Annotated in this window: 60 protein-coding genes and 1 tRNA gene (2 of these 61 only partly in view); 37 read left to right on the top strand and 24 right to left on the bottom strand. The window is 69.2% G+C overall.

What is annotated here, in order from left to right:
• Positions 1-911, top strand: the 3' portion of a protein-coding gene (locus tag V7Z82_RS11175) for an FAD-dependent oxidoreductase (protein ID WP_334151484.1). The gene continues 364 nt to the left of window position 1, outside the view; only the last 911 of its 1,275 coding nucleotides appear in the window; its start codon lies off the left edge, out of view; the stop codon is at positions 909-911.
• 95 nt (positions 912-1,006) lie between these two features.
• A complete protein-coding gene (locus tag V7Z82_RS11170) occupies positions 1,007-1,891 on the top strand; it encodes an aldo/keto reductase (protein WP_334151483.1) in 885 nt (294 codons plus the stop codon).
• A gap of 176 nt (positions 1,892-2,067) precedes the next feature.
• On the opposite strand, the gene V7Z82_RS11165 is transcribed toward V7Z82_RS11170, so the two are convergent.
• Both V7Z82_RS11165 and V7Z82_RS11160 read right to left on the bottom strand, forming a co-directional pair.
• Complete coding sequence (locus tag V7Z82_RS11165) at positions 2,068-2,760, bottom strand: ABC transporter ATP-binding protein (RefSeq protein ID WP_334151482.1); 693 nt, start codon at positions 2,758-2,760, stop codon at positions 2,068-2,070.
• A complete protein-coding gene (locus V7Z82_RS11160; protein WP_334151480.1) occupies positions 2,757-3,827 on the bottom strand; it encodes an ABC transporter permease in 1,071 nt (356 codons plus the stop codon). Before V7Z82_RS11160 ends, V7Z82_RS11165 begins: the two co-directional genes overlap by 4 nt.
• Positions 3,828-3,992: 165 nt before the next feature.
• Here V7Z82_RS11160 and V7Z82_RS11155 point away from each other — a divergent pair, with 165 nt between their 5' ends.
• From V7Z82_RS11155 to V7Z82_RS11135, 5 genes are all read left to right on the top strand, one after another.
• Positions 3,993-5,177: a sensor histidine kinase gene (locus tag V7Z82_RS11155; protein WP_334151478.1), complete on the top strand. Its 1,185-nt coding sequence runs from the start codon at positions 3,993-3,995 to the stop codon at positions 5,175-5,177.
• A complete protein-coding gene (locus tag V7Z82_RS11150) occupies positions 5,174-5,800 on the top strand; it encodes a response regulator transcription factor (protein ID WP_334151475.1) in 627 nt (208 codons plus the stop codon). The genes V7Z82_RS11155 and V7Z82_RS11150 overlap by 4 nt, the downstream gene beginning before the upstream one ends.
• Before the next feature lie 155 nt (positions 5,801-5,955).
• On the top strand, positions 5,956-8,499 hold the full coding sequence (gene uvrA, locus V7Z82_RS11145; RefSeq protein ID WP_334151471.1) for an excinuclease ABC subunit UvrA: 2,544 nt from the start codon (positions 5,956-5,958) through the stop codon (positions 8,497-8,499).
• Between the two features lie 65 nt (positions 8,500-8,564).
• Positions 8,565-9,341 (top strand): hypothetical protein, encoded by a 777-nt coding sequence (locus V7Z82_RS11140; protein ID WP_334151468.1) that lies wholly within the window; start codon positions 8,565-8,567, stop codon positions 9,339-9,341.
• 205 nt (positions 9,342-9,546) lie between these two features.
• Entirely contained in the window at positions 9,547-10,059 is a 513-nt protein-coding gene (locus V7Z82_RS11135; protein WP_334151466.1) for a GNAT family N-acetyltransferase, read from the top strand.
• 11 nt (positions 10,060-10,070) lie between these two features.
• Here the strand turns inward: V7Z82_RS11135 and V7Z82_RS11130 are convergent, their stop codons facing one another.
• On the bottom strand, positions 10,071-11,069 hold the full coding sequence (locus V7Z82_RS11130; RefSeq protein WP_334151463.1) for a hypothetical protein: 999 nt from the start codon (positions 11,067-11,069) through the stop codon (positions 10,071-10,073).
• 140 nt (positions 11,070-11,209) lie between these two features.
• On the opposite strand from V7Z82_RS11130, the gene V7Z82_RS11125 reads away from it, so the two are divergent.
• Positions 11,210-11,809: a hypothetical protein gene (locus tag V7Z82_RS11125; RefSeq protein ID WP_334151460.1), complete on the top strand. Its 600-nt coding sequence runs from the start codon at positions 11,210-11,212 to the stop codon at positions 11,807-11,809.
• A 133-nt stretch (positions 11,810-11,942) separates the two neighbouring features.
• Here the strand turns inward: V7Z82_RS11125 and V7Z82_RS11120 are convergent, their stop codons facing one another.
• The 4 genes from V7Z82_RS11120 to V7Z82_RS11105 are packed head-to-tail and all read right to left on the bottom strand — an operon-like array spanning position 11,943 to position 17,082.
• Complete coding sequence (locus V7Z82_RS11120) at positions 11,943-12,932, bottom strand: nuclear transport factor 2 family protein (protein ID WP_334151457.1); 990 nt, start codon at positions 12,930-12,932, stop codon at positions 11,943-11,945.
• Between the two features lie 33 nt (positions 12,933-12,965).
• Positions 12,966-14,381, bottom strand: a complete 1,416-nt coding sequence (locus V7Z82_RS11115; protein WP_334151455.1) for an FGGY family carbohydrate kinase — start codon at positions 14,379-14,381, stop codon at positions 12,966-12,968.
• A gap of 55 nt (positions 14,382-14,436) precedes the next feature.
• The gene (locus V7Z82_RS11110) at positions 14,437-15,588 is read right to left on the bottom strand and encodes an NAD(P)/FAD-dependent oxidoreductase (RefSeq protein WP_334151452.1); all 1,152 of its coding nucleotides are present in this window, start codon (positions 15,586-15,588) and stop codon (positions 14,437-14,439) included.
• Between the two features lie 54 nt (positions 15,589-15,642).
• A complete protein-coding gene (locus V7Z82_RS11105) occupies positions 15,643-17,082 on the bottom strand; it encodes an APC family permease (protein ID WP_334151450.1) in 1,440 nt (479 codons plus the stop codon).
• A gap of 120 nt (positions 17,083-17,202) precedes the next feature.
• Here V7Z82_RS11105 and V7Z82_RS11100 point away from each other — a divergent pair, with 120 nt between their 5' ends.
• Positions 17,203-17,970 carry a GntR family transcriptional regulator gene (locus V7Z82_RS11100; RefSeq protein WP_334151447.1) on the top strand — a complete coding sequence of 256 codons (768 nt, stop codon included), beginning with the start codon at positions 17,203-17,205 and terminating at the stop codon, positions 17,968-17,970.
• Positions 17,967-18,611, top strand: coding sequence for a haloacid dehalogenase-like hydrolase (locus V7Z82_RS11095; protein ID WP_334151444.1), 645 nt, complete (start codon positions 17,967-17,969; stop codon positions 18,609-18,611). The genes V7Z82_RS11100 and V7Z82_RS11095 overlap by 4 nt, the downstream gene beginning before the upstream one ends.
• A 13-nt stretch (positions 18,612-18,624) precedes the next feature.
• On the opposite strand, the gene V7Z82_RS11090 is transcribed toward V7Z82_RS11095, so the two are convergent.
• The gene (locus V7Z82_RS11090) at positions 18,625-19,410 is read right to left on the bottom strand and encodes an SDR family NAD(P)-dependent oxidoreductase (RefSeq protein WP_334151442.1); all 786 of its coding nucleotides are present in this window, start codon (positions 19,408-19,410) and stop codon (positions 18,625-18,627) included.
• A 90-nt stretch (positions 19,411-19,500) separates the two neighbouring features.
• Between V7Z82_RS11090 and V7Z82_RS11085 the strand changes: the two genes are divergently transcribed.
• From V7Z82_RS11085 to V7Z82_RS11065, 5 genes are all read left to right on the top strand, one after another.
• Complete coding sequence (locus V7Z82_RS11085) at positions 19,501-19,989, top strand: MarR family winged helix-turn-helix transcriptional regulator (protein ID WP_334151440.1); 489 nt, start codon at positions 19,501-19,503, stop codon at positions 19,987-19,989.
• Positions 19,986-20,837: a helix-turn-helix transcriptional regulator gene (locus V7Z82_RS11080; protein WP_334151437.1), complete on the top strand. Its 852-nt coding sequence runs from the start codon at positions 19,986-19,988 to the stop codon at positions 20,835-20,837. Before V7Z82_RS11085 ends, V7Z82_RS11080 begins: the two co-directional genes overlap by 4 nt.
• A 170-nt stretch (positions 20,838-21,007) precedes the next feature.
• Entirely contained in the window at positions 21,008-21,928 is a 921-nt protein-coding gene (locus V7Z82_RS11075; protein WP_334151435.1) for an ABC transporter ATP-binding protein, read from the top strand.
• Between the two features lie 14 nt (positions 21,929-21,942).
• A complete protein-coding gene (locus V7Z82_RS11070) occupies positions 21,943-22,998 on the top strand; it encodes an iron-siderophore ABC transporter substrate-binding protein (protein ID WP_334151432.1) in 1,056 nt (351 codons plus the stop codon).
• On the top strand, positions 22,995-25,127 hold the full coding sequence (locus V7Z82_RS11065) for an iron ABC transporter permease (RefSeq protein WP_334151430.1): 2,133 nt from the start codon (positions 22,995-22,997) through the stop codon (positions 25,125-25,127). Before V7Z82_RS11070 ends, V7Z82_RS11065 begins: the two co-directional genes overlap by 4 nt.
• 12 nt (positions 25,128-25,139) lie before the next feature.
• On the opposite strand, the gene V7Z82_RS11060 is transcribed toward V7Z82_RS11065, so the two are convergent.
• The 4 genes from V7Z82_RS11060 to V7Z82_RS11045 all read right to left on the bottom strand — a co-directional run bounded on the left by V7Z82_RS11060 (position 25,140) and on the right by V7Z82_RS11045 (position 28,449).
• Entirely contained in the window at positions 25,140-26,120 is a 981-nt protein-coding gene (locus V7Z82_RS11060) for an aldo/keto reductase (protein ID WP_334151427.1), read from the bottom strand.
• Between the two features lie 11 nt (positions 26,121-26,131).
• Positions 26,132-26,932, bottom strand: coding sequence for a siderophore-interacting protein (locus V7Z82_RS11055; RefSeq protein ID WP_334151424.1), 801 nt, complete (start codon positions 26,930-26,932; stop codon positions 26,132-26,134).
• Between the two features lie 96 nt (positions 26,933-27,028).
• Positions 27,029-27,403: a GntR family transcriptional regulator gene (locus V7Z82_RS11050; RefSeq protein ID WP_334151422.1), complete on the bottom strand. Its 375-nt coding sequence runs from the start codon at positions 27,401-27,403 to the stop codon at positions 27,029-27,031.
• Positions 27,400-28,449, bottom strand: coding sequence for a hypothetical protein (locus V7Z82_RS11045; protein ID WP_334151419.1), 1,050 nt, complete (start codon positions 28,447-28,449; stop codon positions 27,400-27,402). Before V7Z82_RS11045 ends, V7Z82_RS11050 begins: the two co-directional genes overlap by 4 nt.
• A gap of 119 nt (positions 28,450-28,568) precedes the next feature.
• On the opposite strand from V7Z82_RS11045, the gene V7Z82_RS11040 reads away from it, so the two are divergent.
• The 3 genes from V7Z82_RS11040 to V7Z82_RS11030 all read left to right on the top strand — a co-directional run bounded on the left by V7Z82_RS11040 (position 28,569) and on the right by V7Z82_RS11030 (position 30,142).
• Entirely contained in the window at positions 28,569-28,943 is a 375-nt protein-coding gene (locus tag V7Z82_RS11040) for a helix-turn-helix domain-containing protein (RefSeq protein WP_334151416.1), read from the top strand.
• Between the two features lie 102 nt (positions 28,944-29,045).
• Positions 29,046-29,642: an RNA polymerase sigma factor gene (locus tag V7Z82_RS11035; protein WP_334151413.1), complete on the top strand. Its 597-nt coding sequence runs from the start codon at positions 29,046-29,048 to the stop codon at positions 29,640-29,642.
• Complete coding sequence (locus V7Z82_RS11030; RefSeq protein ID WP_334151409.1) at positions 29,639-30,142, top strand: hypothetical protein; 504 nt, start codon at positions 29,639-29,641, stop codon at positions 30,140-30,142. The genes V7Z82_RS11035 and V7Z82_RS11030 overlap by 4 nt, the downstream gene beginning before the upstream one ends.
• On the opposite strand, the gene V7Z82_RS11025 is transcribed toward V7Z82_RS11030, so the two are convergent.
• On the bottom strand, positions 30,124-30,702 hold the full coding sequence (locus V7Z82_RS11025) for a hypothetical protein (protein WP_334151407.1): 579 nt from the start codon (positions 30,700-30,702) through the stop codon (positions 30,124-30,126). The two genes, V7Z82_RS11030 and V7Z82_RS11025, sit on opposite strands and share 19 nt — an antisense overlap.
• Before the next feature lie 383 nt (positions 30,703-31,085).
• Here V7Z82_RS11025 and V7Z82_RS11020 point away from each other — a divergent pair, with 383 nt between their 5' ends.
• Both V7Z82_RS11020 and nhaA read left to right on the top strand, forming a co-directional pair.
• Positions 31,086-31,256, top strand: coding sequence for a hypothetical protein (locus tag V7Z82_RS11020; RefSeq protein WP_197072073.1), 171 nt, complete (start codon positions 31,086-31,088; stop codon positions 31,254-31,256).
• Between the two features lie 81 nt (positions 31,257-31,337).
• Positions 31,338-32,564: a Na+/H+ antiporter NhaA gene (gene nhaA, locus V7Z82_RS11015; RefSeq protein ID WP_334151403.1), complete on the top strand. Its 1,227-nt coding sequence runs from the start codon at positions 31,338-31,340 to the stop codon at positions 32,562-32,564.
• On the opposite strand, the gene V7Z82_RS11010 is transcribed toward nhaA, so the two are convergent.
• Positions 32,561-33,025: a heme-degrading domain-containing protein gene (locus tag V7Z82_RS11010; RefSeq protein ID WP_334151400.1), complete on the bottom strand. Its 465-nt coding sequence runs from the start codon at positions 33,023-33,025 to the stop codon at positions 32,561-32,563. The two genes, nhaA and V7Z82_RS11010, sit on opposite strands and share 4 nt — an antisense overlap.
• Positions 33,026-33,108: 83 nt before the next feature.
• Entirely contained in the window at positions 33,109-33,840 is a 732-nt protein-coding gene (locus V7Z82_RS11005) for an alpha/beta fold hydrolase (protein ID WP_334151398.1), read from the bottom strand.
• Positions 33,841-33,887: 47 nt separating this feature from the next.
• Here V7Z82_RS11005 and V7Z82_RS11000 point away from each other — a divergent pair, with 47 nt between their 5' ends.
• The 3 genes from V7Z82_RS11000 to V7Z82_RS10990 are packed head-to-tail and all read left to right on the top strand — an operon-like array spanning position 33,888 to position 35,196.
• The gene (locus V7Z82_RS11000; protein ID WP_334151396.1) at positions 33,888-34,481 is read left to right on the top strand and encodes an isochorismatase family protein; all 594 of its coding nucleotides are present in this window, start codon (positions 33,888-33,890) and stop codon (positions 34,479-34,481) included.
• A gap of 40 nt (positions 34,482-34,521) precedes the next feature.
• Entirely contained in the window at positions 34,522-34,944 is a 423-nt protein-coding gene (locus V7Z82_RS10995) for a hypothetical protein (protein WP_334151393.1), read from the top strand.
• Positions 34,945-34,983: 39 nt separating this feature from the next.
• Positions 34,984-35,196 (top strand): hypothetical protein, encoded by a 213-nt coding sequence (locus tag V7Z82_RS10990; RefSeq protein ID WP_334151391.1) that lies wholly within the window; start codon positions 34,984-34,986, stop codon positions 35,194-35,196.
• Positions 35,197-35,218: 22 nt separating this feature from the next.
• Here the strand turns inward: V7Z82_RS10990 and V7Z82_RS10985 are convergent, their stop codons facing one another.
• Positions 35,219-36,196 carry an aldo/keto reductase gene (locus tag V7Z82_RS10985; protein ID WP_334151388.1) on the bottom strand — a complete coding sequence of 326 codons (978 nt, stop codon included), beginning with the start codon at positions 36,194-36,196 and terminating at the stop codon, positions 35,219-35,221.
• Positions 36,197-36,345: 149 nt separating this feature from the next.
• Here V7Z82_RS10985 and V7Z82_RS10980 point away from each other — a divergent pair, with 149 nt between their 5' ends.
• Positions 36,346-37,239 carry a helix-turn-helix transcriptional regulator gene (locus V7Z82_RS10980; protein WP_334151384.1) on the top strand — a complete coding sequence of 298 codons (894 nt, stop codon included), beginning with the start codon at positions 36,346-36,348 and terminating at the stop codon, positions 37,237-37,239.
• Positions 37,240-37,289: 50 nt separating this feature from the next.
• Here the strand turns inward: V7Z82_RS10980 and V7Z82_RS10975 are convergent, their stop codons facing one another.
• Together V7Z82_RS10975 and V7Z82_RS10970 are read right to left on the bottom strand one after the other, a co-directional pair.
• The gene (locus tag V7Z82_RS10975; RefSeq protein WP_334151381.1) at positions 37,290-37,772 is read right to left on the bottom strand and encodes a hypothetical protein; all 483 of its coding nucleotides are present in this window, start codon (positions 37,770-37,772) and stop codon (positions 37,290-37,292) included.
• 149 nt (positions 37,773-37,921) lie between these two features.
• A tRNA-Leu gene (locus V7Z82_RS10970) sits at positions 37,922-38,004 on the bottom strand.
• A gap of 144 nt (positions 38,005-38,148) precedes the next feature.
• Between V7Z82_RS10970 and V7Z82_RS10965 the strand changes: the two genes are divergently transcribed.
• The 7 genes from V7Z82_RS10965 (at position 38,149) to pknB (ending at position 47,103) form a co-directional block, all read left to right on the top strand.
• Positions 38,149-38,865, top strand: coding sequence for a DUF3662 and FHA domain-containing protein (locus tag V7Z82_RS10965; RefSeq protein ID WP_334151379.1), 717 nt, complete (start codon positions 38,149-38,151; stop codon positions 38,863-38,865).
• 61 nt (positions 38,866-38,926) lie between these two features.
• Positions 38,927-39,445 (top strand): FHA domain-containing protein FhaB/FipA, encoded by a 519-nt coding sequence (locus V7Z82_RS10960; RefSeq protein WP_334151376.1) that lies wholly within the window; start codon positions 38,927-38,929, stop codon positions 39,443-39,445.
• Between the two features lie 7 nt (positions 39,446-39,452).
• Positions 39,453-40,766 (top strand): PP2C family protein-serine/threonine phosphatase, encoded by a 1,314-nt coding sequence (locus V7Z82_RS10955; RefSeq protein ID WP_334151374.1) that lies wholly within the window; start codon positions 39,453-39,455, stop codon positions 40,764-40,766.
• Entirely contained in the window at positions 40,763-42,148 is a 1,386-nt protein-coding gene (locus V7Z82_RS10950; RefSeq protein WP_334151372.1) for an FtsW/RodA/SpoVE family cell cycle protein, read from the top strand. The genes V7Z82_RS10955 and V7Z82_RS10950 overlap by 4 nt, the downstream gene beginning before the upstream one ends.
• On the top strand, positions 42,145-43,599 hold the full coding sequence (locus V7Z82_RS10945; RefSeq protein WP_334151370.1) for a peptidoglycan D,D-transpeptidase FtsI family protein: 1,455 nt from the start codon (positions 42,145-42,147) through the stop codon (positions 43,597-43,599). The genes V7Z82_RS10950 and V7Z82_RS10945 overlap by 4 nt, the downstream gene beginning before the upstream one ends.
• Positions 43,596-45,356, top strand: coding sequence for a protein kinase domain-containing protein (locus V7Z82_RS10940; RefSeq protein ID WP_334151368.1), 1,761 nt, complete (start codon positions 43,596-43,598; stop codon positions 45,354-45,356). The genes V7Z82_RS10945 and V7Z82_RS10940 overlap by 4 nt, the downstream gene beginning before the upstream one ends.
• A 55-nt stretch (positions 45,357-45,411) precedes the next feature.
• Positions 45,412-47,103: a Stk1 family PASTA domain-containing Ser/Thr kinase gene (gene pknB / locus V7Z82_RS10935; protein WP_334151367.1), complete on the top strand. Its 1,692-nt coding sequence runs from the start codon at positions 45,412-45,414 to the stop codon at positions 47,101-47,103.
• A gap of 37 nt (positions 47,104-47,140) precedes the next feature.
• Here the strand turns inward: pknB and V7Z82_RS10930 are convergent, their stop codons facing one another.
• From V7Z82_RS10930 to V7Z82_RS10920, 3 genes are read right to left on the bottom strand one after another with little or no spacing between them, the layout of a single operon-like run.
• Positions 47,141-47,773, bottom strand: a complete 633-nt coding sequence (locus V7Z82_RS10930; protein ID WP_334151366.1) for an anthranilate synthase component II — start codon at positions 47,771-47,773, stop codon at positions 47,141-47,143.
• On the bottom strand, positions 47,770-47,925 hold the full coding sequence (locus V7Z82_RS10925) for a hypothetical protein (RefSeq protein ID WP_334151363.1): 156 nt from the start codon (positions 47,923-47,925) through the stop codon (positions 47,770-47,772). Before V7Z82_RS10925 ends, V7Z82_RS10930 begins: the two co-directional genes overlap by 4 nt.
• 47 nt (positions 47,926-47,972) lie before the next feature.
• Positions 47,973-48,767 carry a class E sortase gene (locus tag V7Z82_RS10920; RefSeq protein WP_334151362.1) on the bottom strand — a complete coding sequence of 265 codons (795 nt, stop codon included), beginning with the start codon at positions 48,765-48,767 and terminating at the stop codon, positions 47,973-47,975.
• A gap of 92 nt (positions 48,768-48,859) precedes the next feature.
• Between V7Z82_RS10920 and V7Z82_RS10915 the strand changes: the two genes are divergently transcribed.
• Positions 48,860-49,099 carry a cell division protein CrgA gene (locus V7Z82_RS10915; RefSeq protein WP_334151360.1) on the top strand — a complete coding sequence of 80 codons (240 nt, stop codon included), beginning with the start codon at positions 48,860-48,862 and terminating at the stop codon, positions 49,097-49,099.
• A 145-nt stretch (positions 49,100-49,244) separates the two neighbouring features.
• On the opposite strand, the gene V7Z82_RS10910 is transcribed toward V7Z82_RS10915, so the two are convergent.
• A complete protein-coding gene (locus V7Z82_RS10910) occupies positions 49,245-50,132 on the bottom strand; it encodes a rhomboid family intramembrane serine protease (protein ID WP_334151358.1) in 888 nt (295 codons plus the stop codon).
• A gap of 21 nt (positions 50,133-50,153) precedes the next feature.
• Positions 50,154-50,711: a peptidylprolyl isomerase gene (locus tag V7Z82_RS10905; protein WP_045278569.1), complete on the bottom strand. Its 558-nt coding sequence runs from the start codon at positions 50,709-50,711 to the stop codon at positions 50,154-50,156.
• A 146-nt stretch (positions 50,712-50,857) separates the two neighbouring features.
• On the opposite strand from V7Z82_RS10905, the gene V7Z82_RS10900 reads away from it, so the two are divergent.
• Together V7Z82_RS10900 and V7Z82_RS10895 are read left to right on the top strand one after the other, a co-directional pair.
• Positions 50,858-51,361, top strand: a complete 504-nt coding sequence (locus tag V7Z82_RS10900) for a DNA helicase (RefSeq protein WP_334151353.1) — start codon at positions 50,858-50,860, stop codon at positions 51,359-51,361.
• A gap of 56 nt (positions 51,362-51,417) precedes the next feature.
• Positions 51,418-51,897: an aminoacyl-tRNA deacylase gene (locus V7Z82_RS10895; protein ID WP_334151351.1), complete on the top strand. Its 480-nt coding sequence runs from the start codon at positions 51,418-51,420 to the stop codon at positions 51,895-51,897.
• Between the two features lie 45 nt (positions 51,898-51,942).
• Here the strand turns inward: V7Z82_RS10895 and V7Z82_RS10890 are convergent, their stop codons facing one another.
• Positions 51,943-52,365: an NUDIX hydrolase gene (locus V7Z82_RS10890; protein WP_334151349.1), complete on the bottom strand. Its 423-nt coding sequence runs from the start codon at positions 52,363-52,365 to the stop codon at positions 51,943-51,945.
• Between the two features lie 119 nt (positions 52,366-52,484).
• Between V7Z82_RS10890 and V7Z82_RS10885 the strand changes: the two genes are divergently transcribed.
• From V7Z82_RS10885 to V7Z82_RS10875, 3 genes are all read left to right on the top strand, one after another.
• Positions 52,485-52,979, top strand: coding sequence for a GyrI-like domain-containing protein (locus V7Z82_RS10885; protein ID WP_334151346.1), 495 nt, complete (start codon positions 52,485-52,487; stop codon positions 52,977-52,979).
• Between the two features lie 87 nt (positions 52,980-53,066).
• Positions 53,067-53,516, top strand: coding sequence for a hypothetical protein (locus V7Z82_RS10880; RefSeq protein ID WP_334151343.1), 450 nt, complete (start codon positions 53,067-53,069; stop codon positions 53,514-53,516).
• Positions 53,517-53,578: 62 nt separating this feature from the next.
• On the top strand, positions 53,579-53,871 hold the 5' end (the start) of the coding sequence (locus V7Z82_RS10875; RefSeq protein WP_334151341.1) for a M24 family metallopeptidase. 823 nt of this gene lie beyond the right edge of the window; 293 of the gene's 1,116 nt are visible here — the first part of the coding sequence; the start codon lies at positions 53,579-53,581; its stop codon lies off the right edge, out of view.

Genomic DNA, 53,871 nt, shown 5'->3' with positions numbered 1-53,871 from the left:
GCTGGGCCGCGCCGGCACTGGTCCATCCGATCTCGCGCCTCGCCCAGAACGATGTCACCCTCAGCGAGGGCTGGGATGCCGCAGGGCTCCGCGGACCGCTCCGCACCGCCGTGCTCGAGCCGTTCCTCGCCGGGGTCCTGGCGGAGCGCCGCGGCGAGACGTCGAACGCGTTCGCCCGACGGCTCATCCGGTACTTCGCGCTCGGCCGTCCTGGCCTGCCCGCACAAGGGATCGCCGCGGTTCCTGAGCAGCTCGCCGCGCACGCACGCGCGGCCGGTGCGGACATCCGCCTCGGCGCCCGCGTCGAACGCACATCGGCGCTGGGCTCGGGCATGCAGGTCGAACTGGCCGACGGCGACCCCGTCAGCGCAGCTCGGGTGGTCGTCGCTGTCGGCCCCGATGCCGTCGCCGATCTCACCGGGCTCCCCGCGCCGGCGACGAACGGCCTGCAGACCTGGTGGTTCGCCGCCGCCGAACCACCGACCAGGTCCGCGCTGCTCGCCGTCGACGGCCGTGGCCGCGGGCCGATCGTGAACACCGTCGTGATGACGAACACCGTGCCCTCGTACGCCCCGGCCGGACGCCACCTCATCGCCGCGACCTGCCTGCTGCCGCGCGGCGGCGCTCCCGCCGACGAGAACGACGTCCGCCGCCACCTGAGCGAGATCTGGAATGCCGACGTCACTGCGTGGGAGCTGGTGCGGCGCGACGACATCGTCGACGCGCTCCCCGCCCAACCCGCACCCCTCGGGGCACCGCGATCCCCGCGCTCCGCCGATCGTCTGTACGTCGCCGGCGACCATCGAGACACCGCGTCGATTCAGGGTGCACTCGCATCCGGCGAACGAGCCGCGCGCGCGATCCTGACTGACGCGGGGGCACCGGGAAGCGCCGGATCGCTGCGCCGCTGACGACACGACGACGGTCGGGGCTCCGCATCCTCGCGCGCACCCAGCACGGTGTCCACCCCCTCTCGCTCGCGTGCCTCCGCACCTAGGATCGGCCCATGCACACACGCACACTCGGCAACGACACCGTCGGCCGCGTCGAGGTCGGCGCGATCGGGCTCGGCCTGATGACCTTCGACCAGACCGGCCACCAGCCCCGCGAGCAGTTGCTCGACACGGTCCGCGCCGCGCTCGACGCCGGCGTCACCCTGTTCGACACCGCAGACGCGTACGGGCCGGGCACGGAGCTCGGCGCGGATGCACAGGGCGAGAACGAGAAGCTCATCGCCTCGATCCTCGACGAGCTGGGCGTGCGCGACCGCGTGTTCCTCGCCACCAAGGGCGGCGCGTTCCGCATCGACGGCGGCGGCTGGGACATCGACGGACGCCCCGAGCACCTGCACCGGGCGGTCGACGCCAGCCTGTCCCGGCTCGGAGTCGCCCAGATCGCGCTGTGGCAGCACCACCGCCCGGACCCGAAGGTCGACTTCGCGGAGACCATCGGCGCGCTGGTCGAGATCGCCGGCAGTGGGAAAGTCCGGATGATCGGGCTGTCCAACGTGGACCCGGGCCAGATCCGAGCCGCGCACGAGGCGCTGGGTGACACGCTCGTCAGCGTGCAGAACCAGTTCAGCCCGAAGTTCCGCAGCAGCCGGCCGGAGATCGACGTCTGCGCCGAGCTGGGGCTGGCCTTCCTGCCCTGGAGCCCGCTCGGCGGGCTGTCGGACGCCAAGGAGCTCGCCACCCGGCATCCGGCCTTCCAACAGGTGGCCGAGGCCCGCGGCGTGAGCGCCCAGCAGGTGGCGCTGGCCTGGGAGCTGGCCCAGTCCCCCGTGGTCATCCCGATTCCAGGGGCAAAGCGCCCGCAGTCGGTCCGCGACTCCGCAGCGGCCGCCGACCTCGACCTGACCCCGGACGAGCTGGCCGCGCTCGATCAGGACTGAACGCGCGACCTCACACCTCGACTGGTCGGATCGTGTGACTTGCACGAGCATCCGACACCTGCAGGTTCGATTCGGGCCCATTCTCCTGCATCCGTCGAGATCTCGTGCAGGTGCCGGATGATGACGGATGCCGGGACGGATGCCGGGAGCCCGTGCGGCCGCCGAGGGCCGCGACCTCACACCGCGACGGGAGCCTCCACGAGGCGACCGTCGATGAGCTGGACGACACCGTGCATGCGCGGCAGGTGCACCAGGTCGTGGGTCACGAGCAGAGTCGACGTGTTCAGCTCATCGGTGAGGCGCAGGATGAGGTCGATGATGCTCGCTCCGCGTTCCTGATCCAAGGCGCTGGTCGGCTCGTCGACCAGGAGCACGCTCGGGTCGTTCATCAACGCCCGGGCGATGTTGATGCGCTGACGCTGACCGCCCGAGAGCTGATGCGGTCGCTTGGCACCGTGGTCGGCGAGCCCGACGGCGTCGAGCAGCGCGTCGGCTCGGTCCGAGCTCACTGCACGACGACGACGGCTGCCCCGAGCGCCGAGCTCGTTCATGACCGTGAGCTGCTCGCGGGCGGTGAGTGCGGGGATCAGATTGGACTGCTGGAACACGATCCCGACCTTCTCCCGACGCAGTTCCGTCGCTTCGCGGGCGTGCAGCCCGGTGGCGTCCACGTCATCGATGAACACCTGACCGGTATCAGGGTGGATCAGTGTGGCGGCGACCGCGAGCAGGCTCGACTTGCCCGACCCGCTGGGCCCCGTGATGCCGGTGACGGTGCCGGGGTGGGCGGTGAGCGAGACGTCGTCGACGGCGGTGACGCGGCTGTCGCCGTCGGGGAAGGTCAGGGTGATGTTGTTCAGGCGGATCATCGGTTGCTCCCGAGTGCGGTGAGTGGGTCTGCGGAGGTGACGGAACGGAGCGCGAATGCGGCTCCGCCGAGACCGAGGATGATCATGATCGCGCCGGGGAGCACGGTCGTGATCGGACTGAGCAGGAACGGCAGCGCGGTGCCGGCGAGCGTGCCGAGCACGCCGACGATGCCCAACCCGATCCCGATCCCGGCCACGAGCACGATCAACGCCTGGCCGAGTGCGTCGCGCACCAGCGACGGGGTGCTGGCCCCCAGCGCCTTGAGCACGGCGATGTCGCCCTTCCGCTGCATCGTCCAGACGGTGAAGAACGCACCGATCACGAGTCCGGAGATGCCGAACAGCATCCCGACCATCAGCAGCAGCGAGCCGATCTCGGACCGGAATGCGCTCAGCGCCATGAGCGAGCCCAGCGTCGACTCCGAGACCGTGTCGTTCGCCGCGTCCGCAGCATCCCACTCCGGGCTCCCGGTCACCGCGAGCACGGTCGCGTACGCGTCGGGGTTGCCCGTGGCGGCGGAGTAGGTCTGCCAGTCGTGGAGCGTCATCTGCACGACCGGGGTGTGGCTGTACCAGCCGTCGCCGCCGATCGTCTCGACCGTGTAGCCGGTGCCCCCGATCGTCACGTCGTCTCCGGTCCGCACGCCGAGGGCGTCTGCGGCAGGATCGGACACGCCGAGCCGTCCGTCGGCAGAGGGTGCGGTGGTGTCGAACCCCGGCTCCACACCGAACACGGCGATCGCGGCACGGGTGTCTCCGGCTTCGCCGCGGGTCTGGCTGATCCCGACCGGCCGGGCGGTCGCGACCCCGTCGGTCGCGGCCCAGTCCGTCGCCTGCTCCTCGGTGATGGCGGAGTCGGCGAAGCTGGCTGAGGTCTCTCCCGCGGTCGGGGCGGAGAACACGATCCGATCGGCCGGCAGACCGACCACGGCCGAGATGTTCTGGGTCGCCAGGCCACCGGTCAGGCCGCTGAGGAAGCCGACGAGCACGGTGATGAGCGCGACGACGGCGCCGATGAGGATGAATCGACCTCTGGCGAAGCGGAGCTCGCGGAGTGCGACGAACATGGTGTGTGCCTTTCCTGTCGCCGGACGCGACGACCGTTCCACTCTCGTCCGCCGTCTCGGCTCGGTCATCGGCCACCGGAATGCTGTTCCGCGCCCGCAGTGCGCACCCGCGGATCCTCCTTTCAGACGATGACCGTCCCCGCACGGCGGCGTAAAGTTCAGCCCATGGCCCACACCGCACTGACCCCGGTCTTCGTGGGTCTGCGCACAGGGCTGCACGTGCTGTTCCTCGCGCTCGCGGGTGTCGTGATCGTCCGGGCCCTGCTCGCCCCGACCGATGCGAGCGTCACCGTGATCATCCTCACGGTCGTCCTCGTGGTGACGTATGCGTTCGGGGCGGTGCTGACGCGGACCAGCCGTGCTCGGGGCATCGCGCCGCTGGCGTGGTTGGCGGTCCTGACGGTCGAATGGGCTGTGCTGCTGTGGTTGATCCCGGATGCCGCCTACCTCGTGTTCCCGCTGTTCTTCCTCTTTCTCCATCTGCTCGGGCGCTGGTGGGGGTCGGCAGCGATCCTGGCCTCCACGATCGTCGCGATCTGCGCCCTCGGCGTGCACAGCGGATGGACGGTCGGCGGGGTCGTCGGTCCCCTCGTCGGCGCCGGCGTCGCGCTCCTGATCGGCCTCGGCTACCAGGCACTCGCCCGCGAGGCCGAGCAACGCGAAGCGCTCGTCCGAGAACTCATCGCCACGCAGGGCCAGCTCGCCGCGACGGAGCACGAATCGGGGGTGCTCGCCGAACGCGCCCGGCTCGCCCGCGAGATCCACGACACCCTCGCGCAGGGGCTCTCCAGCATCCAGATGCTGCTGCACGCGGCTGAGCGCGCCGACCCAGGGCGCCCCGGCATCGAGCACATCCGCCTCGCCCGCGAGACGGCGGCGGCGAACCTGGCCGAGGCACGCCGCTTCATCCGCGAGCTGACCCCGCCGCAGCTCGACGATCAGACCCTGGGCGGAGCGCTCCGCCGCCTCGCCGCCACCCAGTGGGCCAGCCAAGGACTCGACGTGCAGGTGCGCGTCTCCGACACGATCACCCTGCCGATGCATCTGCAGACCGCACTGCTCCGCATCGCGCAGGGGGCGATCGCGAACGTGATCCAGCACGCGCAGGCCACCGCAGCGACCATCACGATCACGGTCGACGCAGACTGGCTGCACTTCACGGTCACCGACGACGGGACCGGATTCGACCCGGCACTGCCCTCGAAGGATGCCGCGGAGAAGTCGGACTCGTTCGGGCTGCAGGCGACGGCCGAGCGGGTGCAGCAGCTCGGCGGCACGCTCACGGTGGATTCCCCGACGGGCCGAGGCACGACCCTGGCCGTCGAGCTCCGAGTGGCGGAACTCGCATGATCCGGCTCGTGATCGCGGATGACCACCCGATCGTCCGTGCCGGGCTGACCGCTCTGTTCAGCCTGGAGCCCGACGTCGAGATCGTCGCCGAGGCGAGCGCGCCGGATGAGGCCGTTGAACTCGCCGAACGCCTGAGCCCGGACGTCGTGCTCATGGACCTGCAGTTCGGCTCGAACGAGACCGCCACCGGCGCAGACGCGACGCGGCGCATCCGCGCGCTCGACGCAGCCCCGTACGTGCTCGTGCTCACGAACTACGATTCGGATGCCGACATCCTCAGCGCGGTCGAAGCCGGGGCCAGCGGCTACCTCCTGAAGGACGCACCGCCGCATGAGCTCATCGCCGCCGTCCGAGCGGCCGCTGCGGGCGAGAGCGCCCTCGCACCCGTGATCACCTCCCGGCTGCTCGACCGGATGCGCGCTCCGCAGATCAGTCTGAGCAGCCGCGAGATCGAGGTTCTCGAGCTCGTGGCCGCCGGCAAGTCCAACACCGACGTCGCGAACGAGCTGTTCATCAGCGAGACGACCGTGAAGTCGCACCTCGCGCACATCTTCTCCAAGCTCGACGTCAGCTCCCGCACGGCCGCCGTCTCCGCAGCGCGCCGACGCGGCATCCTCCGGTAGCCCTGGCACGCGTCACCTGCACGAGGGTCCGACACCTGCACGACGCATCCGTCCGGATCCTCGTGCAGGTGTCGAGATCTCGTGCAGACGGCAGCTGCCGACCGGTGGCTCGTCCGGTCGGCGAACGGTCAGCACCTCCTGGATACACTCGACCGATGCCTGAGACCTCGAACGATCCGACCGATCCGTTCGTCCGCGTTCGCGGCGCCAACGAGAACAACCTCCGCAACGTCGACGTCGATGTGCCGCGCGACCGGATCGTCGCGTTCACCGGCGTCTCCGGATCGGGCAAATCCTCGCTCGCGTTCGGCACGATCTTCACGGAAGCCCAGCGCCGGTACCTTGAGTCGGTCGCCCCCTACGCGAGGCGGCTCATCCAGCAGGGACATGATCCGCACGTCGAGTCGATCTCGGGCCTGCCGCCGGCCGTCGCGCTGCAGCAGCGCCGTGGCGCACCCAGTTCGCGATCCAGCGTCGGCACCGTCACCACGCTCTCGAATTCGCTCCGGATGCTGTTCTCCCGCGCCGGCACGTTCCCTGCGGGCTTCACGACGAGGCTCGACTCCGACGCGTTCTCACCGAACACCGTGGCCGGCGCGTGCCCGGAGTGCCACGGCATCGGCATCTCGCACACCGTCACCGAGGATTCGCTCGTCCCCGACCCCTCGCTGAGCATCCGTGACGGCGCGATCGCCGCCTGGCCCGGCGCGTGGCAGGCGAAGAACCTGCGCGACATCACCGTCGCGCTCGGCTACGACGTCGACCGTCCATGGCGCGACCTCGATCAGGCCGATCGCGACTGGATCCTGTTCACCGACGAACAGCCGGTCGTGCAGATCACCCCGCAGCGCGATCGCGTCGCGAAGCCGTACAACGGCATGTTCTGGAGCGCGAAGAAGTACGTGTTCCACACGCTCGCCGACTCGAAGAGCCAGATGATGCGCACGAAGGTGCTGCAGTTCGTCCGCTCCGGCCCGTGCCCGCTCTGCCACGGCACCGGTCTTCGTCGCGAAGCCCTGGCGGTCACCTTCGCCGGACGATCGATCGCCGAGCTCAACGCCCTCCCGATGACCGAGCTCGCCGAGATCATCCGTCCGACGACGCAGCTGACGGATGCCGAGCCGGCATTGCCGACCACCCTCTCCGGCGAGCGCACCGATGTCGCCGTCGCCCTGACGACCGACCTGCTGGCGCGCATCACGGTGCTCACGGACCTCGGCCTCGGCTACCTCGGACTCGGCCGCGTGACGACCACCCTCTCCCCCGGCGAGATGCAGCGGCTTCGCCTCGCGACCCAGCTGCGGTCGGGACTCTTCGGCGTCATCTACGTGCTCGACGAGCCGTCGGCCGGCCTGCACCCCGCCGACGCCGAACCGCTGCTCGAGGTCCTGGAGCAGCTCAAGCGCTCCGGCAACTCGGTGTTCGTGGTCGAGCACAACATGGACGTCGTGCGGCACGCCGACTGGATCGTCGACGTCGGTCCCGGCGCGGGCGAGGGCGGCGGCGAGGTGCTCTACAGCGGCTCGGTCGACGGACTCTCGTCGGTCGATGCATCCGTCACCCGGCCGTTCCTCTTCCCCGAGCAGCACACGCCGGCCGACGAGCGTCGCGAACCCCGCGAACCGTCCGACTGGCTCACGGTCGAGGGCATCACGCTGCACAACCTCGTCGATGTCGATGTGGCCATCCCGCTCGGGACGTTCGTCGCGGTCACCGGCGTCTCGGGGTCGGGCAAGTCGACGCTCGTGAGCCGGGTGCTCCGCGATGTGGTGCGCGGGCATCTGCGCTCCGACGACGACGGCACCACCGACGACCTCGACGATGAGACGACCGCCGACCTCGCTGAGGCGACGGTGCCCGACGCGGATGCCGACGCCCTCGCCGTCCGCCGAGCGCAGGGTCTGGAGCACATCGACCGCCTCGTGCGGGTCGACCAGAAGCCGATCGGACGCACGCCGCGCTCGAACCTCGCGACCTACACGGGCCTGTTCGATGCCGTGCGCGCGGCGTTCGCGAAGACCGACCTCGCCAGGGAGCGCGGCTACTCCGCTGGACGCTTCTCGTTCAACGTCGCCGGGGGTCGCTGCGAGACCTGCCTCGGCGAGGGGTTCGTGTCGGTCGAGCTCCTCTTCCTCCCCGGCAGCTATGGCCGGTGCCCCACCTGCCACGGCGCTCGCTACAACGCCGAGACGCTCGAGGTCACCTACGAGGGCAAGACGATCGCCGATGTCCTCGCCCTGACGGTCGAGCAGGCATCCGAATTCCTGGCGTCAGTGCCCGCAGCCGCTCGCAGCCTGCAGACCCTGCTCGATGTCGGACTCGGCTACCTGCGCCTCGGCCAGCCCGCGACCGAACTGTCCGGTGGTGAAGCGCAGCGCATCAAACTGGCGACCGAGCTGCAGCGCGTGCGCCGTGGCCACACCCTCTACCTCCTCGACGAGCCGACGACCGGGCTGCACCCGGCCGACGTGCGACTGCTGCTCGCGCAGCTGCACACGCTCGTCGACTCGGGAGACACGGTCGTGGTCGTCGAGCACGAGATGGATGTCGTCGCGGCAGCGGACTGGGTCATCGACCTCGGGCCATCCGGCGGAGACGCCGGTGGACGCATCATCGCGGCCGGCACGCCGGATGCCGTCGCGAAGGACCCGGCGAGCCGCACGGCACCGTATCTCGCCGCGCGTCTCGCGCGCCGCTGATTCAGCGGGTTCACGACTCCGATTCCATGCTGCAGTCGGCATGAAGCGAGCCCTATGCTCTGACCATGTCGATCAGGGGGTCAGGCGTGCGCAGAGCATCGCTCCTCGCGCTGTGCGGCGCCGCGGTCGTCGTGATGTCCGGCTGCGCAGCCCCCGAGCTCTCACCCTCGGGAGCGGGTGAGCCCCGGGTCGTCGCAGCACGCGAAGGACTCGCTCAGAGACAGGACTCGATCCTGACGAGCGTCGCGATGGGCACGCCGCTGTCGGTCAGCGTGAATGACGCCTGCGACCGAGGCTCGTACAGCGCGCCGTGGGGTCCGTTCGATGACTACGACTGGCAGTGCAGCCGTTGGACGTCGTGGGTGATCGGAAGCGACATCGTCGATCCTGGTGCACTCATCGCCGCCTATCGCGCGCATCTGAGCGAGACGGGGTGCGAACCCGACGTATCGACGTTCGACCAGGTCACGGGGTACTGGGCCTCGTACGGGGTCGCCGGGCACCTCGACACCGGCGAGCCCTATACCGTCGACAGCCTCCCAGGTGCGTCTGCGCAGTGTCCGGAGGGCGTTCAGATCGGAATCACCTTCGGTTCCTCAGCCGCGTTCGATGCCTCGGAGTACGCGACCTTCGCGGTCGATGAAGGCGAGGTCGTCGAAGCCCGACCTCACGACCAGGCCGCCGTGCGCGCGAGCGGGAGCGAGCTCATCGTCGTGGTCAACACGAACGCCGTCTATCACGTCGTCCCTCGCGGTGGCCCCGAGCCGTCATCCGACACGACGCCCACGCCGCTCCCCTGCGCGTGTTACAGCGGCAGCGAGTGCGACTGCCCCGGCGGCTGAAAGCGCCGGCGCGTCGCCACGTGCAGGAAGCACCGCCGCGTGCAGGACGAATGCAGCCGGGATCGTCCTGCATCCGGCGATTTCTCCTGCATGTGGCGCGGCCTGGTCGATCGGCTTCTCCTGCATGTGGCGCGGCCCGGTCGATCGCGCTCACGCGAGTGGCCGCGAGGAGAACTCGTGCCAACGCGTTGTCTACGCTTGATCCATGACCGAACCCACCGGGGCGCCGACGCCCGGATCCTCGACGCTCACCTTCGAGGTCGTGCACCCGGACAGTCAGATCGGGCGCGACGGTGTGCGGAGGTTCTTCGCAGACATCGTCGGCCGGTACTGGGGTCGCGAAGCCACGACCGACGAGGTCGAACGTGCGATGGTGGACGAGCCGAGCAGCGACCTCGCCGGCGAGACCGGGTTCTTCGTCGTCGTGCGCGGTTCGGGCGAGATCATCGGATGCGGCGGCGTCCGCGTCGTCTCGTCGGAAGTGGGCGAACTGACCCGCATCTTCGTGGATCCGGTCGCGCGGGGGCGAGGGGCGGCACGTGCACTCCTGGGCGAGCTGGAGAGGCTGAGCGCCCTGGCCGATCTGCGCACGCTGCGGCTGACGGTTCGCGAGGACCTCGCCGAAGCTCGCCGGCTGTACGAGGGCGCCGGGTATCGACCAGTCGCGGCGTTCAGTGACTCCCCGTACGCGGACCACTTCCTCGCGAAGGAGCTGTGAGGCCGGGAGCGCTACGGCGTCGCCAGCTCGGCCAGCCGCTGTTCGAGCTGGACGACCTGATCCCGCAGCCGCTGAACGGCCTGCTTCGAGAAGTGCGACAGTGGCGTGTTGAAGATGCTCGATGCGGCATTGTCGTCCGGAAGCAGCCGCCTGAGCGCGGCCGTGATCTCGTCGTCGGTCTCAGCAGCCGCCACGAGACGCGCGATCTCCTCGACGTGCCGGGAGCCATCGATGACCGACTGCAGATGCTGCAGCTGCTGGCGAAGGGATTCGGCCGCGCCGATCGACATCCGCTCCCGGTGCTGTGACCTGTGTCGGTCGATCTGCTCCTGCGTGACGTCGACGGTCAACGGCGTCTCCGTGCGGACGGGCAGCATCACCAGCATCGCGTGCAGCTCGTACGGCCCCGGTTCGAGGTCGCGCCACTGGCTCTCGGTGATGCTGATCCGCACGCGGGCGTAGTCACCCGGATCGAGCGGCACCGGCGCGAGCGCCTGACTGCCGAAGAACCCGAAGCCGAAACCCGTGATGTCGGACCCTGGTCGCGCGAAGACCCCGACCACGTGAAAGGGGTCGCCGTCCGGCTGCCACTGGGTCTCACCGGCGTTCACGACGTCGATGACGAAGACGTCGTTCGCTGCCTGGCTTCGACTCAACGTCGGCCACCGGAGCGCCAATCCCTCCGCGCGTTCCGCACGGCTGCGCCGCACGGGGAACACCTCGGGGTGCACGCTCATCGTCGTCGCCCGTGCGCCGTTCGGGTCTGCCTCGATGTGCGCGATGCGCCAGGTCTTCGCCGACGGCTCAGCCGGTGCGCCGATCGTGACGGCACCCGATTCGGTCCTCCGCAGGACGCGCCACCCATCAGCGGGTGCGTCCTGCGCCGAAGCGGCATCGAGTTCCACGTCGAGTTCGGCGAGGAGCGAGTCGAGCGAGTCGCCTGCCCCGCCCAGCGACGCCGCATCGACATCGAGCGGACCGATCTGCGGATCTTCACCAGCGGAGCTCATCCTCCGATCGTGGCACAGGACCGCAGACAGCAATGAACACCGGCCGCGGATGCCTCGACATCCCGCCGCTATGCTGAGCTCGCACCGAATCGCCCGGTGCGGATCCCTTCTGGTGGTCCCCCCATCGTGAAGGATGCTCCATGACCGACGATTCTGCCGCCCGCACCCCGCTGTCCCGCCGCACCCTGCTCGGTGCTGCCGCCTGGTCCGTCCCGGTGATCGCCGCCACCGTTGCGGCACCGCTGGCCGCAGCCAGCGTCGCCGCGATCGACGCAACCGGCGTCGTGCTGACCTTCACCGATGAGCTCGGCAGCGGAAGCTCCGAGTTCCGGCTCAGCGGACAGGTCGCGCTGCCCTCCCCGCCGCCGTCGGCTGTCACCATGTCAGCGACGATCACGTGGCAGGGCACCGGAGCGAACGCCGGCGCCACGGGCCTGTACCTCTACTCGAACACCACCCCGAGCACCGCGGGGAGCATCCTCGGCTGGACGCTCGTGCAGGGCGCGGCCGATGACGCCCTCCACCAGACCTATGTCTTCCAGACCGTGCTGGCGGCGGGCGTGGCACAGACGACCACCGTGTCGAGCTACGACGGCAACACGCAGAACGGCTTCATGTTCGGCGCCGAGACCATCGTCGGCGGGTTCCCCGAGTACGACGGCATCATCACGATCCGCTTCTCCGCCCCCGGATACAGCGACGGCGTGCTCACGGTCCCGTACACGCGGCCCGCCGTCTGACCCTCCCCGCCAGGCCGCCCCTCCCCGCCGAGCCACCCCTTTTCGCGCGACCCGGCCCCTTGAGCACCGCCCAAAAGGGGCCGCTCGCACAGAAGGGGGCCGCTCGGCACAGGGCGAGGAGGCGCAAGGAACCTCAGTAGATGTTCGAGGGTCCCACCGGCTCGTCACCGCGCATGCTCGCGATCTGGGTGCGCAGCGCGATGTCGTCCCACAGGCGCACCTCCTTCACGATGCGACCCTGGTGCAGCGTGAACTGCGAGATCCCGAGCAGGTCGATCGGCTTGCCGGTGAGCGGGCCGTAGTTCGGCTTCCCGGTGTAGTCGCCGACGAACTTCCAGGTCACGGCGACGCGCAGCCCGGCGTAGCGGACGTCGTCGTGCGCCTGCACGTCGCGTACCTCGAACTGCCCGGCCGGGAAGGACTCCAGCAGCGACAGTAGCGCGCGGCGGTACCCCTCCGGCCGGATGATGTGGCGGTTGCCGACCGTGAGCAGGGTGAGGTCGCGGTGGAAGTACTGCTCCACCGCGCTCAGGTCGCGCTCGTTCCACACCGTGCGGATCAGATCGAGCACGGTCTGCACCTCGGCCCGGTGCTCGTCGGGGCGAGCGCCGGAGTCGCCCGCAGCAATCGGGTCGGTCGGCGCAGCATCCGCCCAACTCGCGACGTATCCGCGGAACAGATGCTCGCGCGCCAGCTCGTCGGGGTCGAACCCGTCCTGCAGCGCCTCTGCGAGCGTGTCGCGCACGACCCACTCCTCGACCATGCGGCCGCGCCGGTACAGGCAATTCGCGATCGTGCGACTCCAGCGTGGAGACAGCAGGTCGCCGACGACCACGAGGTGCGAGCTGAGGAAGGCATCGTCACCCCGCTGCTCCCAGATGATGTCCTCGGTCTGGCTGACGCGATCCGGCGCCTCGGCGATGCGCATGAGCGTGCCCTCGAGCACCTCATCGCGCGTCGTCGCGGTGCCGAAGCCGCCGTGCACGATCGAGTCGGGCTCGTAGTTCTCGCGGATGAAGCTGATCGAGCGGTCCACCCAGATGAGGTCCGTGACCTCGCGGATGAAGTCGTCCGGGTCGGTGTACGGCTGGTAGGCGACGGGGTCGAGGGTCACGGTGTTCACTCCTGCTTCGTTGCGGTGATCGGGGGGTACGGGTCAGGCGAGAGAATCGGCGACGGAGCGCCACCGGTCGGAGAACTCCGCGGCACGGTCGTCCGACCACTGCGGCTCGAACGTGTGCGACGGCGACCAGGCGATGATCGCGTCCTCCAGCGCGAGCTCGGGGTTCATGGCGCAGCGGGCGAGTGCGGCAGCGCCGAGCGGGGTCGCGTGCTGTGACGGATACACGTCGACCGGGATGCGCATCAGGTCGGCCACGGCCTGCATCAGCACCCGGCTCTGGGTGAGTCCGCCGTCGACGCGCAGGCGCTGCAGGGGCTGACCGAGGTCGGCGGCCATCGCCCTGGCGAGCTCGGCGACCTGCGCGGCGATGCCCTCGAGCACGGCCCGCACGAGGTGCTCGCTGCCGGTCGACAGCGTCATCCCGGTGAAGGTGGCCGTGGCATCCGGCCGCCACCACGGAGCCGCGAGCCCGGCGAGCGCCGGCACGCACAGCACCCCGTGCGAGTCGGTGGCTGCGACCCGGTCGAGGTCGGCCGCGGTGTCGATGAAGGTGAGCTTCTCGAGCCATTGCACGGCGGATGCCGCGGTGTACACCTGTCCGTCGAGGCAGTAGGTGTTCCTTCCACCCTGCTGCCAGGCGACCGACGACGAGAGGTTCGCCGACGACCGCACCGCCGTGCGACCGGTGTTCGCGAGCAGGAACGCGCCGGTGCCGAAGGTGCACTTCGCCTCGCCCGGCTGCAGACAGTGCTGCGCGACGAGTGCGGCCTGCTGGTCGACGATCAGGCCGCCGACGGATGCCGTGCCGCCGAACGCCGTGGTCGAACCGGCGATGTCGTCGCTGGCGACGATCGTCGGCATCCGCTCGTCTGCGAGGCCGAAGAGGTCGAGCAGTCCGGCATCCCAGGTCGCGGTGTCGAGGTCGAGCACGAGCGAACGGCTCGCGGTCGAGGCATCCGTCACGAACTCGCCGGTGAGCTGATGCAGCAGCCAGCTGTCCGAGGTCGTGACCACGCCGTCGCGCGTGACGTTCCTGCGCAGCCAGGCCTGCTTCGGCGCACTGAAGTACGGGTCGAGCACCAGCCCCGTGCGCGCGGCGATGTCATCCGCGTGATCCCGCAGCTCGGCGCACACCGTCTCGGACCGCCGGTCCTGCCACACGATCATGTTCGACAGCGGGGCACCGGACTCCGGATCCCACGCCAGCACGGTCTCGCCCTGGTTCGCGAGCGTGACGATGTCGATGTCGGCCCGTGCCCGGTTGACCGCCACGCGTCCGGCGCGCAGCACCGAGTCGAGCACGGCCTGCGGGTCATGCTCGACGCCGCCGCCAGGCAGGTAGGTCGGTCGCACCGACACCTCGCTGAGCGACAGCACCTCGCCCGACTCGTCGACGACGACGGCCTTGGTGCCCGACGTGCCCTGATCGATCGCCAGCACAGTGGTCATGATGTGTCCTTCGATGGTGCGTGGGGCGGAGGATCGGGTCGTCCGCCCCACGGCTTCAGCGCGTGATGTGACGGTGGCGCGCGGTGCGCAGCCACCACGGTCCGTCGGATGCCGGTGCCTCGGCGACCGTCGGGGGACGAAGGTCCCCGACCGCGACACCGAGCTCCGGCAGCATCCCGGCGACGTGGTCCGCGATGCCGAGGGATGCCGTGAGCCCTGTCGAGCGGATCGCGGCGACGTTGATCAGCCGGTCGTTCTTCTCGGACCTCCCGATCACGTAGTTGCTGCCACGGCCGGCGGGGCGCAGCCCCGCATAGCTGGCGATGGGCTCGAGCCCCTCCAGCGCCGGGTACTGCTGCACGGCCTTCGCGAGGATCTCGTCGCGCGCCTCCGGTCGCACCGACCAGTCGTCCTTGTCGTCGAGGTCGACGGCGGTCGGGCCGGCGACGACCTTGCCGTCGAGGGTCGGGAACACGAGCACGCCCTTGGTGCGCTTGGTCGGCACCGGCAGGATGATGCGGTCGAGTGTCGCACCGCCCGGCAGCTCGAACACGAAGAACTCGCCCTTGCGCGGGTAGATCTCGAACGAGTCGTCACCGACCAGCCGCGCGACCTCATCCGCGTGCAGGCCCGCTGCGTTGATCGCCGCGGCGACCTCGAATCGACGTCCGTCCGCCGTCTCGAGCAGCAGTCCGTCGTCGATCGCCGTGATCGCGGTGACCTTCGCGTCGAGCTCGATCCGCGCGCCGGCGGCCAGGGCAGACGCGGCGAGCGCGAGCGCGAACGCGACCGGATCACTGACGGCCTCCCCGGGCACGAGCAGCGCGCCGTCGGACTCGCGCACCTCGACCTGCACCCCGTTCGCCGCTGCGTTCTCGGCGAGGCCGCGCACCGTCTCGTTGTCTTCCTCCGAGTGCGGCACGAGCTCGGCGCCGGTGTGGATCACCGGAACGCCCAGCGCCTCGAGGATCGCCGGACGGATCCCGGCCGCCCGCAGGATCAGTTCGGTCTCGAGCTGACCCGGCGTCGAGTCGAAGCCGGTGTGCAGCACACCGGAGTTGGTGCCGCTCGCGGCGAGCGCGAGCGCGGGCTCCGCTTCCAGGAGCACCGCATCGACCCCCCGGTGCGCGAGCGTGTACAGCAGGGCCGACCCCACGATGCCTCCACCGATGATGGCGACAGGGCGGGACGGAGAGTGCGACGACATGATGGTTCTTCCTTCAGTGGGTGGTACGAGCAGTCTGGCGCGGGACGGACGGTGTCAGGGAGCCTCGGTGACGGCGTCTTCGTCGAAGATGCGGTCGACGTCGACCATGTCGGGCATGGTCATGCCCTTCCGACCGCGGGTGGCGAGGAGGAAGACGAGGTATGCGACGCCGATCACGAACATGATGCCGACGTACAGCCGCGGCTGCTCGAAGGATGCGTCGCGGAAGATCAGCAGCTCGTAGACGAGCCAGATGCTCGCGAGGATCAGCACCGGGATCTCCCAGCGCCCGAGGCTGAAGCCCTTGCTCGCCGGCAGGGATCTGCGCTTCACGATGTAGAGCAGCACGGTGCCGGCGTAGATGATCGCGGGCAGCAGGGTGGCCGCGGAGAACAGGATGAAGAGCGCGTCGCTCGTGCCGCTGAACACGGCGAGGATGCCCTGCGTGATCACGAGATAGGCGACGGTCGCGGCAACCGGGGTATGCCGGCTGCGGTGCACGCGGCGCAGCACCTGCCAGCCGGGGAAGCGCTCGTCGCGCGACATGGCCCAGATCAGGCGGGTGCCGCTGAGCGTGATGACCAGGCCGCAGGAGAAGATCGAGATCACGACGAGCACGAGCAGTCCTTTGCCGACCACAGGGCCGAGCACCGAGGTGATGACGGTGGCGACGGGAGTGGCGGACTTCGCGAGTTCGGCGGTGTCTCCGGCGAGCGCGGTCACGGCGATCAGGAACAGCATCCCCAGCACGCCGAGGGCGATCACGGCCTGCACCATCGCCCGGGGGATGACGCGCTCGGGGTTCTTCGTCTCCTCGGCGAGGTTGGCTGCCGACTCGAAGCCGACGATCGTGAAGGCGCCGAGCAGGAAGGCGAGCGGGAAGGGTCCGGCGTCCGTGAGTCCGCCGAAGTCCCAGTAGGCGGCTTCGGCGACCGGGGCGGTGGCGAAGAGCTGGCTGAAGTCGAGGCGGCCGAGGGCGGCGCCCACCGCGAAGAGCAGCACGGTGATGCCGATCATGCCGATGATCTGCACGGTCACGGCGACCTCGTTCACCCGGTTCGTGGCCTTGGTGCTCAGCGCGACGAGGATCGCCTGCAGCAGCATCACCACTGCCGTGATCACCCAGCAGTTCGCGGGTGTAGGACTGTAGCTCAGGAGTTCGGGGAGGATCGTGGCGGCGATCGTGTAGTCGACGGCCACGACGACGATCACGAGGAAGGCGAACGACACCCAGCCGGTGAGCCAACCGAGGATCGGATTCGCAAGGCGCGAGACCCACTGGTAGGCGTACCCGCTGATCGGGATGCGGGCCGCGAGCGCACCGAAGATCAGGGCGACCATGGTCTGCCCGACCACGGCGATGGGCCAGCCCCAGATCCCCCGGGGCCCGCTGCTGTTGAGCACCGCGCCGTACGCGGTGAAGATGCCGGTGGCGATCGACACGAAGCCGAATGCCACGGCGAAGGAGGCGTAGAGACCCAGCTCGCGCTTCATGCGAGTGCCTGTCTGACCGACGGATGGGGTGGTTACCGCTTCAGGAGATTCCATGGCACGACCTTCGTTGGGCGGAGTTGGTATAGACCAACTTGGTGTATACCAAGGTACGCTAAAGGCATGGCGGGTAGCGTGTCAATGGTGACCACGGATGCGGCGGCAGAATTTACAGCGGCGAAACCTGGCGAGCCCGCATACCTCCGCATCGCGAGCGAGCTGCGCACCCGCATCGAGTCCGGCGAGTTCCCCCTCGGCTCGCCCCTGCCGGCGGAGCGCGAGCTGTGCGTCGAGCTCGGCGTGAGCCGCATGACCGTGCGCCGAGCCCTCGGCGTGCTCGAGCAGGACGGCCGCGTGCACCGCGACGGCACCCGCGGCACCTTCGTGTCGGAGCCCCGCGTGCGACTGCGCCTCGGCTCGTTCTCGCAGGAGGTCGCCCGCGCCGGACGCCAGCCTGGCGCCGAGCTGTTCTGGGCGGAAGAACGACCAGCGGATGCCGCCGTCGCCGCCGGCCTCGGAGTCGAGCTCGGGCATCCGGTCTACGCGCTGCGACGCCTCCGTCGCTCGAACGACGAGCCCCTCGCCGTGGAGACGACGTACTACCGCGCAGACCTCGTGCCCGGCCTGCTCGACGGCGATCTCAGCGGATCACTGTGGGAAGAGGTGCGCCGTCGCTTCGACATCACGCTCTCCCGCACCTCGGCCGAGCTCGAGGTCGTGGTGCTCGATTCCGAGACGAGCGCGCACCTCGGCTCCCGGCACGCCTCTGGGGGACTGCAGCTCACGCGTCGCACCTTCACCGATTCGGGCGCCTGCCTGGAGTTCGCGGTCGACGTGTACCGCGCAGATCGCGTGTCGCTCATCATCGAGCGTTCGGTCGACGACGAGTGATCACGGTCTTCGATCTCGACGGCGTGCTCACGCGCTCCGACACCATGGCGACGCTCGTGTTCGCCCGGCTGCGGGTGCGCCCGTGGCTGGTGATCCCGGTGGCGGTGCTCGGGATGATCGCCGCCGTGGCGCGCGCCGACGGACCACTGCGGCCGAGGTGCAACCGCGCGATCGTGTCGGTCGCGCTGCGCGGCGTCAGCGAGCGCGGCTACCGGCGGCTCGTGCAGCGCGTGTCCGTGCGGCTGGCTCGGCGCAGGGGCAACAGCTCGGCCGCCGTGATGCGCGAGCTCCGCACCGCTCGCCGTGAGGGTGAATGCATGGTGTCGACCGCGACCGAGCACTCACTCGCATTGCGGTACCTCGAAGAGCTCGGCGTGACGGGTGTGCCGGTGCTCGCCTCACGGTTCGAGTTCCCACAGGGCGGCCCGCGATTCCGGTGGCACAACGTCGGCGAGAACAAGGTCGCCTCGTTCCGGAGCGCGCAGCCCGGCGAGCGGATCGGCACGTTCTACACAGACTCGGCGAGCGACCTGCCCCTGGCCCGGCTCAGCGAGCGGACGGTGCTCGTCGGAGCATCCCGCCGCTCCCGTCGCAAGTTCGCCAGCGCCGGCGTGCCGGTCGAACGGCTCGCCGGGCACTGAGCCCCGGCCCGGCCTACAGGACGGTCGGCAGCACACCACCGTCCGACCGCAGCGCAGCACCGTTCGTCGCCGACGACAACGGACTCGCGAGATATGCGACGAGGTGCGCGATTTCCTCCGGCTCGATGAACCGCTGCAGCAGCGAGGTGTCGCGGATCAGCGAGCCCTTCAGCTCGTCGACCGTCATCGCGTTCGCGGCGGCGATGCGCTCGACCTGATCCGCCACGCCGTCGGAGTAGGTCGGGCCGCCGAGGATGGTGTTGATCGTGACCCCGGTGCCGCGCGTCAGCTTCGCGAGGCCGTTGGCGAGAGCGAGCGCCGCAGCCTTCGTCGCCCCGTAGTGGACCATCCCGGCCGGCACGTCGACCGCCGACTCGGTGCCGATGAAGACGATTCGGCCCCAGTCCTTCGCGAGCATGGCCGGCAGCAGAGCCCGCGACAGGCGGACGGCACTCATCACGTTGGTCTCGAAGTACCGCGTCCACTCGGCATCGTCGATCTCCTCGAACGCGACCACGTCGAAGACGCCCGTGTTGTTCACGAGCACGTCGACGTCACCGAGCGCCTCGAGCAGGGCGCTGACCTCGGCAGGATCGGACACGTCTGCGGCGATGCCTGAGACCTCGGCATCCGGCACCTCGGTGCGCAGCCGCGCCACCGCATCAGCGACCCCGCGCTCCGAGCGTCCGTTCAGCACCACCGCAGCGCCTTCCGCGGCGCAGGCGGCTGCCACCGCGAAGCCGATGCCCTGCGTCGAGCCGCTGATGAAGACCTTCTTGTCCGCGAGTTCGAGATCCACTGCGTGTCCGTCCTTGCTGTCGATTTACTTTCCTGGGAAAGTCAACGGTAGCATCAGTTTCCTGAGCAAGTCACGGTCTAGGCTGGGAGCATGACAGGACCGGAGTCGGAGGCGGCGCTCGATCACGAGGAGCTCGAGACCTGGTCCGCGCTCGCGACGCTCCTCGAGTGGTTGCCGGCAGCGCTCGACGGTCAGCTGCAGCGGGATTCCGGCATCAGCCACTTCGACTACGGCATCCTCTTCGCCCTCTCACAGGCAGACAGCCGCACGCTGCAGATGACGCAGCTGGCGAGCTATGCGAACAGCACGCTGTCACGCCTCTCGCGCGCCGTCGCTCGACTCGAAGCGCGCGGCTGGGCACGGCGTGCGCCCGATCCGCGCGACGGTCGCATCACCCTGGCGACGCTCACCGAAGACGGGGCGGATGCCGCGCGCGCCGCGGCTCCCGGACACGTCGCCCTCGTGCGGAGGCTCGTCTTCGAGGCGCTCACCCCGGCCCAGGCGCGACAGCTGCGCACCGCGAGCCGCCGCATCACCGGTGCGATCCGCGACGAAGGCGCATGGGTGCCGTCGGCATGACCGACGCATCCGCGGAGAGCCGTGGTGCCTGGCGCCGCGAGGACAACACCGTCGTGCTCCACGAGGTGCAGGTGCCGCACGAGGTGCCGTCGCCCTTCGCGATCCTCTCGGAGAGCGTCTTCGTCGAGGTGCCGCTCGAATTCGATCCGCACACGCATCCGCTCCACGAACTCGTGTGGGTACGCGGCGGCACCATGACCGTTCGACTCGCGGATTCGATCGTGACCGTGCCAGACGGGCACGGGCTGTGGATCCCCGCCGGCACCGTCCACGCCGGGCGGACGACCGCGCGCATGGTGCTCTTCGACGCCCTGTTCGACCCGGATCGCTCGCCGGTCGAGTTCGACCGCGCGACGCCGATCCAGGTGACGCCGGTGCTGGCATCGCTGCTGACGCACCTCGAGCGGAGGGATATCGCCGACGACGCCCGCACCCGCGCTGAGGCCGTCGTGTTCGACGTGCTCGCTCCGTCGTCGCAGCAGCTCACGCTGCAGGTCCCGCGGGCAGAGCGGGTCGGCCCCATCGTCTCGGCACTCATCGACGACCCGACCGACGAGCGGATGCTGAGCGAGTGGGCCGAACTCGTCGGCACGAGCGAGCGCACGGTCGCCCGCCTGTTCCGCGCCCACACCGGGCTGTCGTTCCTGCAGTGGCGGCAGGCGCTCCGCGTGCACCACGCCCTCGCACTGCTGTCGGAGGGGCTCGCGGTGCAGGAGGTGTCGGAACTGATGGGCTACGCCCAGTCGAGTACGTTCATCGCCTCCTTCAAGCGGGTGATGGGCACGACGCCAGGCGCGTACCTGGCCAGCACAGCCTCGACGGCGACCGCCGCGACACCGGAAGCGTGAGTCGCCGGCTGTCCGAAACGCCGCATCGGGTGTCGCAGAGCATCGATTGCGGACGCGCACGCACCGACCTAGCCTGATAAGGCAAGGTAACCCTAAATACAGTTCGGCCGTCTGCCCGCTGTTCGGCCCGGTGCCTGCATCCCTCCCGCTTCCCGACGCAGGGTTCCCTCATGACTGCTGCCCACCGACCGTCCGCTCCGACGGGTTCGTCCGGCTCCCCGGATGGCGCGCGCGTCGCCTCGCGTCTCGCCGGAGACCGGCTGGCCCTCGGGTTCGGCAGGCAGCTGGTCGTCGACGGCGTCTCGGTCGAGCTCCTGCCCGGCCGGGTCACAGCGCTCGTCGGTCCGAACGGCTCCGGCAAGTCGACCCTGCTGCGCGGGCTCGCCAGGCTCCACCCCGTCTCGGACGGTCTGGTCGTGCTCGGCGGCGGCACTGCGACGGATGCTCCGGAACGCCCCGTCGCCGCACTGAGTGCCAGGGAGTTCGCCACGGAGGTGACGCTCTTCGCGCAGTCCCGCCTCGCGCCGCAGGGGCTCAGCGTGCGCGAGGTCGTCGCCTTCGGTCGGCATCCGTACCGTCGCCGGTTCGCCGGGATGAGCGACCACGACCGAGCCGCCGTCGACCACGCGCTCGATGCGACCGGCGTGCGAGGAATGGCCGAGCGGGCGGCAGGTGAGCTCTCCGGTGGCGAGCTGCAGCGCGTCTGGCTCGCCGCGTGCCTCGCCCAGGAGACCGGGGTCGTGCTGCTCGACGAGCCGACCAACCACCTCGATCTGCGGTACCAGATCGAGACGCTCGACCTGATCCGCGACCTCGCCGAAGAGCACGGTGTCGCCGTCGGCGTGGTGCTGCACGACCTGGATCACGCCGCCCGCGTCGCCGACGACCTGCTGCTGATGAAGTCGGGGCGGATCCTCGCCGCCGGCTCGCCGATCGACGTGCTCACAGCCGAGAACATCGGCGCCGCCTACGAGCTGCGTGTCGAGGTCGCACTCGATGCGCACACGCGTCGGCTGCGCATCGACCCGGTCGGGCGCCACGCGCCGCGGCTGCACGAATCCTCTGCTTCCCCCTCCACCGACCGTTCCTGAGAGGACACACCCCCATGCCCCGCACCCGCCTCCTCGCGGCCATCGCCGTGGCCGGCATCGCCGCGCTCACGCTGACCGCCTGCGGCACGACCGACGTCTCCGCCGGCAACGACACCGCCGACGCCGTGAGCTCGCAGAGCTGCACCGACGACACCACGACCACGTCGACCGACCCGGTCTCGCTGACCGACAGTCTCGGCCGCACGGTCGAGCTCGACAAGCCGGCGGAGCGGGTCGTCGTGCTCGAGTGGCAGCAGACCGAGGACCTCCTGTCGCTCTGCGTCACGCCGGTCGGCGCATCCTCGATCGACGGCTACGAGACCTACGTCAGCGCAGAGACCCTGCCTGCGGGCGTCACCGACGTCGGCGAGCGCGGCGAGCCCGACCTTGACGCACTGTACGGCGCCGACCCCGACCTCATCATCATCGAGGCGTACAGCGCAGACGACGAGCTGCTGAAGAAGCTCGAGGAGCGCGACGTGCCGGTGCTCGCCACGATCGGCGCCGACGGCAGCGGACAGATCGCGAACATGAAGCAGGTGTTCTCGATGATCGGCGAGGCCACCGGCCGCACCGAACGAGCCGACGAGGTGCTCGCAGAGTTCGACCAGCACCTGGCCGACGCGAAGGAGAAGGTCGCCGACGCCGATCTCGCCACGACCGACTTCGTGTTCTTCGACGGATGGATCGAGGGCGGCAACGTCGTCATCCGCCCCTACGGCACCGGCGCGCTGTTCACCGAGCTCGGTGAGGAGCTCGGCCTCACCGGCGCCTGGACCGACGAGATCAACGAGTCCTACGGCAGCGGCGGAGTCGACCCCGCGTACGGTCTCGCACAGACCGACATCGAGGGACTGACCGCCGTCGGCGAGGCGAACCTCATCTACTCGAACGACGGCACCCCGGACAGCTACGTCACCGAGCTCGAGAAGAGCTCGATCTGGACCTCGCTCCCCGCCGTCAAGGAAGGCCGCGCCTTCGAGTTCCCCCCTGGAGTCTGGGGTGCTGGCGGACCACGTTCCGGTGAGCAGGCGATCGACGCGTTCGTCGACGTCATCGTCGGGAAGTGACCACCGCCGACATCCTCTCCACCGCCGGCCGACGCCCTGAGAACGGGGCGCCGGCCGGCGGCGAGGTCGACTCACGGCCGCGGATGCTGGTCGGCGGTATCGGCCTGCTCCTCGCGCTCGTGCTCGCGGTCGCCACTGTGGCCCTCTGGCACCTGACGCAGGGCACCTCCGGCGTCGGGGCCGCCGAACTGCTGCGCGCCCTCGGTGGCGAAGACGTCAGCGTCGGCGGCGTCCCGGTCGCTGACATCTTCACAGGCTCGCGCCTGCCCCGACTGTTCGCCGGCATCGCGGTCGGGTTCGCGCTCGGCGTGGCCGGCGCGTTGCTGCAGTCGATCACACGCAACGCACTCGCCTCGCCGGACACGCTCGCCGTGACGGCCGGTGCCTACTTCGCCTTGAGCGCGGTCGCCGCCTTCGGCCTCTCGATCCCGCTCTGGGCGTCGAGCGGCGTCGCCTTCGTCGGCGGTCTGCTCGCCGCGGCGATCGTGCTCGGTCTCACCGGCCGGGCCGCAGGCACCACCACCACGCGTCTCATCCTCGCCGGATCCGCGATCGCCATGGCGCTCGACGCCGGTACCGCGATGCTCCTGATCCTCTTCAAGGAGAACACCACCGGCCTGTTCGCCTGGGGCAGCGGTTCGCTCGCGCAGTTGAACCTCGACGCATCCATGCGCGCGATCCCGCTGATCGTCGCAGTGCTGCTGGTCGCGCTCCTCCTCTCCCGTCGCCTCGACGTGCTCGGGCTCGGCGAAGACGCCGCGTCTTCGCTCGGAGTCCCGGTGCGCTCGACACGCGGGGCCGCGGTCCTCTGCGCCGTACTGCTCACCAGCACCTCCGTGACACTCGCCGGCCCGATCGCCTTCGTCGGACTCGGCGCCCCGGTGCTCGCCAGGCTGCTCGCCCACCGCGTCTCAGCGCTCCGCCGCCACGTCTTCCTCGTGCCGACCGCCGGGCTCCTCGGCGCGCTGCTGATCCTGCTCGCCGATGTCGCTTTGCGCGCGATCCTCGGTGCCGAGGGCGCCGCGTCGATCCCCACCGGCATCCCGACCGCGCTGCTGGGTGGCATCGTGATCGTCGTGCTCGCCCTGCGGATGCGGGATGCCGGCGCTGCGCGTGCCGTCCGTACCGCCCGGTCGGCGCTGCGCACGCGACGCCGCTTTCTCGTGGTGGCCCTGATCGCCGTCGTGCTGCTCGCCGTGACCATCGTGATCAGCCTGCTGTCCGGGAGCCTCTGGCTGCGCACGGGCGATCTCGCGCTCTGGCTCCAGCAGGGCGCACCCGACCTCGTGACCCGCGCCCTCGATGAGCGCGCCCCGCGGATCGCCGCCGCAGTGCTCGCCGGTGCAGCGCTCGCACTCGCCGGCGTCGCGGTGCAGGGAACCGTGCGCAACCCGCTCGCCGAACCCGGCCTGCTCGGCATCACGGCCGGCGCCGGCCTCGGCGCCGTGATCGTCGTGACGACCGGACTCGGCGGCGGCGGACGCCCGATCCTCATCGCGATGGCCATCGCCGCCGGCCTGCTGACCTTCGCACTCATCACCCTGCTCGCGTGGCGCGGCGGTTTGCTGCCCGATCGATTCGTGCTCGTCGGCATCGGCTGCGGCTATGCGATCAGCGCGGTGACCACGTTCCTGCTGCTCCGCTCCGACCCGTGGGAGACCCCGCGCATCCTCACCTGGCTGTCCGGCACGACGTACGGACGATCGCTGCCCGACGTGCTGCCGGTCGCGGTCGTGCTGCTGCTCGCGATCCCGACCCTGTGGGGCATGCGCCGCCAGCTCGACCTGCTCGCGATCGACGAGGACACCCCGCGCATCCTCGGCGTGCCGCCGGAGCGCACCCGCCTCGGCGTGCTCGCCCTCGCCGCTGTGCTCGCCGCGGTGGCGGTGGTCGCGGTCGGCACGGTCGGCTTCGTCGGACTCGTGGCCCCGCACCTCGACCGCAGCCTGGTCGGCGCGCGGCACGGCCGGGTCATCCCGATCGCGATGGTGCTCGGCGGACTGCTGGTGCTGGTCGCCGACACGCTTGGTCGCACCTTGATCGCACCGTCGCAGCTGCCTGCGGGGCTCATGATCGCGCTGGTCGGCGCCCCGTACTTCGTCTGGCTGCTGAGCCGGATGCGGGACTGACCGCCCTTCCCCTCAGAATCCCTCGGCCTCCCGAGGCGTGTACGCGCTCTCGAGCTGGGCGAGCTCGGTCGATTCCAGACGGATGCCGGCTGAGGCGACCGCATCCTCGATGTGCTCGGCGCGCGTGGCTCCGACGATCGGGGCGGTGACGGCCGACTGCTGCGCCACCCAGGCGAGCGCGATCTGCGCCCTCGACACACCGCGCTCGGCGGCGACGCGGGAGACGGCCTCGACGATCGCGCGATTGGAGTCCTCCTCGCGACGGTACAGCGTGGCCCCGAACTCGTCGGTCGCGGTGCGTGCGGTCGTCTCGTCCCAGTCGCGGGTGAGACGGCCGCGCGCGAGCGGCGACCAGGGCAGCACGCCGACGCCCGAGTCGTGGCAATAGGGGTGCATCTCGCGCTCCTCCTCGCGCTGCAGGAGGTTGTACTGGTCCTGCATCGAGACGAAGGGCGTCCAGCCATGCACTGCGGCGACATGCTGCGCCTTCGCGAACTGCCAGGCCCACATCGAGGATGCCCCGATGTAGCGCGCCTTGCCGGAGCGCACGACGTCGTGCAGCGCCTCCATCGTCTCCTCGATCGGCGTCTCCGGGTCCCAGCGATGGATCTGGTAGAGGTCGACGTGGTCGGTGCCGAGTCGACGGAGGCTCGCGTCGATGCCGGACAGGATGTGCGTGCGGCTGAGACCGGCCTGGTTCGCACCGGGGCCCATGCGGCCGTGCACCTTCGTGGCGATCACGATCTCGTCGCGTCGTGCGAAGTCGGCGAGCGCGCGGCCGACGAACTCCTCGCTCGTGCCGTCGGAGTACACGTCGGCGGTGTCGAACGTGGTGATCCCGGCCTCGAGCGCCTGTCGGATGAGCGGCCTGCTGGTCTCCTCGTCGAGCGACCAGCGGTGCGTGCCGCGGTCGGGAGCGCCGAAGCTCATGCAGCCGAGCACCACGGGAGAGATCCGAAGGCCGGTGTTCCCCAGCCTGACGCTGTCGTTCATGTCGAGGCCCATCAGTCGATCTGCCCGATCGGCTCGCGCTTCTCCGCCTGGAACTGATCCTCAGCTCGACCGCGCGCCCAGTATGCCGAGATCGACAGCGACTCCCGCGGCACGTCGTGCTGTTTCAGGATGGCCCGCACCTGCTTGATCGTGCCGCGCTCTCCGTGCGCGAAGACCTGCGGGTCGCCCTCCGCCCACGGCAGGTCGGCGAGTGCTGCGAGCAGCTCGTCGTCGGTCTGCGTCCAGACGACCGTCAGGCCGGCAGGCGTCTCGGGAATGATGCGGTCGTCGGCATCCGCGACCGTGAGCAGCAGGTGTCCGCGGGCAGCCGGATCCATCGCCTCGATCGCGGAGGAGATCGCCGGCAGTGCCGTGTGATCGCCGACCAGGAGGTGCCAGGGCGCTGCGGGGTCGGGGCGGTAGCCGCCGCCCGCACCGCTGACGACGATCGTGTCGCCCGGACGAGCGCTGCGAGCCCAGGGTCCGGCGATGCCCTCGTCGCCGTGCACGACGAAGTCGATCACGAGTCGCTGCTGCGCCGGATCGGCCGAACGGATCGTGTACGTGCGCGGCGTCGGGAGCTTCTCGGGGCTCTCCACTCGCAGTTGCGCCAGATCGTACGGCGGGGTGAGCCCGTGGCTCGGGTCGGCGAACAGGATCTTCACGTACTTGTCGGTGAAGTCGTTGTCGTTGAACGCCTCGTACCCGTCACCGCCGGCCGTGATGCGGATGAGGTCCGGGCTGACCTGCTCCACCTCCTGCACGGCGAGTACTGCCTGGGTCGGCGTCCTACGGGGCTGCTCCTGCGTCATCACTTCTCCGAAGTCTCGGCGTGCACGGTCCCCTCCAGTCTGCCCGGCCTGAGCGGTGCGCGGCCCGAAAGGTCGGTCCGAGTCGATCTCGCGGGGTCAGCCGCCGGCATCCGTCCGCCACACCACGCGCAGCACGTTGACCACATCATCGGGGTCTGCGCCGGATGCCGAGGCCTCGACGACCAGCTCACGGATGCGTCGCATGACGGACGCGGGGAGCACCGCCGCGGATTCGGCGACGCGGGTGCCCGCGGCCGTCCGGGTGACGACGAGACCTTCGTGCTCGAGCATCTTGTACGCCTTCGCCACGGTGCCGGCCGCCACCCCGAGGTCGCTCGCCGTCTGGCGCACCGTTGGCAGACGTTCGTTCGCGCCGAGCTGCCCCGAGACGATGAGCCCGCGCAGCTGCCGATAGATGTCCATCGTGGGGCTCGCCTCATCCGCGGCAGCGAGGATCGGCGATGAGGTCACCGGGTGACCGCCGCATCCGATGCGAGGTCCGCGTTGCTGCCCACCGCCGCACCGTCACGCCGCCAGAGCCGACTCGCGACCAGCATGAGGAGCACGAACGCACCGATCTCGAGCATCGGGGCCGTCCACCCTGCGGCGAGCGCGATCTCTGCATATCGCCACGTCGCATCGTAGGGACTGCCGTCGTTCTCGCCCATGATCTCGAGGGACGACACCGACCCTGCACCGGCGACGAATCGCCACGCACCGGCCAGCGCCAACAGCATCCCCGCGATCGTGATCCCCACGGCATCCGCGGCGATCTCCCGTCGGAGGATGCGCTCTGCCGCGACGGTCTCCGGACGGATATAGGGCCGGGCCGCATTGCCGTGGAGCACGGCCCACGTCGTGAGCACGAGGGCGGCCAGCCCGATGAGCACCGGCACTCCATAGGCCCAGCCGAAGAACGGCATCCGGATGGGGTCGACCTCCGGCTTGTTGGGAATCGGGATGTCGAGTCCGGCGTACTGCCCTTCTCGGTCAGGGGACGACGCCAGTCCGGCCGAGACGGTCGTCGCCAGCAGGACGAGCATGACGGCGCCGGCGAGCAGCAGGCCGAGCCGAGGGCCGAAGGTCGTCCACGTCCGCCGCTCGGCCAGGACGACGGGCAGTTCGGACGCCGTGGTCCCCCGGCGCAGGATCATGCCGAGCACCACGCCGAGGCCGATCACGGCACAGAACAGCACGACGGCGAAGCGCCACCAGGACACGACCGCAGCCACGTCGACGACGTATCCGCGGATGATGTGCTCGGCGATGAAGCACACCGCGACGCCGAGCGCGACGATGCCGAGCGCGCGCTGCTCAGGACGGTACCGCGCCCGGAGCGACGCAGACGCCCCGGCGGACGCCGACGCAACCGGCCGCTCCGCACGACCCGGCCGCGCCCGCACGAGGAGGACGATCCCGCCGATCGCCAACGCCAGGAACAGGGAGAACAGGGGCGTCCAGAACGCCGCACCCATGAGCTCCGACAGGCTGAGCGACGTCAGACCACTCCGCGACATGCGATCTCCGATTCGTAGGTTGTGCCACCTGGCTATCACAAGTTGTATCACAACCCAGATACAAGCCGAACACCGTGAAAAAGTTGGAACCGAATCCTCGGATCCGGACATATCTCTGTATGGACGGCACTGACTTCGTCGCATTGCGCACCCGATGCCTCGCACTCATCGAGGAGCACTACCGGGATCCTCGAGTGGACCCGCAGTGGCTCGCTCGTGAGCTCTTCGTGTCACGGCGCCAACTCGACCGGGCGTTCGCGTGCCAGGTGGGCGTCGCCGAGGTGCTGGCGAAACGGCGGCTCACGCAGGCAGTGGCCCTGGCTGCGGTCTACCCGGCCGTGCCGATGTCCGAGATCGCGAAGGGCTGCGGCTATGGGACCTACGAGACGTTCCGCGCCCAGTGCCACCGGTACCTCCGCTGCACGCCTCGCGAGGCGCGGGTCGATCGCAAGCGCGCGCTCAGGTCGGTCCGGCAGCTCGTCGAAGCGAGCTGATCGCAACGGAGTGCAACGGTCTCAGATTCTGTGGTCATCGGACCCGCATAGACTCGACTCAGTCGGGAGCATGGGCCCGGCGATGACGTTCGAGGTGAGATCGTGCCGGAGTTCAACGCGCAGCCTGCGTCGAGCGATGGCGAACTGCTGTTCCGACTCTCCCGAGGCGACGAACCCGCATACCGGCTCCTCCACGACCGGCACCAGGCGTCCGTCTACCGGGTCGCCCTGGTGCTGATGCGCACGACCTGGGATGCCGAGGAGGTCGCGGCGACCGCGTTCTTCGAGCTGTGGCGCAAGCGCGACAGCGTCCGGCTCGTCGATGATTCGGTGCTCCCCTGGCTCCTCGCCACGACTTCCTACGCGGCCAAGAACAAGCTGCGCTCAGGCCGTCGATATCAGCGGCTGCTGAGCCGCATCCCCCACGATGGTGATGTTCCTGACCACGCTGACGAGGTCGCTCGCGCCATGGACACGCTGAAGATCTCCGCGGACGTGCGGGAGGCGCTCATGCAGCTGCATCCGAAGGAAGCCAGCGTCGTGGTCCTCTGCGTCCTGCACGAACTGCCCATGCACGAGGCGGCTGTCGCCCTCGGCATCCCGGAGGGTACGGTGAAATCGCGCCTGTCACGGGTCAAGGCACGTCTGCGCGGCACGCTGCAGCAATACGATCCGACGATCGAGGAGGTGAAGGCATGAGTTCCGAGTTCGACGGCATGCCGCACCGCGCCGAGGTGCAGGACCTGCTCATCGAGCAGATGCGCCGTGATCTGACGCGTCCGAAATGGTGGAAGACGATCTGGGGTCGCCTTGCCATCGCCGGTGGTGTGCTCACCCTCGCCGGGTCCGGGATCGCCGCTGTGGTGCTCCTGGAAGAGCGTCCCGTGAGCGAGACCGCCATCGTCTGGTGCCTCAAGGGCGCGTACCTGAACCCGGACGGCTCGCTGCCCGGCCCTGGTTCGAGCGTCGCCACACCCGACGGCGTCCTCCAGATCATCGACGCCGAGGCGATGTGCGACATCGTGTGGGAGTCGGGACAGATGGAGTCGACCGATCCGCTCGACCCGTCGCCCGCGCCCGGGGTGGCGCCGTCCGAGTACACGACCTGTGTGACCGAGTACGGGGAACCAGCGCTCGTCCCCGGGCGCATCGAGTGCTCAGTGCTGAAGCTGCACCCCTATCAGCCCGCCGAGCGGTAGACGATGGATGACGTCCGCGCGGCCATGGTCCCCAGGCCCGAGCAGTAGGACGAGCAGGTCACGGAGGCGCCGCCGTAGTTGGGCAGGTCGTACTGCACCGACCAGCAGTTCACCAGCCCCTCTGCGGAGCGGATGTTGTTGTTCCAGCCCGCGCCGAGGCTCGGGAAACCGAAGGTCGTCCCGAAGCATCCGGCCCCCGCTCCCCAGTGGAGCAGCACGGTGCCGCTGCGGGATGCTCCCGTCCACGCCTTCCCGACGATGACGGTCGATGCCGCTGTGCGCGCGGTCATCGCGCGTGCGCCCGACTGTGCGGGTTCGAGCTGCTCGAGGTCGCCGGGCGCGCCGTCCTCGATGAACTGCTCAGCTGCCTCGACAGAGTCGAAGCACGAGATGACCGTCGGGATGTCAGCCGGCAGCGGCGAGCCGTCGGGGACACCCACACCGCCGACAGCGCACGCCGCCGGTGGTTCGGTGGCGGTGTCCGCAGCGACAGATGCCGAGGGGATGACCACCAGTGCGGTGACCAGTGCGGCCGTTGCAGACCAGAGACGTAGAGACATGGAAGCTCCTCCGATAGGGGTTGGATTCGCTTCGGTATGTCCACCCCCTGTCGGGGAGTTCCGGTCGTTCGGGGGCGGTTCGGGGGTCGTTCGGCGGGAATCCGCCGGATGCTGGACGGATGCTGGCGCGGATTCTGTAGTCGGGTTCGAGCGCGCGACTCATAGGCTCGAAGGACCCACCGTCATCGGGTGACGAATGGGCCAGAGGACCAGTCCCAGCACGCCGTGATCGGCCGTCGCGGAACCGCTTACCGGGGGGTACGCAGCCGCGGCGACACCGTCGCGAGCGCTCCGGTCCTCTCCGCGGGTGCGGTGGGTGGGCAAACGGACCACCGCACCCGCTCCGGGGTTCGTGTCAGGCGCACCCCGATACGCTGGGAGACATGCTCTCCCCCGTTCTCGGTGCGTCCCGCGCCCCTCGACTGCTGGCGTCCGCGACGCCGTTCGTCGAGTGGATGCGCGTGCTGCTGCACCCTGGGACGAACGGGTGGACGAGCGTGTGGGGCACGCTGTCGCACGGCGAGATCGCCGGCTGCCCGCCGCCAGCGCGCTAGGTCACGCCCTTCTGGTGGCGTGGCTCCTCTGCATCCGCGCTCACCCACCATCGGGGTATACCTATGTCTTCTTCTCGTCCCTTGTTCTCTGTCGCGCCGCATGAGCTGTGGCGCGGCATCCGCACCACAGTCCGCAGCGACGTCTTCGGTGGCGCGCTGCTGCTGCTCGCCACCGCGGCGGCGCTCATCCTCGCCAACAGTCCGGCCGCCGGCTGGTACGCATCGCTGCGCGACCTCACCTTCGGCATCCCCGAGCTGCACCTGGAGCTGAGCCTCGGCGCCTGGGCGGCCGACGGCCTGCTCGCCATCTTCTTCTTCGTGGTCGGCCTCGAGCTGAAAGAGGAGTTCGTGTCAGGACGCCTCCGCGATCCCCGTGCGGCGGCCCTGCCGATCGCGGCAGCAGTCGGCGGCGTGCTCGTGCCGGCCCTGTTCTACGTGCTCGTGAATCTGGGGAACCCCGTTGCCATGCGCGGCTGGGCGATCCCGACCGCGACCGATATCGCCTTCGCGGTCGCGGTGATCGCGGTCCTCGGCCGCTTCCTGCCGCCGGCACTGCGGGTGTTCCTGCTGACCCTCGCGATCGTCGACGATCTCATCGCGATCACCGTGATCGCGACGTTCTACACCGACACGATCAGCCTTCCGTGGCTCACGCTCGCGCTCCTCCCCCTGGCGGGATTCGGTGCGCTCGTGCAGCGAGGCGTGCGTCGGTGGTGGGTTCTGCTGCCCCTGGCCGTGGCGACGTGGGTGTGCGTGCATGCCTCTGGCGTGCACGCGACCGTCGCCGGCGTGCTGCTCGGTCTCCTCGTGCCGGTGCTGCCGACGATGCGAGCCCGCGTGCACATGCCTGACGGGGCATATGACGGTCTCGCCGCGCACTTCGCCGACCGCTGGAGCCCGATCGCGACCCTTGTCGCCGTGCCGGTCTTCGCGTTCTTCGCAGCCGGCGTCTCGATCGGCGGCGTCGACGGACTGGTGTCCGCCCTGCGGGATCCGATCACGCTCGGCATCATCGCTGGGCTCGTCCTCGGCAAGCCGATCGGCATCCTGCTGACGACGTTCGCGCTGAGCCGCGTCCCCGGCATCCGCATGGACGAGACCCTCCGCTGGCCCGACCTCGTGGGCATGTCGTTCCTCGCCGGCATCGGCTTCACGGTGTCCCTGCTCGTCGGTGAGCTCGCGTTCGGCCAGAGCTCGATCGCCGACGAGCACGTGAAGATCGGGGTGCTGCTCGGATCCCTGATCGCCGCGATCATCGGCGGGCTGGTGCTGGGCGTGCGGAATCGGCGAGCGCGGCTGCGCGGCTAGTCCCGCAGTCGTGTGAGAGCCCGCACGACGAGGTCGTGGTCATCGGCCGAGGGAAGACCGGAGACGGTCGCGATGGCCACGACTCCGACGCCCACCACCCGGACGGGAACCGCGCCACCGGCGACCGCGTACTCGGCGGGATCGAGCCACCCCGGCTCGAAGAAGTCGCGGCCGCCGGCGGCGACGCGCGCCTCGAGCAGGGCGGTGCTCGTCTCGAAGCGGAAGGCGGTCGCGGCCTTGCGCCGCACCCAGTCGTCGTTGTCGGCCGTCGCGCCCGGCATCGAGGCGTGGAACAGGATGCCGGACGCCGTGCGCACATCGATCGCCACCGGGTACGACTCCGTCAGGGCTCGCGCCGCGATGGCGCTGCCGAGGCTCCAGGCGTCGGCCCGGTCGAATCGGGTCAGCTCCAGATCGCGGTGCTCGTCTTCGAGTCGGGCCAGCCATGCGTCATCGGTCATCGTCGTCCTGTCGCGTCGGTCGTGCGGGTGCCTTGGGCCATTGTCGTCGATCCTGCAGAACGCGAGCACCTCCTCCGCCGAGGCTAGAGCACGTCCGCGATCACCGCGATCGTCCGGTCCGGATCCTCGAGATGCATGTCGTGGTGCACGCCGGAGAGGCGACGGATCTGCCATCCCTCATGCTCGAGCGCCGCTGCCATCGGATCCGGCAGGACCGCCGGAGATTCATCCGACAGGATGATCGTCGACGGCACCTCGGGCGGGGCGATCGCGATCGGATGGAACGCCACCTCCCGGAACACGCCGATCGCCATCGTCGCGTCGAACCGGGCGCGACTCTGCGTCATCGATTCCCGGATGCTCGGCGCGAAGGCCGCCTGTTGTGCGGCGCTGCGTCGCGCCTGGATCATCCCGACGACGCCGAGCGAGAGCGCCGGGATCGCCCAGAATGCGCGGCCGGCCAGACCCGTCGTCGGAAGACTGAGCCCGAAGCCCGGATCGAGGTAGATCGCGTGGTCGGGTCTCAGGCGCGCGACCGCGCGGACCAGCACCGATCCGCCGAGGGAATGGCCGACCACGCTGTGCAGACCTCGCGGAAGCGTCTCGACGACGTCTGCGGCGAGCGCATCGAGCCCGTACGAGGATGCCCGATCGCTGTTGCCGTGCCCGCGGAGGTCGACGGTGGTCACCGTGTATCTCCCGGTGGCCAGCATCCGTTCGATGAGCGGCTGCCACGTCGTCTCAGACGCGCCGAGTCCATGGATCAGTCCGACGTGGCGTTCGCCGGACCCGGTCGTGGTCGAGTGGAGTCGCATCCTGTCATTCTGCCTCGCTCCCCCGTCGGCGGGGATAGCGTGATGACATGACCACGTCAGCCACCCTCCGCTCGCTCAGCGGCGTCGTCGACAGCCCGGCCGCCCTCGCAGCATCCACCGTCGTGCTCGTCGACTTCCAGAACACGTACACGCGCGGCGAGATGGAGCTGGAGGGGTGGGATGCTGCGCTCGACGCCGCCGCAGACCTGCTCGGCAAGGCCAGAGAGGCCGGTGCCACGGTGATCCACGTGCAGCACGACGGCGGCGTCGGGTCGGCGTACGACATCCGTGCGGACATCGGTGCGATCCACGAGCGCGTCGCGCCGATCAAGGGCGAGGCCGTCGTCGTCAAGCAGGCCCCGAACTCCTTCGTCGGCACGGAACTCGGCGAGCTGGTGGATGCCGCCGGTCACGAAGACGTCGTGATCGCAGGCTTCATGACCCACATGTGCGTGACCTACACGACCGAGGGCGCGTTCCTCCGCGGCAACCGGCCCACCGTGGTCGCTGCCGCCACCGCCACCCGAGGCCTCCCGTCGGTCGCCGGCGATATCTCCGCCGAGCAGCTGCATCGCGCGGCGCTCGCGGGCATCGCCGATCTGTATGCCACGGTGGTTCCGAGCGTCAGCGACCTGCGCTGACGGGTGCCCGCCTGGACACGGCCTCGATACGCTTCGTCACATGAGCTTCCACATCGAGCACCGCCTCGACGATCGGCACCAGCGCACCGGCACCTTCGCTTCTCGCGGTGAGGCCGTGCTCGCCGCGCTGCGCCTCAAGACCACTCCGGTCCTCATCATCGGAGGCGACGATTCCGTGTCTCCTGGAGACGGAGCAGTGGTCGCCGTCGTGTTGAAGCGCGGCGAAGTGGTCACGGCCGGCGCTGAGCCTGCCTGGTGGTCGAGCATCTCCGAGGCATCGCGGAAGAAGCTTCTCGCCGGCGGACGGCTCGACACGGATGTCGTCGCCGATGTCACCGATGCCGGTGGCGGCGTGGCAGCGACGGCGTGGGAGAACGGCCCCATGGACGAATGGGAGCTCACGCCCGCCGAGGATCACAACTGGGTGCGTGTCGAGGCCGCGCGGCGAGACGTGCAGCGCTGATGACACGTCAGCGGTCTGCGACGACGGGAGGGCAGCAGCATGGCACGGGATGATCCGGACGAGTTCGAACCGTACCGCCAGGACGTCGCGCAGATGCCTGGAGTCAATGGCAATGAGCTGTCTCCATCGTTCCGCGAGCTCTCGCATGCCGACACCACCAGGCGAGGGATGATCTGGTCGTCCATCGGTGTCGGCACGCTCGTCGTCGCGGTCGGCATCTTCTTCCTCGGAGACTGGCTGCACTGGTTCTGACGCTCAGCCGACGTGCGCAGGCTCAGCGGTCGATGGATGCCATGTTGGCGTCGTCGTGGCGAGCACCCGCTGCGGGTTCGAGCGCATCGAGACGAGCGATCTGCCCTGCGGTGAGCTCGACGCTGTCGGCGGCGGTGTTCTCCTCGACGCGGCTCACTCGCCGAGTCCCGGGGATCGGGGCGATGTCATCGCCCCCCGTGAGCAACCACGCAAGCGCCGTCTGTGCAGGTGTCGCGTCGATCTCTGCGCCGATCGCGCGGACCTCGTCGACGAGGGCGAGGTTGCGGGTGAAGTTCTCGCCCGTGAAGCGCGGGTTCGTCTTTCGCCAGTCGTCGTCGGCGAAGTCGTCGACCGTGCGGATCCGGCCGGTGAGCAGCCCGTGGCCGAGCGGCGAGTACGGAACCAACCCGATGCCGAGTTCGCGCAGCAGCGGAAGCACTTCTGCTTCGATGTCGCGTGTCCACAGCGAGTATTCGGTTTGCAGGGCCGACACCCGCTGCACAGCGTGCGCTCGACGGATCGTCTCCGGGGAGGCCTCGGACAGGCCGAAGTGCAGCACCTTCCCCTCGGCGATCAGGTCCTTGACGGCTGCTGCGGTCTCCTCGATGGGGGTGCTCCGGTCGACACGGTGCTGGTAGTAGAGGTCGATGTGGTCGGTGCCGAGGCGCCGGAGCGAGCCTTCGACGGCTGCCTTGACGTTGGCGGCGCTGCTGTTGACGTCGGGCTCACCGCTCGTGTGGTCGACGAGTCCGAACTTCGTCGCGATGACGACGCTGTCGCGACGACCGGCGAGCGCACGCCCGACGATCTCCTCGCTGAGGAAGGGGCCGTAGATCTCTGCGGTGTCGATGTGGGTGACGCCGAGGTCGAGGGCGCGGTGGATGGTGCGGATCGACTCGTCGTGGTCGAGGGCACCTTCGCTCGTGTAGGTGCCTGCCATCGTCATCGCGCCGAGGCCGATGCGAGAGACGTCGAGGGAACCGAGGTGTGCGGTCTTCATGGGTGTGCTTCCTTCTCGGAGGTCGCCGACCCGTTCGAGGCGGCGGATGCCTCGATTCAACGCGCATCGGCGGACCTGCGCGTGGCCCCACCGATGGGTGCCCCGACAGGACCCCTCACGAACGCGGTGACCGGCGTACCGTCGATGGCATGGGCATCCACGACGACCTCAGCGAGTTCCTCACCTCGCGTCGAGCCAAGCTGACGCTCGCCGATGTCGAACTACCGGACTTCGGCGGACGACGTCGCGTGCCCGGCCTCCGTCGCGAAGAGGTCGCGCTGCTGGCCGGTATGAGCGCCGAGTACTACAAGCGGCTCGAGCGAGGCAATGCCGCCGGCGTCTCGGAAGCCGTGATCGATGGCGTCAGCCGGGCGCTCCGGCTCGACGAGGCGGAGTATGCCCACCTCACCGATCTGGTCCGTGCCGCGAACGCCGGCACCCACCCGAAGCGGCGCCGCACCACCCGTACCCATCACCTCACCTCCGGCATGCAGCAGACGATCGACGCCATGTCGACGGTCCCCGTCTTCATCCAGAACGGACGCCTCGACTTCGTCGCCGCCAACCGGCTGGGACGAGCGCTGTTCTCGGAGATGCTCGACGACGCACCGGCTCCGGCGAACGCGGCGCGATTCGTCTTCCTCGACCCCCGAGCGCAGTCGTTCTACCAGGACTGGGAGGGCAACACTCGCCAGATCGTCGCGATCCTGCGCGCCGAGGCCGGCCGCTCCCCCTACGACCGTCAGCTCAGCGACCTCGTCGGCGAGCTCTCGACCCGCAGCGACCTCTTCCGCAGACTCTGGGGTGCGCACGACGTGCGCGAGCATCGCACCGGCGTGAAGAGCATCCATCACCCGGTCGTCGGAGACCTCGACCTGACGTTCCAGAGCATGGATCTCGCGACTGACCGAGGCCTGCAGATGCTGGTGTTCTCGGCCGAACCCGGGTCCGCGTCGCATGACCGGCTGCAGCTGCTGGCGAACTGGGCGACCACCGCGAACACGGTGACCTCAGACGCGATCCCCGCTGATCCGTTGCGCTGAGTGCCCCGTACGCACGACGTGTCGTGGACACGTCGTGACCCGCTGAGCGTTCAGGCCGCGCAGTCCTCCGAGAGCTCGTTGATGATCCACTCGGTCGCGGATCGCTCCATGACGACCGTGCCGCAGTCGCCCGAGGCGAGGTAGGTCACGAACAACGTGGCCTCGGTGTCGGTCTGCTCCTGCACCGTCACGTCGACCTCGGCGCTCTGGCCCAGCGCACGGTAGAGCTCAGCGGTTGCGCTGATCATCTCGGCGCAGCTCGTGACCTGCACCGGACCACTGCTGTTCAGCTCGGCGATCATCCGGTCGGCCAACTCGGGCGTGAGGCCTGCGCACGCCTGCTCCGTGTCGGGGGCGCGGGAGGCGTCGATCCAGGCGAGGAAGCTCTCGACAGGGCCGGTCTGCGGCGTGGGCTCCGGCGTGCTCGACGCCGCAGAGGCGGACGGAGTCGCAGCCGCGGTCGGGCCTGGCGTTCGCTGCGGTGCCGGGCTCGGCGCGCAGGCGCTCACCATCAACCCGGCGGTCAAGAGCATCGCACTCACCAACGCTGCACGTCGAGGTCCTGAGAACACACGATCATCCTGCCACGCCGAGCTTCTCGCCCCCGGAGCGAACGAGTCTCTTCGATCCGCCCTGACGCGGAGAAGGCCCGGTCCACCGGACCGGGCCTTTCGCCTCACTGTGCGCGAGGGGGGACTCGAACCCCCACATCCTTGCGAATACTGGCACCTGAAGCCAGCGCGTCTACCATTCCGCCACTCGCGCGAGTGTCTTGCTCCGAAGAACTCAACTTTCCGAGGATATCACGCGATTTCGGCCACGCCGCACACCCGAAACAGGGCGTCGGCGGCGTTCCCCCAGGTCACCTGGCTACGATGGGCCTACCGGTCGGCATGCCAGAGGAGCCCAGTGGGACTACTTGACAGCTTTGAGAAGGGTCTCGAGCGCGCTGTGAACAGCGCGTTCGCGAAGACCTTCCGCAGCGGCATCCAACCAGTGGAGATCGCTTCGGCCCTTCGACGTGAAGCAGATACGAAGGCCGCGGTCGTCAGCCGCGATCGCATCATCGCGCCCAACAGCTATGTCGTGCGTCTCAGCACCGACGACGCCGAGCGCATGCGCGGACTCGGCGGCGCGCTGACCGACGAACTGCACGCGCTGCTCACCAAGCACTCCAAGGCACAGGGCTACAGCTTCGCCGGACCGCTCTCGATCGCCCTCGAAGGCGACGAGAAGGTCGCCACCGGCACGGTGCGCGTGAGCTCCGGCACGGTCGAGGGCCGCGTCAGTTGGCAGGCAGTGGTCGACGTCGACGGCCGCCGTCACGCGATCACCCGAGCCCGCACGGTGATCGGACGAGGCACGGATGCCGACATCACGATCTCGGATGCCGGTTCGAGCCGCAAGCACGCCGAGATCCTGTGGGACGGTGAGCGCGCCATGATGCGCGACATGGGTTCCACGAACGGCACCAAGGTCAACGGCCAGAAGCTCCGCGAGGCCGCACTTCCCACCGACACCACGATCACGATCGGTCGCACCGACCTCGTGTTCCGGATCGTCCCGGTCGCCGCTCCGTCGCGGCCGACGGATGACTCCACCCGCGCGTTCGGAGCGATGCCGTGACCCTTCGACACGCTCAGGCACCCAGCATGGGTGCGCGCTCATCCAGGACGGAGACCCTTCGATGAGTGAACTCGTCCTCCTCCTCCTGCGGATCGGCTTCCTGCTGATCCTGTGGTTCTTCGTCTTCGGCGTGGTCTACTCGCTGCGCGCCGACCTGTTCGGCGTCAAGGTGCGCAAGCTCCCGGTCGAGGCCACCGCGGGCGCTGGGGCAGCTGCATCCGCCCCAGCGGCTCCCGTCGCCAAGCCGGCATCCGCCAAGCCGTCGACCGGCCCGGCGACCGTCGCGACCGCCAAGCGCCTCGTGATCACCTCCGGTCCCAAGGCGGGCCTCGAGCTCCCCCTCAGCGCGGATTCGCTGACCATCGGCCGCTCCAGCGAGTCCGCCCTCGTGATCCGCGACGACTACACGTCCAGCCACCACGCCCGGCTGATGCTGCGAGGCGACGCCTGGGCGATCCAGGACCTCGACTCCACGAACGGCACCTTCGTCGCCGGCCAGCGCGTGACCGGTCCGCCCGTCTCCCTCGCGCTCGGCACGCCCATCAAGGTGGGCGCCACGACCTTCGAGTTGCGAGCCTGACGCCCGCATGGTCTTCGAAGGCTCGAGCGCCGCGATCTCCCACACCGGGAAGGTCCGCTCCAACAACCAGGACTCCGGGTACTCCGGGGCGAACCTGTTCGCCGTCGCCGACGGCATGGGCGGCCACGCCGGTGGTGACGTCGCCTCCAGCATCGCGATCCAGCACCTCGAGCCGCTCGACCAGGGCTATGCCTCGACCGACGATGCTCAGGCGTCGCTGCAGGCTGCGGTCACCACCGCAGCGGGCGACCTGATCCGCGCGGCGAAGGAGCGTCCGGAGCTCGCCGGCCTCGGCACCACGGTCAGCGCGATCATCATGGTCGACGACTACGCCGTGATCGGCCACATCGGCGACTCCCGCATCTACCTGTACCGCGATGAGGCGCTGACGCAGATCACCGCCGACCACACCTTCGTGCAGCGACTGGTCGACTCGGGCCGCATCACGCCGGAGGAAGCCCGCTACCACCCGCGTCGCTCCGTGCTGATGCGTGTGCTCAGCGATATGGACTCCGACCCCGAGCTCGACACCTTCGTCATGCCGACGCGCCCGGGCGACCGTTGGCTGCTGTGCTCCGACGGCCTCTCGGGTGTGGTCGACGAGACCCGCATCCTCCGGGCGATGCGCCTCGGCCTCGCTCCCGGTCGCACGGCAGACCACCTCCTCAAGCAGGCCCTCGACGGCGGCGCCCCCGACAACGTCACGATCGTCCTGGTCGACGTGGGTGGACAGCATCCGCTCTCCTCCGGCACCGCGACGATCGTCGGTGCCGCCTCGAACCCCTCCGGCATCCTCGTGCCGTCCGCGCGACCGCAGCGCTCCGGCTGGCTGCACCCGGTGCGCCAGGCCGCGAACGAGCCCAGCCACTTCGAACCGGCCGCCGAATACCTCGAGGAGCTCATCGAAGAGGACCGTCGACGCGCCAAGCGCCGCCGCCTCGGCTGGATCGCCGGCGTGCTGGTCGTCATCGCGATGCTCGGCTTCGCGGCGTTCGCGGCGTACAGCTGGACCCAGACCCGCTACTTCATCGGCGCCGACGACGACAGCGTCGTGATCTTCCAGGGCGTGCAGCAGAACATCGGGCCGATCACGCTGTCGACTCCGGTCGAGGACACCGACATCCTGCTGGCCAACCTCCCCGAGTATCAGCGGGCCTCGGTCGAGCGCACCATCTCGGCCCGCTCGCTGTCGGATGCCATGGCCATCGTCGACCGGCTGCGCGCCGGCGCCGACGCCAACGCGCTGCCCACTCCCCTGCCGACGCCGAGCCCGACCGACCTGCCAGTGCCGGAAGAGACACCAGCAGGGGGTGAGGGATGAGCACCGACGTCACCGCCGACACCAGCGTGATCACCGCCCTCAAGCGACTGCGGCTGCCGCAGACCCAGCGCAACCGCGAGTTCTGGCTGCTGCTGTTCGCCTGCGCGATCAGCGGTGCCTCACTGACGCTCGTGCAGCTCGGCGCCCTCGGTCTGATCGACCCTGTCGTGCTCGCGATCGGCGGCGGCCTGGCCGTGCTCGCGTTCGCCCTGCACATCGTGCTGCGGCTCGTCGCCTCCGACGCCGACCCGTTCGTGCTGCCGATCGCCACGCTGCTGACCGGCCTCGGCATCGCGATGATCTACCGCATCGACATCGCCAAGCACCTCACCGCCTGGGACGCCTACTCCACCAAGCAACTCGCGTGGACGGCCATCTCGCTGGCCGGCGCCATCACGGTGGTCCTGCTGCTGCGCAACTACCGCGTGCTGTTCCGGTACACGTACATCTTCGGCCTCGTCGGCATCCTGCTGCTGCTGCTCCCGTTCGTCCCGGGTCTCCGGATCGACGACGCGAACGCGGCGGTCTGGGTCTCGCTCGGCGGTGCCTTCGCCTTCCAGCCCGGTGAGCTCGCCAAGATCAGCCTCGCGATCTTCTTCGCCGGCTACTTGGTGCGCACCCGCGAGAGCCTGACCTCGGTCGGCACGCGCTTCCTCGGCATGACCTGGCCGCGCATGCGCGAACTCGGCCCTGTCCTCGTCGTCTGGGTGATCTCGCTCGGCATCATCGTGCTCCAGCGCGACCTCGGCACGGGAACCCTGATCTTCGGCATGTTCGTCGCGATGCTCTACGTCGCGACCGGCAAGACCAGCTGGGTCGTCATCGGCCTCACCCTCGTGGTCGCCGGCGTCGCCCTCGCGACGCAGATCCTCAGCTACGTGCGCGGCCGTTTCATCAACTGGCTGTTCCTGTTCGACCCGAACCAGGTCGACCCCGACGGGGCCGGATACCAGCCGATGCAGGGGCTCTTCGGGCTCGCGCACGGCGGCCTGATGGGCACCGGCTGGGGCCAGGGACGACCGGAGGTCACCCCGCTCGCGCACAGCGACTACATCATCACCAGCCTCGGCGAGGAGCTCGGTCTGATCGGTCTGTTCGCGATCCTCTGCCTGTACATGGTGTTCGTCAGCCGCGGCGTGCGCATCGGACTCGCGGGTCAGGATGACTTCGGCAAGCTGCTCGCAACCGGACTGTCGTTCACGATCGCACTGCAGGTCTTCATCATGGTCGGCGGTGTGACGCGAGTGATCCCGCTGACGGGTCTGACCACGCCGTTCCTGGCCGCAGGTGGTTCGTCGCTGGTCGCGAACTGGATCATCGTGGCCCTGCTGCTGCGCATCTCCGACGGCGTCCGCCGCCAGCCGAGGGTGGTGATCGGATGACCCGGGAGCTCCGCCGCCTGAGCATCGTGATGCTGTTCATGTTCATCGCGCTGTTCGCCGCCACGAGCTGGATCCAGGTCGTCGAGTCCGACTCCCTGGCCCAGAACAGCAACAACCAGCGCACGCGCCTCGACAGCTACGAGATCCAGCGCGGCTCGATCATCGTCGACGGCGTCGCGATCGCGACCTCGATCCCCAGCGACGACCGGTATCAGTTCCAGCGCGAGTATGCGGATGCCGCGATGTGGGCGCCGGTCACCGGCTACTTCAACGCTCCCCTCGACGCCCGCACCGGCATCGAGCAGGCGATGAACGCCGACCTCTCCGGCACGGGCTCCAACGCCTTCCTCGCCGAGATCGAGCGCATCATCTCCGGCCAGCCGCAGAGCGGATTCAGCGTCGAGCTCTCGCTGAACACGGCGGCCCAGCGCGCGGCGTACGAGGCGCTCGACGGCCTGAAGGGCGCGGTCATCGCGATCGAGCCGAAGACCGGACGCATCCTCGCCATGGCCTCGACGCCCGGCTTCGACACGAATCTGCTGGCGACCCACGACGCGGATGCCGCGAACGCGGCCTACGACCAGCTCGCCGCCGATCCGTCGAAGCCGCTCTCGAACCGTGCGATCGCCGGCGACCTCAACCCGCCTGGCTCGACGTTCAAGATCCTCGTGGCTGCGGCAGCCTTCGCGAGCGGCGACTTCACACCGGAATCGACGCTCCCGAACCCGGCGATCTATACGCTCCCCGGCTCGAACAACCGCGTCTCGAACGCGTGGGGCAGCGCCTGCGGCCCCGGCGAGACGGTCACGATCGCCGAAGCGATCCGGCTGAGCTGCAACATCCCGATGGCCGAGCTGGCCGTCGAGCTCGGCGATGACAGGATCCGCGAGATGGCGGAGAAGTTCGGCTTCAACCAGAGCTTCGAGACGCCGCTCGTCTCGACGCCCTCCAGCTACCCCCGTGCACTCGACGACGCGCAGACCGCGCTGACCGGTTTCGGCCAGGGCCGGGTCACCGCGACGCCCCTGCAGATCGCCATGGTCGCAGCCGGGATCGCCAACGACGGAGTGGTCATGAACCCGCACATGGTGGATGCCGTGATCGGCGAGGACCTCTCGGTCATCCGCGCCTTCGAGAACAGCGAGTTCGGGCGCGCGATGGAGAAGGATGTGGCCGATGAGGTCACCGCAGCCATGGTCGCGAGCGTCTCAACGGGCGCTGCGCAGGGTGCAAGAATAGACGGGGTCGACGTTGCCGGGAAAACCGGTACCGCTGAGAACGGGAACAGGCCGCACACGTTGTGGTTCACGGGCTTCGCACCGGCGGACGACCCCGCGGTTGCAGTAGCAGTCGTCGTCGAAGACGGCGGCGGTCAGGGACAATCAGGATCCGGTGACACTATCGCCGCTCCGATTGCAAAGAAGGTCATTGAGGCGGTGCTAGGCAGATGAGGCCGACGCAGGGTGTGTCGTTCGGTGGTCGCTACGAGTTGCTGTCGCGTATCGCGATCGGCGGCATGGGCGAGGTGTGGGAGGCGACGGATCACGTCATCGGGCGGACCGTCGCGATCAAGATCCTCAAGGACGAGTACATGGGGGACCCGGGGTTCCTCGAGCGGTTCCGTGCTGAGGCGCGCCACGCTGCGCTCGTCAACCACGAGGGAATCGCCAGTGTCTTCGACTACGGCGAGGAGAACGGCAGCGCCTACCTCGTCATGGAACTCGTGCCCGGTGAGGCCCTGTCGACCGTGCTCGAGCGCGACGGCGCGCTGAGCGCCGACAAGACGCTCGACATCGTCGCCCAGACGGCATCCGCCCTGCAGGCCGCGCACGCCGCTGGTCTCGTGCACCGCGACATCAAGCCCGGCAACCTGCTGATCACGCCGGACGGACGTGTGAAGATCACGGACTTCGGCATCGCGCGCATCGCCGACCAGGTGCCGCTGACCGCGACCGGTCAGGTCATGGGCACCGTGCAGTACCTGTCACCCGAGCAGGCGTCCGGTCACCCGGCGTCCCCTGCGACCGACACCTACTCGCTCGGCATCGTGGCGTACGAGTGCCTCGCGGGCAAGCGCCCGTTCACCGGTGAGTCGCAGGTCGCGATCGCGATGGCGCAGATCAACGAGCAGCCGCCGCCGCTGCCACCGACCGTGCCGATCCCGGTGCAGAACCTCGTCATGGCGATGATCGCCAAGAAGCCGTCCGACCGGCCGTCCTCGTCTGCCACGGTCGCCCGTGCCGCGCAGGCGCTGCGCCGCGGCGACCTGAACTCGGCTGCGATCGCCGTTCCGGCCATCGCGACCGGTGGCGTGGCAGGCGGCGACGACGCCACGCGCATCCTGACCTCGACCGGCGACGACGGCACCACACGCATCCTGCCGACCACGGCGCAGCTCCCCACCGACGCCGAAGCGGCCGAGGGCGAGAAGGAGAAGAAGAAGCGCAGCCGTTGGACGTGGCCGCTGATCGCTCTCGTCGTGCTGCTCGCGATCGTGCTCGGCGGCGCCGTGTTCGCCCTGCTGAACCAGGGTGACGCCGAGGCCAAGCCCACGGAGACGACCGCGCAGACCACGCCTCCCCCCACGACACCGTCCGAGACCCCGACGCCCGACCCTGAACCGGTCGACGTCGACTCGCTCGGCCTCGTCGGCATGACCTGCGACGCCGCGCTGGCTGCTGCACGCGACGCCGGCCTCGTGCCGAACTGCGTCACCGGCACCACGACGGCGCCGTCCGCTGATCTCGTCGGTGCGGTCGAACGGGTCGACCCCCGCGGATCGGTCGAGGTCGGTCGCGACATCACGCTGTACCTGTACGCGGATCAGACCGCTGTCGGCAAGCCGCAGAACCCGCCGACGTTCTCCGGCACGTTCACCGAGGGCGGCACCGCCACCCTCAACTGGACCGCCTTCTCGTGCCCCTCCGGCACCGGCGCGCTGGCCTCGTACGAGGTGACGCTGACGAACGCGACCTTCACCAAGCAGGACGGCACCACTGCCACCGTGCTGAGCTTCAATCCGAACACCCGGACGAGTCCGATCAAGATCGACACCGGCAAGGCCGGGCAGGTCGTCACCGCCACCTACCGCGCTTTCTGCGGTGACCGAGCATCCGAGATGTCGGATCAGGGTCAGTCCGGTGTCATCCTCCCGGCGACACCGGTGGATGGTGAAGACGGCGGAGAAGGCGGCGACAGCCAGGGCTGAGCACACGGGTAACCTGTCTTTCATCCATTCGTTGTTCGATCCAGGGGGTCAAGAAGTGTCCGAAGAGCCACGCATTCTCGCGGGTAGGTACCGCGTCGGCGAGCTCATCGGGCACGGCGGCATGGCCAAGGTCTACCGGGGCCACGATCTGACGCTCGGCCGCGAGGTCGCGATCAAGATCCTCGACCCCGAGCTCGCACGCGACACGGCCTTCCGCACCCGCTTCCGCCTCGAGGCGCAGGCAGCCTCGCGCATGTCGCACCCGTCGATCGTGCGCGTCTACGACGCCGGTGACCCGTCGACGCCCGACAGCGCCTCGGATGACCCGCCCTACATCGTGATGGAGCTGATCAGCGGACGACTGCTCAAGGACATCATCGCGGCCGGCCCGGTGCCGGTCGACGAGGCGGTCCGCTACGTCGACGGCATCCTCGAGGCACTCGACTACTCGCACCGCGCCGGTGTCGTGCATCGCGACATCAAGCCGGGCAACGTCATGGTCACCGAGAAGGGCCAGGTCAAGGTCATGGACTTCGGCATCGCCCGCGCGGTGTCCGACTCCTCCTCGACCGTCGCCGAGACCACGCAGATCATCGGGACAGCCGCCTACTTCTCGCCGGAGCAGGCGAAGGGCGAGCCCGTCGATGCCCGCGCCGACCTCTACTCGACCGGTGTCGTGCTCTACGAGCTGCTCACCGGCCGCCAGCCCTTCCGCGGCGAGTCCCCCGTGGCCGTCGCCTATCAGCACGTCAGCGAGACTCCGCTCGCGCCGACCGAGGTCAATGAGGATGCCCCGGGCGCACTCGACCCGATCGTGCTGCGCGCACTGGCGAAGGACCCGTACCAGCGGTACCCGGATGCAGCGCACTTCCGCGCCGCGCTCGACGACGCCGTCACCGGCAGCGCCCCGAGCCGCAAGCAGCTGGGCGCGCTCACGAGCGAGTTGTACGGCCCGAGTCCGCTGCAGGCGCAGGAGACCGCTCGGTCGCTGCGTCAGTTGAGCACCGACAACACGATGGCCCGCACGCAGTCCGGGCCCCCGGTGGCGTGGATCTGGGCCGGCGTGGCCCTGCTCGCCGTGCTGCTCGTGTCCGTGCTGTTCTGGGTCGTCACCATCAGCATGCGTCCGCCGGACGTGCCGAGCACGTCTCGCGTGGTCCCCGACCTGGTCAACGTGTCGTCGGAGCGCGCGCAGAGCGATCTCGCCGAACTCGATCTCACCGCGAACCTCGTGATCGAGTCCAGCACATCGATCACGAAGGGCAACGTCATCCGCACCGACCCCGAGTCCGGGGTCGCGGTGAACGAGGGCAGCGCAGTCACGGTCTACGTGTCATCCGGTGTGGAGACCGTGGTGGTGCCACCGCTCGAGGGCATGTCCTTGGCTGATGCGAAGCGAGCGCTGACCGCCGCCGGGCTCGAGCTCGGCACAGTGGTCCAGCGCAACGACAACGCGCTCCAGGCCGACACGGTGATCTCGTCGAGCGAAGAGGCAGACGCCGAGGTGGCGCCGAAGACCGTGGTCAACCTCGTGGTGGCGAGCGGCAAGGTGACGCTGAACGACGTCGTCGGCTGGACGCTCGAAGCCGCGACGCAGAACCTCGAGAGTCTCGGGCTCGTCCCGACACCGGTCGCATCTCCGGACTGCACTGCCACCAACCCGCCGACCGTCTCGTCGATGTCGGCGGCGCCGGGCGACGTGGCTGTGGGCTCCCCTGTCGAGCTCCGGTACTGCACGGGCGGCTGACCCGCCAGCGGGGCAGCCGCGTCGCGAGTCAGGTGTCTCAGCGCGTCAGCGGATGCAGCTGCTCCGACCGCTCGACGGCCACGGTGTCGCCGATCGATGCGAGCCAATTCGCGAGCAGACGGTAGCCGCCGTGCGTGAGCACGCTCTCGGGATGGAACTGCACGCCGTCGATCGGCAGATCCCGGTGCGTGATGCCCATGACGGTGCCGCTCTCGGTGCGCGCGGTCACGACCAGATCCGACGGCAGGTCTGCCTCGGCGAGGGCGAGCGAGTGGTACCGTCCGACGTCGAGCGGTGACGGGAGTCCCTCGAACAGTCCGATGCCGGCGTGCGTCACCGCCGAGACCATGCCGTGCATGAGCTCTGGCGCCTCGGTCACGGGCGTCCCGAGCGCCGCACCGATCGTCTGGAAGCCGAGGCACACGCCGAGCAGCGGCATCCGCTGTGCGGCGGCGATGTGCACCGCCTCGAGCGAGACGCCGGCGTCGGCAGGAGACCCGGGACCGGGGGAGAGCATCAGCGCGTCGAACGCCGGGAGCAACGAGGCGAGCGCTGCGGCGTCCACGGCATCCGACTCGATCATCGTGACGTCGGCGCCGAGCTCCTCGAGATAGCCGACCAGCGTGTGCACGAAGCTGTCGTGGTTGTCGACCACGAGCATGCGGGTCATTCGAGATCGACCTCACCAGGGGTGATGAGCGGGCTGACCCACGGGAACACGTAGTAGAACAGCGCGTACAGCACCGCGGAGGCGACGACGAGCACGATGAGCAGCCGGATCCACCAGGGTCCGGGCAGCAGGCGCCAGAGTGCGGCGTACATCAGTCTTCTCTCTCGTCGCAGGTCACGGGCTCGTCGTTCTCCACAAGCTACACCGACGGTGCGGCTGGTGGCGGCGGCGGATCGGTCAGCGCCTTCGGGGGCCCCTCGGCACGCGGCTGGAAGCTCTCGAAGACGCCGTAGGCCACGATGCGTTCGGCGAGCGAGTACAGGGGCGAGCACGCCGTGAGCGTGATGTAGCTCTCGCCGGTCTCGACGCCCGGCAGCTGCGGCACGTCGGCGAGCACGTCGGTCTGCGTCGGCTTGACGTACTCGAGCGTGCGGAAGCGATAGGTGAACCAGCCGTCCGGCGTCTCGACGACGATCGCATCGTTGAGCTGCAGCTTGTCGAGCTGGTTGAACGGCTTGCCCCACGTGGTGCGGTGCCCCGCCATCGCGAAGTTGCCCGGCTCCCCCGGCATCTTCGAGTTCGTGTAGACGCCGATGCCGAGATTGTCGAGCGTACGGGCGCGGCTGGTCCCGCCGTAGATGCCGAAGTTGTAGTCGGCGCCGAACCGCGGGATGTGCATCTGGCCGAGGTTCTCGGTGTCGGCCGGCACCTTGGGGATCACCGGCGCGTAGACGGTCTCACCGCTGTCGGTCTCGACCAGTGGCGGAAGCTCAGGCGTCGGGCCCTGCGCCCACTCGGCCGAGACCTGCGCGCCTTCCTCGTTCTTCTGCGCGGCGATGATGATGTCGCCGATCCACATCTGCCATGCGACGAACAGCAGCACGAGCACACCGGCGGTGAGCAGCAGTTCACCGAGGACGCTCGCGAACGTCGCCCTGGATCGTGGCCGGGTGCGGTGCGGGCGTCGCCCCCCAGGCGCGACGGATGCAGTCATGGGCGCGATCCTACCGCGCACCGCTGAACGGATGCAGCAGACGCATGCATCCCGCATCGAAGTCCGACAGATCTCGTGGGTAGACTGTCGGCATGGCCCGAGACCACAAGAACGAAGAACCCGCTGTCGAGCGCGCGGAAGGCGAGGCGGCGCCCAACGCCGTCTGGTTCAAGCCGGTGATGGTCGGCTTCATGCTGCTCGGCCTGGTGTGGATCCTCGTGTTCTACATCTCCGGCATGCAGTTCCCGATCCCCGGCCTCGACAACTGGAACCTCGCGATCGGTCTGGGCATCGCCCTCATCGGCTTCCTGATGACCACTCGCTGGCGCTGACCAGCTCCCCGCACTTCCAAAAGGCCCCTCGTAACGCGAGGGGCCTTTTCGCATCCCCAGAGTTATCCACAGCTCTGTCCACAGCCTGGGGAGAATTACACCGGTGTTATTCACAGGGGTGCAAAACCCTGTTAACAACCTCTGATCAGGAGAGAATGATCAGCGGGGGTACGAAGGCGACGACGACGATCAACAGGACGACGGTCGCCGCGAACAGAATGATCTGCCAGATCCGCTGCTCCGGCCGCTTCGTGCGGGTGAGGATCAGCGCGAGCAGCGCACCGACGATCGCACCGCCGAGGTGCGCCTGCCAGGCGATGCCGCCGACGAAGAAGCCGAAGGCGAAGTTCACGCCGAGGATCACGAGCAGGCCGGTGACGTTCGCACCGATGTGGCGCCCGATGATCAGCAGCGACGCCATCAGGCCGAAGATCGCGCCGGAGGCTCCGACCGTGGCAGTGCTCGGCGCGAGGACGGCGACCATGACCGAGCCGCCGAGGCCGCTGATCAGATAGAGCGCCAGGAAGCGCGCCCTGCCGAGCATCGGCTCGAGACTCTGCCCCAGCATCCACAGTGCGAGCATGTTCAGCGCGAGGTGGATGAAGCTGCCGTGCACGAACATGGCCGTGAGCAGACGCCACGGCTCGAAGGGGTACAGCGACAGACTCGGATACAGATAGCCGGCAGCGAAGAGCAGCTGCGACGTGATCGCGTCGCCGAGACCTGGGATGAGCTGCAGCAGTCCGATGAAGGAGGTCACCGCGAGCAGCGCATAGGTGACGATCGGCTTGCCACTGCGGGTCGCCGCGATCGTCGAACCGCCGCCCCAGCGCCGCGCAGCGCGCTTCTGCGCCGGCGTCCGGTTCTGGCGTTCGGCCTTCATGCATTCGGGGCAGATGACCCCGACGGGAGCCGGTGTCTGGCATTCGCCGCAGATGGTGCGCATGCAGCGTTGGCAGAGCACGAAGCTCTGCCGATCCGGATGCCGGTAACAGAAGTTCTCGCGATTGCTCGCGAACTCAGGAGTGGTCATCCGGATCGGCGGAAACGGGTGTCAGGCCGCGACGATGTCGATCGACTGCAGCACGACCGGCTCGATCGGACGGTCACCGGCAGCCGTGGGGACGGCGCCGAGTGCGTCGACGACGGCGCGGGATGCGTCATCCGCGACCTCACCGAAGATCGTGTGCTTGCCCTGCAGCCACGGGGTCGGGTCGGTGGTGATGAAGAACTGCGAGCCGTTGGTGCCCTCTGCCTTGCCGGTGATGGCGTTGCGGCGCAGGCCGGCGTTCGCCATCGCGAGGATGTACGGCTTGTTGAAGTCGAGCTCGGCGTTGATCTCGTCGTCGAAGTTGTAGCCGGGGCCGCCGACGCCCTGTCCGAGCGGGTCGCCGCCCTGGATCATGAAGTTCGGGATGATGCGGTGGAAGATGACGTCCTTGTAGAGCGCGCCCTCGCCCGGCTTGCCGGTGGCGGGGTCGGTCCACTCCTGGGTGCCGTCGGCGAGGCCGACGAAGTTCTTGACCGTCTTCGGGGCGTGGTCGCCGAAGAGGTTGATGACGATGTCACCGTGGTTGGTGTGCAGGGTTGCGACGTGGGAAGCGTGAGGCATGTTTCCATCATCTCAGAGCTTCTGCTGTGTGCGCCCTGGATCTCACGCACTTCACGGCAGATGTCAAGGGGTGAGCGATTCCCTCCCCCCATACAGACTCGTCTGGCAAGATGGGGAACCCGTACTCCAACCGACAGGAGAGCATCGTGAGCCTCAGCCGTAAGCGGAAGAAGCAACTGCGTCGTCTGCAGAAGGAAGCAAACCAGCTCTGGGAGTCCCAGCAGGTCGTCGTCGGCCACGCTGCAGACGTCGCCCGTGAGGCGAGCCGTCAGCTCGGCGACCTCGGTCGCGAGCAGGTGCTGCCCGTCGTGCAGGACACCTACAACCGCCGCGTCGCCCCGGTCGTCGACCGTGGTGTGAAGCTCGGCCGCCACGTCGTCGACGACAAGGTCGTCCCGATCGTGGGCGGTGTCGTCGGCAGTGCCCTCACGGCATGGGACGTCGCGAACGCCAAGCGTCACGGCGTCGCAGCCCCGGCTCCGCGCGGTGCCTTCGGCAAGAAGAAGAAGAGCGTCGGACTCGGCTCCGTCGTCGCGATCATCCTCGGTGCCGCAGCCGCCGCCGGCGTGCTGTACGCCGCATGGCAGGCGCTTCGTGCCGACGATGAGCTGTGGGTCGCTGACGACCCGCTCAACGCACCTGACGCGTGACCTCGTCTGATCTCCCCTCCGCCGCTTCGGGTGCCGGAGGGGATCAGCATGCCCGGGTGCGGGATGCAGCCGCCGCGCGCGGCCTGACCATCGACATCCAGGAGCGCCCTGCGGCGAACAGTCTGTTCGAGGCCGCTGAGCGGCTCGGCATCGCACCTTCCGGCATCGTGAAGACTCTCGTGGTCAAGCGCCCTTCGACTAGCTCAGGGACCCATCTGGAGTATCTGTTCGCGCTCGTGCCCGGTGGTCGATCCATCTCGTGGCCGAAGCTGCGAGCGGTGGTCGGCGTGAACAAGCTGCGCCTGCCGGAGCCGGAGCTCGCCCTCGCGGCGACGGGGTACGAGCGCGGCACCATCGTCCCGATCGGCAGCACCACGGACTGGCCGGTCTACGCGGACGAGTCGATCGTCGGTCAGCGGATCGCGATGGGAGCAGGCGCTCACGGATACAGCCTGTTCGTCGACGCCGACGATCTGATCGCGGCCTACGGTGCCGTCGTGGCCGACATCTCGGTGCCGGAGCAGCCGCGGGACTGACGCGGTGCACGGGTGGGTGGCCGAGCGTGGCGGAGCCACGCGCGACTAGAGCAGTCCGGCCATCCGCAGGGAGATGTCGACGAGCTTGACGCGCTGCAGCGCGGCCACGGATTTCAGCGGGAACCATTCGGCCCTGTCGGTGGAACCGTCGGTCTCGAACTGCAGCTTTCCGCCGGTGACCTCTGCCCGGTAGACGATGCGCAGGGTGTGCAGCGGCTCGGATGACTTCTGCACGCGCCGCGTCGCCGGGATCACGCGGGAGTGGATGCCGAGGAGCTGGCCGACCTTGACCGTGTACCCGGTCTCCTCGCGGAGTTCACGGCGCACGGCATCCTCGGGCGACTCTCCCGGCTCGAGTCCGCCGCCCGGCATGGTCCAGGCCACCCGGCGTCCCTCGATCCAGCGCGCGAGCAGCAGTCGGCCGTCGTCATCGGTGACGACCGCGTATGCCGCGACGCGCATATCCATGCGTCACACACTATCCGGCACTGGAGACGACACGGACCGTGTGTCAGACCCGCGCGCAGAGCGCGACCACCACGGAGGATGGCCTGGACCTTCCGCGCGCCGAGCACGATCATGGACGCATGACGTTCGACGTGCACGATGGCCCGCGCGTCGACGAACGCAGCGAGACGCCGACCGTGGGCATCCGCGTCGTCACCCCGTTCCGCGGCATGCTGGGCACCAGGGACCGCCTGCTTGCCGAGCTCGTCTCCTGGCTCGACGGGCGCGGCATCGAGCCCGACGGTCCGTTCTTCCTCAGGCTGCACGTGATCGACATGGCAGGCGACATGGATATCGAGGTCGGCGCGCTCGGCGTCGACGACCCGGGCGACGATCGAGTGCGACCCGGCTCGCAGCCGTCCGGAGACTATGCGGTCCTGGCGTACCGGGGGAGTTCGATGCAGGCGAATCGGATGCTGCTGGCGTGGCCCGAGGGAATCGGCCGGGAGTTCGATGCCGATCCGGAGAGCGCCGCCTGGGCCGGTCGCTTCGAGATCTACCGGACCGATCCGCGCACCGAGCGCCGCAAGACCACCTGGCTGGTGGAACTCGCGTTCCGCCTCCGTACCGAGTGAGCGAATCGATCACGAATCGAGAAGCCACACGGGGCCTGCGGTCCCTACGCTGAATCCATCACCCGCCATCCGTCGAGAGGAACCGTCATGGCCGAGGACACGAAGAACTTCACCGCTGAGGAACGCGAGGCCATGCAGGCCGCCGCCAAGGAAGCCAAGGCGAAGCGCTCGCGAGCGAAGAAGTCGCCGGAGGAGCAGCGCGCCGAAGGCGAGGCAGACCTCAAGGCAGCGATCGAGAAGCTGTCGGACGCGAACGACAAGAAGCTCGCGACGAGTCTGCACGAGCTGGTCATGGAAGTGGCCCCCGACCTCATGCCGCGCACGTACTACGGGATGCCCGGATGGGGGAAGGACGGCAAGGTGCTGTGCTTCTTCCAGCCGGCGAGCAAGTTCAAGGTGCGGTACGGCACCTTCGGCTTCGAGCCGATCTCGAACCTCGACGACGGCACGATGTGGCCGACCGCGTACGCGCTGCTGGAGTTGACATCTGCGAACCGGAAGCTGCTCTCGGAGCGGATTCGTCTCGCCGTCAGCTGAAGTGACCCGTCCCGCCTGGAAGGGCGGAGACAGCGGCGGTACCGCGCAGTAGCGTGGCTTCCGTGAGCACTCTGCCCTTCCCCGCATCCGTGTACGCCGATCGTCTCGACCGCGCCGCTGCCCTCGCGGCAGATGCCGGCCTCGACGCGATCATCGTCGGGCCCGGCCCAGATCTGCAGTACCTCGCCGGCGTCGAGGGGGACACGATCGAGCGACTGACCGCGCTCGTGATCGGGCCCGGCATGGCGCCGACCGTGGTCGTTCCCCGGATGGAGCTCGCGAAAGTGCGCACGACCGCTGTCGGCGCGCTCGAGCTGCAGCTCTCGGACTGGGTCGACGGCGAGAATCCCTACGA

The organism is Microbacterium sp. (assembly GCF_036823965.1).
In the GTDB taxonomy this organism is placed as follows: Bacteria; Actinomycetota; Actinomycetes; order Actinomycetales; family Microbacteriaceae; genus Microbacterium.
Note: the sequence above shows the minus strand (reverse complement) of the source record. Positions and strands in the feature narration are given on the sequence as shown.

Excerpts from the sequence above, each read along its gene's own strand:
- V7Z82_RS11160 (WP_334151480.1), bottom strand. The coding sequence starts at position 3,827 with ATGTTCGTCGCACTCCGCGAGCTCCGCTTCGCCAGAGGTCGATTCATC.
- V7Z82_RS10955 (WP_334151374.1), top strand. The coding sequence starts at position 39,453 with ATGGTCTTCGAAGGCTCGAGCGCCGCGATCTCCCACACCGGGAAGGTC.
- V7Z82_RS10890 (WP_334151349.1), bottom strand. The coding sequence starts at position 52,365 with ATGGATATGCGCGTCGCGGCATACGCGGTCGTCACCGATGACGACGGC.
- uvrA (WP_334151471.1), top strand. The coding sequence starts at position 5,956 with ATGCCTGAGACCTCGAACGATCCGACCGATCCGTTCGTCCGCGTTCGC.
- V7Z82_RS11010 (WP_334151400.1), bottom strand. The coding sequence starts at position 33,025 with ATGACCGATGACGCATGGCTGGCCCGACTCGAAGACGAGCACCGCGAT.
- V7Z82_RS11075 (WP_334151435.1), top strand. The coding sequence starts at position 21,008 with ATGACTGCTGCCCACCGACCGTCCGCTCCGACGGGTTCGTCCGGCTCC.
- V7Z82_RS11125 (WP_334151460.1), top strand. The coding sequence starts at position 11,210 with ATGACCGACGATTCTGCCGCCCGCACCCCGCTGTCCCGCCGCACCCTG.
- V7Z82_RS11105 (WP_334151450.1), bottom strand. The coding sequence starts at position 17,082 with ATGAAGCGCGAGCTGGGTCTCTACGCCTCCTTCGCCGTGGCATTCGGC.
- V7Z82_RS10975 (WP_334151381.1), bottom strand. The coding sequence starts at position 37,772 with ATGCTCTTGACCGCCGGGTTGATGGTGAGCGCCTGCGCGCCGAGCCCG.
- V7Z82_RS10910 (WP_334151358.1), bottom strand. The coding sequence starts at position 50,132 with ATGACCACTCCTGAGTTCGCGAGCAATCGCGAGAACTTCTGTTACCGG.
- V7Z82_RS10990 (WP_334151391.1), top strand. The coding sequence starts at position 34,984 with ATGGCACGGGATGATCCGGACGAGTTCGAACCGTACCGCCAGGACGTC.
- V7Z82_RS11020 (WP_197072073.1), top strand. The coding sequence starts at position 31,086 with ATGCTCTCCCCCGTTCTCGGTGCGTCCCGCGCCCCTCGACTGCTGGCG.
- V7Z82_RS11040 (WP_334151416.1), top strand. The coding sequence starts at position 28,569 with ATGGACGGCACTGACTTCGTCGCATTGCGCACCCGATGCCTCGCACTC.
- V7Z82_RS11045 (WP_334151419.1), bottom strand. The coding sequence starts at position 28,449 with ATGTCGCGGAGTGGTCTGACGTCGCTCAGCCTGTCGGAGCTCATGGGT.
- V7Z82_RS10950 (WP_334151372.1), top strand. The coding sequence starts at position 40,763 with ATGAGCACCGACGTCACCGCCGACACCAGCGTGATCACCGCCCTCAAG.
- V7Z82_RS10885 (WP_334151346.1), top strand. The coding sequence starts at position 52,485 with ATGACGTTCGACGTGCACGATGGCCCGCGCGTCGACGAACGCAGCGAG.
- V7Z82_RS11130 (WP_334151463.1), bottom strand. The coding sequence starts at position 11,069 with ATGAGCTCCGCTGGTGAAGATCCGCAGATCGGTCCGCTCGATGTCGAT.
- V7Z82_RS11170 (WP_334151483.1), top strand. The coding sequence starts at position 1,007 with ATGCACACACGCACACTCGGCAACGACACCGTCGGCCGCGTCGAGGTC.
- V7Z82_RS11005 (WP_334151398.1), bottom strand. The coding sequence starts at position 33,840 with ATGCGACTCCACTCGACCACGACCGGGTCCGGCGAACGCCACGTCGGA.
- V7Z82_RS11150 (WP_334151475.1), top strand. The coding sequence starts at position 5,174 with ATGATCCGGCTCGTGATCGCGGATGACCACCCGATCGTCCGTGCCGGG.
- V7Z82_RS10960 (WP_334151376.1), top strand. The coding sequence starts at position 38,927 with ATGAGTGAACTCGTCCTCCTCCTCCTGCGGATCGGCTTCCTGCTGATC.
- V7Z82_RS10995 (WP_334151393.1), top strand. The coding sequence starts at position 34,522 with ATGAGCTTCCACATCGAGCACCGCCTCGACGATCGGCACCAGCGCACC.
- V7Z82_RS10880 (WP_334151343.1), top strand. The coding sequence starts at position 53,067 with ATGGCCGAGGACACGAAGAACTTCACCGCTGAGGAACGCGAGGCCATG.
- V7Z82_RS11070 (WP_334151432.1), top strand. The coding sequence starts at position 21,943 with ATGCCCCGCACCCGCCTCCTCGCGGCCATCGCCGTGGCCGGCATCGCC.
- V7Z82_RS11055 (WP_334151424.1), bottom strand. The coding sequence starts at position 26,932 with ATGACGCAGGAGCAGCCCCGTAGGACGCCGACCCAGGCAGTACTCGCC.
- V7Z82_RS11025 (WP_334151407.1), bottom strand. The coding sequence starts at position 30,702 with ATGTCTCTACGTCTCTGGTCTGCAACGGCCGCACTGGTCACCGCACTG.
- V7Z82_RS11100 (WP_334151447.1), top strand. The coding sequence starts at position 17,203 with ATGGCGGGTAGCGTGTCAATGGTGACCACGGATGCGGCGGCAGAATTT.
- V7Z82_RS11110 (WP_334151452.1), bottom strand. The coding sequence starts at position 15,588 with ATGTCGTCGCACTCTCCGTCCCGCCCTGTCGCCATCATCGGTGGAGGC.
- V7Z82_RS11155 (WP_334151478.1), top strand. The coding sequence starts at position 3,993 with ATGGCCCACACCGCACTGACCCCGGTCTTCGTGGGTCTGCGCACAGGG.
- V7Z82_RS11000 (WP_334151396.1), top strand. The coding sequence starts at position 33,888 with ATGACCACGTCAGCCACCCTCCGCTCGCTCAGCGGCGTCGTCGACAGC.
- V7Z82_RS10905 (WP_045278569.1), bottom strand. The coding sequence starts at position 50,711 with ATGCCTCACGCTTCCCACGTCGCAACCCTGCACACCAACCACGGTGAC.
- V7Z82_RS11140 (WP_334151468.1), top strand. The coding sequence starts at position 8,565 with ATGTCGATCAGGGGGTCAGGCGTGCGCAGAGCATCGCTCCTCGCGCTG.
- V7Z82_RS10920 (WP_334151362.1), bottom strand. The coding sequence starts at position 48,767 with ATGACTGCATCCGTCGCGCCTGGGGGGCGACGCCCGCACCGCACCCGG.
- V7Z82_RS10925 (WP_334151363.1), bottom strand. The coding sequence starts at position 47,925 with ATGTACGCCGCACTCTGGCGCCTGCTGCCCGGACCCTGGTGGATCCGG.
- V7Z82_RS10980 (WP_334151384.1), top strand. The coding sequence starts at position 36,346 with ATGGGCATCCACGACGACCTCAGCGAGTTCCTCACCTCGCGTCGAGCC.
- V7Z82_RS11060 (WP_334151427.1), bottom strand. The coding sequence starts at position 26,120 with ATGAACGACAGCGTCAGGCTGGGGAACACCGGCCTTCGGATCTCTCCC.
- V7Z82_RS10985 (WP_334151388.1), bottom strand. The coding sequence starts at position 36,196 with ATGAAGACCGCACACCTCGGTTCCCTCGACGTCTCTCGCATCGGCCTC.
- V7Z82_RS10940 (WP_334151368.1), top strand. The coding sequence starts at position 43,596 with ATGAGGCCGACGCAGGGTGTGTCGTTCGGTGGTCGCTACGAGTTGCTG.
- V7Z82_RS10915 (WP_334151360.1), top strand. The coding sequence starts at position 48,860 with ATGGCCCGAGACCACAAGAACGAAGAACCCGCTGTCGAGCGCGCGGAA.
- V7Z82_RS11030 (WP_334151409.1), top strand. The coding sequence starts at position 29,639 with ATGAGTTCCGAGTTCGACGGCATGCCGCACCGCGCCGAGGTGCAGGAC.
- V7Z82_RS10930 (WP_334151366.1), bottom strand. The coding sequence starts at position 47,773 with ATGACCCGCATGCTCGTGGTCGACAACCACGACAGCTTCGTGCACACG.
- V7Z82_RS10945 (WP_334151370.1), top strand. The coding sequence starts at position 42,145 with ATGACCCGGGAGCTCCGCCGCCTGAGCATCGTGATGCTGTTCATGTTC.
- V7Z82_RS11115 (WP_334151455.1), bottom strand. The coding sequence starts at position 14,381 with ATGACCACTGTGCTGGCGATCGATCAGGGCACGTCGGGCACCAAGGCC.
- V7Z82_RS11085 (WP_334151440.1), top strand. The coding sequence starts at position 19,501 with ATGACAGGACCGGAGTCGGAGGCGGCGCTCGATCACGAGGAGCTCGAG.
- V7Z82_RS11165 (WP_334151482.1), bottom strand. The coding sequence starts at position 2,760 with ATGATCCGCCTGAACAACATCACCCTGACCTTCCCCGACGGCGACAGC.
- V7Z82_RS11135 (WP_334151466.1), top strand. The coding sequence starts at position 9,547 with ATGACCGAACCCACCGGGGCGCCGACGCCCGGATCCTCGACGCTCACC.
- V7Z82_RS11080 (WP_334151437.1), top strand. The coding sequence starts at position 19,986 with ATGACCGACGCATCCGCGGAGAGCCGTGGTGCCTGGCGCCGCGAGGAC.